Origin of the sequence: Paracoccus sp. R12_2, assembly GCF_017744015.1 — a bacterium.
Classification (GTDB): domain Bacteria; phylum Pseudomonadota; class Alphaproteobacteria; order Rhodobacterales; family Rhodobacteraceae; genus Paracoccus.
On record NZ_JAGHRA010000003.1, the window covers coordinates 287,303 to 340,657 of the forward strand.

Sequence of the window (53,355 nt, forward strand, 5' to 3'; positions counted from 1 at the left end):
ATGAAGAATCCGCGCCAGATCGACCAGGCGCTGGTCGATGCCTATCTGGCGCGGCGCGCCCTAGACTATCTGGTTGGGTTCAACCTGTCGCCCGTGCTGTGGCGCAAGCTGCCGGGCGCGAAATCGGCGGGACGCGTGCAGTCGGTCTGCCTGCGGCTGATCGTCGACCGCGAGATGGAGATCGAGGCGTTCAAGCCCCGCGAATACTGGTCTGTCCATGCAAGGCTGGCGACACCCGGCGGACATGAATACGACGCGCAGTTGGTCTCGCTGGCCGGGTCGAAGCTGGACCGCTTTGATCTGCCTGATGCCGAAAAGGCCGCGATGGCGGTCAGCGCACTGTCGTCTCGGGATCTGAAGGTCTCGGGCGTGGTGGCCAAGCCCGCCAGCCGCAATCCCTGGCCGCCCTTCATGACCTCGACCCTGCAGCAAGAGGCCAGCCGCAAGATGGGCATGGGCGCCAAGGCCTGCATGTCGGCGGCGCAGCGCCTGTATGAGGCAGGGCTGATCACCTATATGCGGACCGACGGCATCGACATGGCGCCCGAGGCGGTGATGGCCGCCCGCGACGCGATCAAGGCCAAGTTCGGCGAGAATTACCTGCCCAAATCGCCGCGCATGTACAAGAACAAGGCCAAGAACGCGCAGGAAGCCCACGAATGCATCCGGCCCACCGACATGATGTTGTCGCCCGACAAGCTGAAGGTCAGCGCCGAGGATCAGCGCAAGCTGTATGACCTGATCTGGAAGCGCACCATCGCCAGCCAGATGGAAGCGGCGCGGATGGAACGCACCACCGTCGATATCGAAAGCCCGGATCGGCAGGTCGGCCTGCGCGCGACGGGTCAGGTGATGCTGTTCGACGGGTTCCTGCGCGTCTACGATCAGGGCCGCGACGATGACGAGGGCGAAGACAGCGCGCGCCTTCCCGCCATCAGCGAAGGCGAGGATGCGAAACTGGTCGCCAAGGCGTTCGAGCCTGAATTCACCAAGTCCCGCGACAAGGGGGGCGACGTGCCGGACGCACCGTCAGGGCAGCGCGCGGCACCGGGATTGCTGATGAACGACGCGGCTTCCACCGCCGCCCGCCAGCATTTCACCCAACCCCCGCCCCGCTATACCGAGGCAACACTGGTCAAGCGCATGGAAGAACTGGGCATCGGTCGCCCCTCGACCTATGCCAGCATCGTGACCACGATCCAGGACCGCGAATACGTCCGCAAGGACAAGAACCGCCTGATCGCCGAGGACAAGGGCCGGTTGGTCACGACCTTCCTTGTGAAATACTTCCCGCGCTATGTCAGCTATGACTTCACCGCCGATCTTGAGAACGAACTGGACGAGATCAGCGCCGGCGACCTGATCTGGCGCGACGTGCTGGGGCGCTTCTGGAAGGATTTCTCGAAAGCGCTTGAAGGCACCTCGGACCTGCGGATCTCCGAGGTTCTGGATGCGATCGACGACGCGCTGGCCCCGCATCTTTACCCGCCGCGCGCCGATGGCGGCGATCCGCGCGAATGTCCGCTGTGCGGCAAGGGCCGCCTGAACCTGAAGACCGCACGATCGGGTGGCGCCTTCATCGGCTGTTCGAACTATCCCGAATGCCGCTTTACCCGGCCATTGTCGGCACCCGACGGGGAAGAACCCGTGGGCGACCGCATTCTGGGCGAGGACGGCGGCGACCAGATCAGCCTGAAGACCGGACGTTTCGGCCCCTATGTTCAGCGCGGCGAGGCCACCGAAGACACGCCGAAGCCGCCCCGCGCGTCGATCCCTAAAGGCTGGGATGCCGCGGCCTTGGATCTGGACAAGGCGTTGCAACTGCTGTCGCTGCCGCGCCCCATCGGCCCGCATCCCGACGACGGCGTGCTGATCGAGGCGGGAATCGGGCGCTATGGCCCATATGTGAAGCATGATCGGAAATACGCGAACCTGCCTGATGTGGACGAAGTGTTCACCATCGGCATGAATCGCGCGGTCGAGGTTCTGGCGGCCAAGCAGACGCGCGGCCGCGCGGCAGCCGCAGCCCCGCTGAAAGAGCTTGGGGATCACCCCGATGGGGGTGCGATTCAGGTGATGAACGGCCGCTATGGCCCTTATGTCAAATGGGAAGAGATCAACGCGACCCTGCCCCGCGACGCCTCGCCCGACGAGATCACGAAGGAACAGGCGCTTGAACTGATCGCAGCCAAGGCTGCGAAGTCCCCCAAGAAGGCGGTCAGGAAACCCGCCGCGAAGAAGGCGACGGCGAAGAAGCCCGCAGCGAAGAAACCCGCCAAGAAGACCGCCGAATAACCCGCAACGGCGTCAGCGCAGATCCTTCGCGATCTGCGCGGCCGCATCCAGAAAGCTGTCGCGCACCGGCGCGGCATGCGGGTTTTCGCGCAGGATCGTGCGCAGCAGTTCGGGCGAATCCGCCCCGACCATCCGGGCGGCCTGGACCAGATGCCGGAAGCTGGCGGTGGTCAGGCGGTCGGGCAGTGGCCCAAGCTGCGAAAGCCCGCGCGCGACCAGATGCGTCAGCCCCTGCACCACCGCCATCTCGCGGTCATGCTGATCGGGCGTCGTTCGCAGAACCCGCAGTCCCAGCCGCCGCAGCAGTGCCGCGGCACGCCTGTGGCCCGCCCCGCGCAGCGGACACCAGGCGATGCGATGCCCGTCCAGCCCGTCGCGCGCGCTTTCCGGGCCGAACAGCGGATGGCTGGCGACGATCTGCACATGACCGGGCAGGATCCGCTGCATCATCTGCGCCGGGCGGATCTTTACCGATGCGACATCGACGACCATCGCGCCAGGCGACAGATGCGCCGCGATCCGGTGCAGCACCTCCTCCATCCGCGGCAGCGGCACCGCCAGAACGACGATCTGGCAGCGCGCGGCGTCCTCCAGATCGACCTGCGGCAGATCGTTGGCACGCATCACCGGGTCGCAGACGCAAACCGGCATATGATGGCGCAGATGGCGCGCGATCAGTTGACCGAACGCACCGAAGCCGATGACGGCAAGGCGCGGAAGTTCCGGGTGGTGAAACACGGCAGGACCTTTCGATAAGGCGCAAGGTCGTGATGTTCTTTTCCGATCAACCGCACGGCCCGCGCGGTTGACATGATTGTTCCCCCGCTATGATTGCGGGCGGCGATACAGGGAAAAGATGGCATTTCTGCGGTTCATGCCGCTCAGATGGGCCAGCGGGCGGCATGATGTCAAGTCCCGCCGCTAACAGCGGGCGGTCCGATTGACACCGGTTGGTCGGCGGGCCATGACTTCTGCCGAACCTGTATCCATGAGGGGAGGACCGATGAAAAAGGTCTATGCCAATGCAACCGAGGCCCTGGACGGTCTCTTGCATGACGGGATGTTCATCTCGGCCGGGGGGTTCGGCCTTTGCGGCATCCCCGAATTGCTGATCGACGCGATCGTGGACAGCGGCGTCAAGGAACTGACCATCGCCAGCAACAATTGCGGGATCGACGGCTTCGGCCTGGGCAAGCTGCTGGATACCAAGCAGATCAGGAAGATGCTCAGCTCGTACGTCGGCGAGAATGCCGAGTTCATGCGCCAGTACCTGTCGGGCGAGCTTGAACTGGAGTTCAATCCCCAGGGCACGCTGGCCGAACGGATGCGCGCCGGCGGCAGTGGCATTCCGGGCTTCTACACCAAGACCGGCGTGGGCACCCGGATCGCCGAGGGCAAGGAAGTGAAGGTCTTCGACGGCGAGGAATTCATCCTGGAACGCGGCATTGTCGCGGATCTGTCGATCGTGAAGGCGTGGAAGGCCGACGACACCGGCAATCTTGTGTTCCGCAAGACCGCCCGCAACTTCAACCCGCCCGCCGCCATGTCAGGCAAGGTCTGTGTCGCCGAGGTCGAGGAAATCGTGCCGCGCGGATCCCTGGACCCCGACCACATCCACCTGCCCGGCATCTATGTGCACCGCCTGATTCAGGGTCAGCACGAGAAGCGGATCGAGAAAGTCACCACCCGCAAGCGTGAGGAGGTCTGACATGGCCAGTGAACTGAAAGGCTGGGATCGCGACCAGATGGCCGCCCGCGCCGCCGAGGAACTGGAAGACGGCATGTATGTGAACCTTGGCATCGGCATTCCGACGCTGGTGGCGAACTATGTCGGCGACAAGGACATCACGCTGCAGTCGGAAAACGGCATGCTGGGGATGGGGCCCTTCCCGTTCGAGGGCGAGGAAGATCCCGACCTGATCAATGCCGGCAAGCAGACCATCACGGAACTCAGCCGCACCTCGTATTTCGACAGTGCGACAAGCTTCGGCATGATCCGCGGCGGCAAGATCGCGGCCGCCGTGCTGGGCGCGATGGAAGTGGCCGAGAACGGCGATCTGGCCAACTGGATGATCCCCGGCAAGCTGGTCAAGGGCATGGGCGGCGCAATGGATCTGGTCGCCGGCGTCAAGCGGGTGATCGTCGTGATGGACCACACCAACAAGGCCGGCGACTCAAAGCTGCTGAAGGAATGCACGCTGCCGCTGACCGGCAAGGGTGTCGTGAACCGGATCATCACCAATCTGGGTGTGCTGGACGTGGTCGAGGGCGGGCTGAAGATCGTCGAAACCGCCGACGGCGTGACGGAAGATGATATCCGCGCCGCGACCGAGGCGACGATCGTCGCCTGAGATCGCATCGCAGTGCGACACCGATGGCGGGGGGCCTTGCCCCCCGTCGCCGATTCCGGCGCCCCCCCCGAATATTTGCGCAAGAAAGAAGCCGCCGAGGCCGATGATGACACCCGACCAGATCAGCCCGCTTTTCACGCGCGACGATGGCACGTTCTTCTGCGCAAGGTGGAACCGGCCGGTCGCGCCGGTGATCTTCGGACTGACCGAAGAGACGCTGGACATCTTTCGCAGTGCGATCCGGGCGGGGTTCGCCCATGCGGGCCACCCGGTGACAGACGCCGATCCGGAAATGGGCAGCAACCTGATGCTGTTCTTCATGCGCGACTGGAACGAGCTTGAAGGTATCCCGGACCTGGATCGCCTGACCGGGATGGCCGGTCTGCCATCACGTCTGATTGGATCCTCAGCGGATCAGTACAGGCTTTTTCGCTTTGACCCGGATGGCGGCATCCGTGCCTGCCTGATCTTCGTCCGGATGTCCGGCGCTTTGGCCGATTCGCACCCGGCCCGCCTGGCCGAGGCGCTTGTGATGCGCAGCGCACTGACCTTCGCGCGCGACGTGACGCCGTCCTCCGAACTGGCGGCGCTGATCCGCGCGGCCTATGATCCCGTGCTGCCCGTCACCGCGACCGACCACAGCCACGCGTTGCGCCTTGCGGCGCGCATGGCCCCACGCTGAGACGAACCATGGCGCCCGCCGCGCGCGAAGCGCGCCTCCGGCCCAGCGGCAGCGACCGGGATGGGCCACGCCCATCCCGTCCCCTTTGCAACGGGTGCGGCCGATGATCCGGGCGTCGGGCAATTGCAGGCGGCATGATGCAGGCCTAGGATGGCCGACATGAGCCATTCCCTGAACCTGCGCGTCTATTACGAAGACACCGACCTGGCGGGAATCGTCTATTACGCCAACTACCTGAAGTTCATCGAACGAGGACGCTCTGAGTGGCTGCGCGACCTGGGGGTCGATCAGGTCGACATGAAAGAAACCGAGGGGCGTGTCTTCGCGGTGCGGCGGATCGAGGCCGACTATCTTCGGCCCGCCCGGTTTGACGACATGCTTCAGGTCGTCACCAGCCTGCATCAGCTGACCGCCGCGCGGGTGGTGGTTGATCAGGCCGTGCACCGCGACGGTGACACGCTGTTCAATGCGCGTGTGACGATCGCCTGCCTGGACCGGACCGGACGCCCCGTCCGGTTGCCGCCAGCGGTTGGGTCACGGCTGCGACAGGTCCGAACATGAACATTCCACGCCGCATCGCCATGTGGTCCGGGCCGCGCAACCTGTCGACGGCGATGATGCGCAGCTTCGGCTCACGCGGCGACTGCGCCTGTGTGGACGAGCCCTTTTACGCCCATTATCTGCTGAAGACCGGCCTGCCCCACCCGATGCGCGACGAGGTGATCGCAAGCCAACCCGCCGATTGGCGGGACGTCCTGCCCGCACTGACGACCGAGCCGGTGAAGGCAGACGTCCAGTACCAGAAACACATGGTTCAGCATATGCTGCCGGGCATGGATCTGGACTGGACCGATCGGGTGACCAACGTCTTCCTGATCCGCGAACCCGAACGGGTCGCGGCCTCTTTCGCGGCCAAGCGCGGACTGCCGGACGCAGCAGAGCTTGGCTTTTCGCGGCAATGGCAGATGTATCGTCACATGGCCAAGCGCAGCCCCGCACCTGTCGTGATCGACAGTGCCGATATCCGCCGCGACCCGGCCCGTGCCCTGCGGGCGCTGTGCGACGCCATCGACATCGCATGGACCGACCGGATGCTGGCTTGGCCCGCCGGGGCCAGGCCCGAGGATGGCGTCTGGGGCAAGGTCTGGTACGATGCCGTCAACGCCTCGACCGGGTTTGCAGGGGCCGAGGGGCCGTTGCCGCGGCTTGAAGGTGAACTTGCCGGCCTGGCCGCGGCGCTGCGTCCCGACTATGAGGCGATCGCCGCCCACCGACTGCGGCTTGACTGATCGCCCGCGGGCGGCGAATTGACGGCATTGTGTTGCGGCAGGGGTTAAAACCGCTGCTAGAGAAGGGCTAGAAGGCCCGGCAAAACGGCGCTCGTGAAGATGAGGCAGTGACGATGGAACCCATTCAGGCCGCGCAGGCCCTCGATTTTTCGCTGGTGGCGCTGTTCGCGCGCGCCTCGCTGACGGTCAAGATCGTGATGATCCTGCTGATCGTCGCCTCTTTCTGGAGCTGGGCGATCATCATCCAGAAATTCCTGGCCTTCGCGGCATCCCGGCGCGAGGCCGCCCGCTTCGACCGCGCCTTCTGGTCGGGCGAGCCGCTGGACGATCTGTATGACCGGCTTGGCGAACGCCCCAAGGGTGCCTCGGAACGTATCTTCGCCGCCGGCATGACCGAATGGCGGCGCAGCCACCGCGATGACGGCGCACTGATCCCCGGTGGCGTTCAGCGGATCGACCGGGCGATGAACGTCTCTATCCAGCGCGAAGAATCCCGTCTTTTCCGGGGACTGTCATTCCTCGCCACGGTCGGATCGACCGCCCCCTTCATCGGCCTGTTCGGCACCGTCTGGGGCATCAAGACCGCGTTCGAAGGCATCGCGATGTCGCAGAACACCAGCCTTGCCGTCGTGGCCCCCGGCATTGCCGAGGCGCTGTTGGCAACCGCGCTTGGCCTTCTGGCGGCGATTCCCGCCGTGATCTTCTACAACAAGCTGTCGGGCGACGCCGAACGCGTGGTCGGCAACTGGGAAGCCTTCGCAGACGAATTTTCGACCCTGCTGTCACGGCAGCTTGACGGCGAGGCCTGATCCGATGGCCGACGTCGTCAAACGGGTCAGCCGGAAGGGCCGCGGGCGGCGGCGCAACTCCCCCATGTCCGAGATCAACGTCACGCCTTTCGTGGATGTGATGCTGGTGCTGCTGGTGATCTTCATGGTGGCAGCCCCGCTGATGACCTCTGGCGTGCCCCTGAACCTGCCCAAGACCGCGGCAACCGCCGTGCCTTCGGAACCCGAGGAGCCGCTGGTCATCTCGATCCCCGCAGAGGGCGCGATCACGCTGATGAACGAGCCGGTCGGCGATGAAGAGGTCGTCGGCAGACTGCGCGCCGTGCTGGAGGAACGTCAGAGCGACAAGATCTTCCTGCGCGCCGACGGCACGATCCCCTATGCCCGCGTGGTCCAGGTCATGGGCGCGCTGAACGCCGCCGGATACACCAATATCGTGCTGGTCACCGATACCGGCGGCCCGCGCATGGATGGCTGATCCATGGAGGAACGCGACGGCCGCATTGGATACTGGGTTTCGGGGATCGCGCATCTTTCGCTGATCCTGTGGGCGCTTCTGGGCGGTGCGTTGTTCAGGCCGCAGCCTTCGATGCCGGTCCGAACCAGCGAGGTCGCCACCATGAGCGGCGCGGAGTTCGAGGAATACGCCGCCGCCTCTCGCGGGGCCGGGCCGGTCTCCAGCGAGGCGACGGCCGTCGCGACGATGCCTGAACCCGAAACCGAGGAGACGGCCGGCGAAGCACCGGCCGACGCCAGCGCACCCGATGCAGAAGATGCGGCGCAGGAACTTGCGCAACCGGACGACGGTTCTGACGCGCAGCCGGATCTGAGCGATTTCCAGGATCGCGACCCGATCGACGTGGCCAGCGACCTGCCCGAGGCACCGCCCGCCCCCGAGCCACAGGAAACCGTGCCCGACACGCCAGCCGCGACGGTTGCGCCCTCGGCGGCCCTGCCGCCTGCCCCGCCGTCGGCACCTGCACAAGACGAAGCCGCCGCTCCGGTTCCGCCCCGTTCGGCGTTGGCGCTGGACGACTCTCCCCGCCCGAATGAGCGGCCCGAAGACCTGGTCGAGGCATATCAGGCACGCATCGCTGCGCAGCAGGAAGCCGCCCGGCAGGCAGCTGCCGAAGCCGAAGCGCAGGCCGAAGCGGAACGACAGGCGGCGCAGGAAGCCGCGCGCCAGGAGGCCGAAAGACAGGCCGCAGCCGAGCGTGAACGCCAGCAAGCCGAAGTCGCCGCACAAGCAGAAGCCGAGGCGCAGGCCGAGGCAGAGCGTCAGGCCCAGGAGGCGGCGCGCGAGGAACGGCAACGTCAGGCCGCCGAGGCGCAGGCGGAAGAGGAACGCAGGGCCGAAGAAGCCCGCCGCGAGGAAGAACGCCAAGCGGCCGAGGCGGCCGCGCGCGAAGCTGAAGAGCGCCGCGCCGAAGAGGAACGCCGGCAAGCCGAACAAGCCGCGCGCGAAGAAGAGGAACGCCGCGCCGCCCAAGAGGCCGCGGAGGCTGAGGAAAGACGGCAGGCCGCCGAGCGCGCAGCCCAAGAGGCAGAGGAACGTCGCGCCGCTGCGGAACGCGAGGCAGAAGAACGCGAGGCTGCCGACCGGCAGGCGCTGGAAGATGCGCTTCGCGAGGCCCAGGATGGCGATGCGGGCGCCGAGGGGCAGGACACGGCCTCGACCGGCGACACGGTCGGCGGCAACCGGCAGCGCATCGAAGGCGGCGACGGTGCGTCGGCGGCACAGGATCCGCTGGCGGCTGCACTGTCGGGCGCGCTGTCGGGCAGCACATCGCAGGACAGCGGTGACACGCCGGACGCCGAGACTCAGCCTCAGCCGGATCCGCTGCAACTGAACCCGGTGCCGATCACGCCGACGCCCCTGCCCGACCCGGATCAGCGGTCCGAGGCCGAGACCGGAACCGGGGGGGCTGCGCCGCTTGGCCAGCCCCTTTCGATTTCCGAACGCGACGGTTTCAGAACCGCGATCCAGCAATGCTGGAACGTCGGCGCGTTGTCGCTGGAGGCCGCGCGGATGGATGTCTCGGTCGAGTTCAGGATGACACCGGATGGACGGCCCGACCCCGCCAGCCTGCGGATGGTCGATCAACGCGGCGGATCACAGACCGCTGCCCAGAACGCTTTCGAGGTCGCGCGCCGCGCGATCATCATGTGCGGGCGCAGCGGCTATGAGCTTCCGCCCGGAAAATACGGCCGCTGGCGCGAAGTGATTGTTGATTTTCGCCCCGACGGCATCGGATTCGAATGATGGCGCATAGGCACGATAACCGGGTTTCGCGCCGCCGCCGATACGACTAGAGAGGACGACATGTTCCGGACCCTGACATTTGCCCTGGCCCTTGGCCTGACCACCGCCCCGTTCACCGCCCTGCCCGCACTGGCGCAGGACGTCCCCTTGCGCATCGAGATCACCGACGGCGTGGTCGAACCGATGCCGATCGCGATCCCCGCGTTCTTCGGCGATGACGAAGTGGCCCGGAAGGTCCGCGATGTGGTCGCCTCGGATCTGACCGGGACCGGACTGTTCCGCGAAATCCCGGCTGACGCGCAGATCGCAAGGCCCGACAGTTTTTCCGATGCGATCGCCTACGAGGATTGGCGTGCGATCAACGCACAGGCGCTGGTGACCGCCGAGGTGACCCAGGCCGGCGAGGATATCAGCGTCAAGTTCCGGCTGTTCGACGTGTTCGCGGGCCAACAGCAGGGCGACGGGATGCAGTTCGACGCCCGCGCCGGTGACTGGCGTCGTGCCGCCCACAAGATCGCCGATCAGATCTATTCGCGCCTGACCGGCGAGGCACCGTATTTCGACAGCCGCGTGGCCTTCGTGCAGGAGACCGGGCCCAAGAACGCCCGGATCAAACGGATCGGCGTGATGGATTACGACGGCGCCAACACGCTGTGGATGACCGACAGCTCCTCGCTGGTCCTGGCTCCTCAATTCTCGCCCGACGGCAAGTCCTTGCTGTATGTCAGCTATGACAGCGGCTTTCCCCAGATCCGGGTGATGGACGTGGCCAGCGTGTCCTCGCGGCCACTGACCCAAAGCGGCGACAGCATGGCCTTTGCGCCGCGTCATTCCCCGGATGGGCGCTGGGTCGTGTATTCGCTGGAAAAGGGCGGAAACACAGACATCTACCTGATGGATGCCGCGACCGGGGCGCAACGCGCCCTGACCGACGCGCCCTCGATCGAGACATCGCCCAGCTTCAGCCCCGACGGCAAGCGGATCGTGTTCGAATCCGACCGTTCCGGCACGCCGCAACTGTATATCGTCGGCCTCGAGGGTGGCGAACCCACGCGGATCAGCTTCGGCGATGGGCGCTATGGCTCGCCCGCGTGGTCGCCCAAGGGCGACATGATCGCCTATACCCACCAGGTCGGCGAGAAATTCCATATCGGCGTCATGCGGACCGATGGCTCGAACGAGAAAAACCTGACGGAATCTTTCCTTGACGAGGGTCCGACCTGGGCGCCCAATGGGCGCGTTGTGATGTTCACGCGCGTGACACCGGGCGGCAACGGTCAGCCCCGGCTGCATTCGGTGGACATCACCGGCCGGAACATGCGGCCGCTTGATCTTGACTTTGCTGCCTCGGACCCGTCTTGGGGTCCGCTGATGCCGTGAACAAGCCGACCGACGCGAGAATCGCCCGAAGGATGACCCGATGCCCCCCTGGATGAAGCCCGCCTCTGCCGCCTGCTTGCTGATCCTTGCAGCCTGCGCACAACCCGCGCCGCCGGCGCAGCAGGTCTATGATCCCTACGCCAATTCCGGTTCCGGCGCCCTGTATCAGGGCGATCTGGCCGGGGGCACGCTTGGTGCCGAGGCATCGGCGCAGTATTTCAGCCAGCAGGTCGGGGATACCGTCCTGTTCCCCTCTGGCCAGACCGCGCTGACGCCGGATGCCCGCGCGGTGCTGGCGCGGCAGGCCGAATGGCTGAACAAGCACGGCAATTTCTCGGCGGTCCTTCAGGGCCACGCCGAAGAGACCGGCACACGCGAATACAACCTCGCGCTGGGTGCGCGCCGCGCCAGTGCAGTGCAGGAATACCTGATCGCCCAAGGGGTCGGCTCCGACCGGATCCGCACCCTCAGCTTCGGCAAGGAACGACCGGCCGAGACCTGTTCGGACGAGGCGTGCTATGCCAAGAATCGCCGGGTCGTGACGGTCGTCAGCGAAACCGGGGCCGGATCGTGATTCGCGGGCTGGCCGCACTGTTGATCCTGGTGCCGCTGGCCCTGCCGGTCGCGGCACAGGAACCGACGCTGGCCGATCTGCGTGGCCAGTTGTCGTCACTGCGCAGCGATCTTCAGTCCCTGCGCGCCGAACTTGTGGCCTCGGGTGCGTCCGGTTTCCAGGCCGCAGGCGGCGAGAGCGCCATCGACCGCATGAACTGGATGGAACAGCAGATCGCACGACTGACCGGCCAGACCGAGCAGTTGCAGAACCGGATCAACCGGATCGTCGAAGACGGCACACGCCGGATCGGAGATATAGAATTCCGGCTGTGCGAGATGGACGAAACCTGCGACCTGGGCGCGCTGACCACGCCAGAACTGGGCGGTCTGGCCTCGGGCGGGGCGACGGCAGTCCAGGTGGCACCGTCACAGCCAGCCGATGTCATGCCGGACGGCACGGAAAAGGCGACGACAGCGGCGGAACAGGCCGATTTCGACATGGCCAACGAGGCGCTGAAAAGCGGGGATTTCCAGCGCGCGGCGCAACTGTTCGGGGCGGTCGCCGACAAGCACGCCGGCGGCCCGCTGACGGCCGAGGCATTGTTCCTGCGGGGCGCGGCCTTGGACAGCGGCGGTAAACCCAAGGCCGCCGCCGCCGCATGGCTGGAAGGATTTGCGGCGGCGCCCGACGGGCCGCGCGCGGCGCAAAGCCTTCTGGGTATCGCGCGGGTAATCGCCGCCGACGGCGATCCGATGGCCGCCTGCCTGTATCTGGCCGAGATCCCGGCGCGTTTTCCCGGCAGCGAACATGCGGCCGAGGCGGAACGCAGGATGACGGTACTGAACTGCGGCAATCTGGATCTTGGCCTGTCAGGCGCAGATCCCACCCTGCCGGACGGCGCCGTCGATTTCGGGGATCTGGACCCCGAGGCTGCCGCCGACCTGGCCGAGTACGAGTGATCCCGGCATCATGACGACGCGCGCCGCCGATCCATCCGCGCGCATCCGCGACACGCTGGACCGGCTGGCCGGCGACATGCCGGCGCTGGGTGTGGCGGTCTCGGGCGGCGGCGATTCGATTGCACTGATGCATATCATCGCGGACTGGGCGTGCGGACGCCGGGTGATGATCGCCACCGTCGATCACGGCCTGCGCGCGGCCAGCGCGGACGAGGCGCATCACGTGCATCGCTCGGCGCTGGCCTTGGGTCTGCAGCACGCCACCCTTCTGTGGCAGCGCGACACGACCGCAGGCAACCTGATGGCCAGCGCCCGCGACGCACGGCTGCGGCTGCTGTCGGGTTGGGCACGGCGCAACGACCTTCCTGCCGTTGTCCTGGGCCACACGCGCGATGATCAGGCCGAAACGCTGATGATGCGGCTGGAACGCGGGTCTGGCATCGACGGGCTGGCGGGAATGGCGGACTGGCGCGACGCCTTCGGGATGCGCTGGCTGCGTCCCATGCTGGATGTGGGCCGGGACGAGTTGCGCGACTGGCTGCGCGGACGCGGGATCGGCTGGATCGACGACCCCAGCAACGACAATGACGACTTCGACCGCATCCGAGTCCGCAAGGCGATCGCGTCGATCGGTCTTGATACGGCGGCGCTGGCGCGGGCGGCCCAACATATCGGTGCGGCGCGTGATGCGTTGGCCCACTACGCCGCCGAAGCCGCATCAGAGGCCGTAATCGAAAACGGTCGCATCATCTTGTCCCGACGACCGCTTCGCGACGCGCCGACGGAAATCCGACGCCGCCTGCTGGTCGCGGCCTGCCGCTGGATCACCGGCGCCGACTATCCCCCGCGCCGTGCCACCCTGCTGCATGCCTTGCAGGCGCTGGCATCCGGCAGCCGGGTCACACTTGACGGCGCGCTGATCGAACCGGCAGGCGACCGGATCCGGATCGGGCGCGAGCCCGCAGCGGCGATCCGCGCCGGGGACGGTTGCGGCCCCGTCTGGGACAATCGCTGGAAGATCGACGGACTGACCCCGGGTCAGACGGTTTCCGCGCTGGGATTCCCGTCCCTGCGCGAGATCGCCTGGCGTGGGCGCGGCCTGTCCCGGGACGACGCCGCCGCAAGCCCCGCGATCCGTCAGGACGGCAGGCTGATCGCCGCGCCGCTGCTGCGGCCCGCTGCGAATATCCGGATTCGGCCGGTCCGCGACGCGGCGGATTTTCGCAGTCTGCTGATGGCGCATTGAACCTGCGGCGATAATCCCTATTTTCATCCTAAACCGATTTCCGCCGGAGGACCCATTTTGGGCAACGCACGCAACCTGGCCTTCTGGGTCGTCCTGTTCCTGATGATTCTGGCGCTGTTCAACCTGTTCAGCGACGGAACCGCGACGATGAACAGCCGCCAGATCAGCTATTCCGACTTCATCGAACGCGTGGACAACGATCAGGTCTCGGCGGTGACCATCGACGGCGAGGACCTTCAGATCACCGGCAGTGACGGTCAGCAATATGTCTCGGTCCGGCCGCAGGGCGAGGAAATCGCCGACAAGCTGATCGCCAAGAATGTCGAGGTGAAGGTCGTCAAGCAGCAGCAGTCGGGCTTCATGTCCCTGCTGGGTGTCTGGCTGCCCTTCATCCTGCTGATCGGCGTCTGGATCTTCTTCATGAACCGCATGCAGGGCGGCGGCAAAGGCGGCGCGATGGGCTTTGGCAAGTCGCGCGCCAAGCTGCTGACCGAAAAGCACGGTCGTGTCACCTTTGACGACGTGGCGGGCATCGACGAGGCCAAGGAGGAACTTGAGGAAATCGTCGAATTCCTGCGCAACCCGCAGAAATTCAGCCGCCTGGGCGGCAAGATCCCGAAAGGCGCGCTGCTGGTCGGTCCTCCGGGCACCGGCAAGACCCTGCTGGCCCGCGCCATCGCCGGCGAGGCGGGCGTGCCGTTCTTCACGATTTCGGGTTCGGACTTCGTCGAAATGTTTGTCGGCGTCGGCGCCTCGCGCGTCCGCGACATGTTTGAACAAGCCAAGAAAAGCGCCCCCTGCATCGTCTTCATCGACGAGATCGACGCCGTGGGCCGGTCACGCGGCGTCGGCATCGGCGGCGGCAATGACGAACGCGAACAGACGCTGAACCAGCTGCTGGTCGAGATGGACGGCTTCGAGGCCAATGAGGGCATCATCATCATCGCGGCAACCAACCGCAAGGATGTGCTGGACCCTGCCCTGCTGCGCCCCGGCCGCTTTGACCGTCAGATCCATGTTCCCAATCCCGATATCAAGGGCCGCGAAAAGATCCTGTCGGTGCATTCCCGCAAGGTGCCGGTCGGCCCCGATGTCGATCTGCGCATCATCGCACGCGGCACGCCGGGCTTTTCGGGTGCCGACCTGATGAACCTGGTGAACGAGGCGGCGCTGATGGCCGCCCGGATCGGCCGGCGTTTCGTCAGCATGGAGGATTTCGAGAACGCCAAGGACAAGGTGATGCTGGGCGTCGAGCGCCGCAGCATGGTCCTGACCCCCGAGCAGAAGGAAAAGACCGCCTATCACGAATCCGGTCACGCCATCGTCGGTCTGTCGATGCCCAAATGCGATCCGGTCTACAAGGCGACGATCATTCCGCGCGGCGGCGCGCTGGGGATGGTCGTATCGCTGCCCGAAATGGATCGGCTGAATTTCCACAAGGACGAGGCCAAGCAGAAGCTGGCGATGACCATGGCCGGCAAGGCCGCCGAGATCATCAAGTATGGTGAGGAAGGCGTCAGCAACGGCCCTGCGGGCGACATTCAGCAGGCCAGCCAGCTGGCGCGGGCGATGGTCATGCGCTGGGGCATGTCGGACAAGGTCGGCAATATCGACTATGCCGAGGCGCATGAGGGCTATTCCGGCAATACTGGCGGCTTCTCGGTCTCGGCGGCGACGAAGGAGCTGATCGAACAGGAAGTCCGCGACCTGATCGAGGAAGGCTATGTCGAGGCCCGGCGCGTCCTATTGGAGAAGAACGAGGAATTCGAACGTCTGGCGCAGGGCCTGTTGGAATTCGAGACGCTGACCGGCGAGGAGATCGGCAAGATCATCCGCGGCGAGGCGCTGGGGGGCGACGACGACACGCCCGGCAGCGGCATTCCCTCGGTGACGGCGATTTCCAAGGCCGGGAAACCGGCCGCGCCGGGTGGCGATCCCGCCCCTGCCTGACGGTTTTCAGTCAGGATCATGGGACTGAAATGGACGCGGAGGCAGATCGACGGATCGCCTCCGCGTTTCGCGTTTCTGTCCCCTTGTCGGGGCATGCACGGGGCATCGCCGCCTTTCAGACGGCAACGACCACCGGGTGGCCCCGGCATTCCTCGACGGCGAGGCTTGTGTCGAACAGATCGCTCAGATCCCGGCTGGTCATCACCTCGGCCCGGGGCCCGCTGCGGACAAGCTGGCCGTCGCGCAGGCTCAGAACCCAATCAGCGTATCTTGCGGCCATCCCCAGATCATGCAGCACGATCACCACGCCTCGCGCATCCGGGCCGGGCCTGGACAGCGACCACAGCCGGTCCATGATGTCGCGCGCATAGCGCGGATCCAGCGCGGAAAGCGGCTCGTCCAACAGCATCCACGGCGTCGCCTGGGCATACGCCATGGCGACATAGGCACGCTGCCGCTGCCCGCCCGACAGGCTGTCGATGCTGCGCCCTGCCAGTTCCTGCAGGTCGAACTCGGTCAGTGCCGCCTGAACCAGATCCCTGTCATGCGGGCCGGGACGGCCCCGATGATGCGGCCAGCGACCAAAGCCGACCAGATCGCTGACAGTCAGCCGCGGCACGATCATCGGGCTTTGCGTCAGCAGCGCGACAAGATGCGCCCGAAGCTGCGGGCGGGCGGCGGCGATATCCGTATCGCCAACCATCACCCGCCCCTGCGCGGCTGGCAGCAGCCCCGCCATGGCGTGAAGCAACGTCGATTTTCCGGCCCCGTTCGGTCCGATCAGGGCGGTCAATCCGGTCCGGGGAATTCGCGCCTGCAGTCCGTGCAGGACGGTTCGGCCATCGCGGTCGATGCACAGGTCTTCCAGATGGATCATGTCGGGCGCCTTTTCAGGACAAGAACAAGAAACAGGATGCCGCCCGCGAACTCGACCGCGACGGACAGCGTGGATTGCAGCCCCAGCAGTCGTTCATAGACGAACTGTCCCGCGACAAGGATCAGTGCGCCGATCAGGGCAGAGGCGGGAATCAGATAACGATGCTCGTGGCGGCGCATCATCGCACCGGCCAATGCTGCGGCCAGAAGGCCCAGAAACGTCACCGGCCCGGCCAGCGCGGTCGCCACGGCCACCAGAACCGAGATCAGTCCAAGCGTCACCAGCACTAGCCTGTCGTGATCGACCCCCAGCCCCAGTGCGCTGATCCGGCCAAGCAAGGCGACATCCAGCGCCGGCGCCAGTCGCATCGACAGCGCCAGCACGCCGACGAACAGCGGCGCGGCGATGGCCAGCTTCATCGGCTCGACCGCGCCGAATGTGGCGAAGCTGGCCTGCTGCAGGATCGCGAATTCGGACGGATCAAGGATGCGCTGCATGAAGCCTGCAAGACCGCGCATCAATACGCCCAGGATGACCCCGGTCAGGATCAGACGCATCATGTCGTCGGAGCCGCGGCGCAGGACCCAACCGAACAATGCCAACGAGGCGGCGACCAGGCAGGACGCCTCGATCAGAAATTTCGGCACCGCTGCCAGACCGGTATAACCCGTTCCCCCCAGCGTCAGAACAAGCGTCGTCTGCAACAGGATGAACAGCGAATCGAACCCGACGATTCCCGGTGTCAGCAGCCGGTTCGCGGCAACGGTCTGGAACATGACGGTCGCCGCGCCGACCGACGCGCCGACCAGCGCAAGGGAAAGCAGTTTGGTCCCGCGCAGCGACAGGATGAAACCGTAGGGCGCACGCAGCCCCCACAGCAGGAACAGCGCCACCGCCGCCAGCAGCAGCAGGACCAGCAGGGCCAGCCGCCAGCGCATCATCGCGATCCGGCGGGTCGCGGCGCCGCGTGGATCAGCCACAGGAACAATCCGGCCCCGGCGACCGCGACGATCGTCGAGGCCGGGATTTCATAGGGCCAGCGGATCACCCGTCCCAGAATGTCCGCGGCCAGCAGCAGCCCGCCCCCTGCAACCGCGATCAGCGGCAGGTTCGCGCGAAGATTGTCACCACGCCAGCGCGAGACGATATTGGGCACCACCAGCCCCACGAACGGCATCGATCCGACCGTCACCACCACCGCCGCGATGGTCGCGGCCACGATGCAAAGCGCCACCAGCATCGTCTGACGGGCGTTCAGGCCAAGGCTGGTCGCGTGATCCTCGCCCATGCCCAACAGGGTGATCCGGTCGGCAAAGAAATACAGCACACCGGCAAGCCCCGCGATCAGCCAGAGAAGCTCGTATCGCCCGCGCAGCACACCCGAGAATTCGCCGGTCTGCCAGACACCCAGATATTGCATCAGATCCGCGTTCCACGCGAACCAGGTCGCAGTCGACCCCAGGATGCCGCCCATGCCGAACACGCCGCCATAGATCAGCCCGACCAGGGGCAACAGCATCGGATCCTGTCGGGGCACGTGCCGGGCCAGCAGCAGGAACACCGCCATTCCCGCCATCGCGGCGACCGAGGCTGCAGCCATCTTGGCCATGATCGGCGCGCCCGGCAGGATCAGCGTGATCGCCAGAAGGCCCAGCATCGCGGCTTCGGGCGTGCCGGTCAGGCCGGGTTCGACCAGACGGTTCTGCACGGCAAGCTGGACCACGGCCCCGCTCAGCGCCAGCCCCGCCCCGGCCAGCAAGGCGGCGGCGGTGCGCGGGATCCGGCTGACCGCGATGACCAGCCCGGTATCCGCATCGCCGCCCAGATCAGCCGCGCCGATGCCAAGGCTGAGCCCGATAAGCAGCAGCAGGCCCATGAAGATGGCCAAACGCATCTCAGCTGTCCGCGGCGGCCGAAAACACCTCGATCATCTGGTCCAGTGTCATCATGGTCGCCTGATAGCCGCCGCCGGACAGATACATCGCGGCACTATCCAGATAGACGATCTGCCCCTTCTGCGCCGCGGTGGTGCCCGCGATCAGCGGATTGTCCAGCGTCGCCGCCGCAGCCTCGCCGCTTTGGCCGATCGCCGCGCCACGGTCGATCACCAGCAGCCAGTCGGGATCGACATCCGCGACGAACTCGAACGAGACAGCCTCGCCGTGATTGGCCGCGGTCATGCCAGGACGAGCCTCGGGCAGACCCAGCCGCTGATGCAGCCAGCCAAATCGGGAATGCGCTCCATAGGCCGAGATCTTGCCGCCATTCGTCATCAGGATCAGGGCATCGCCCTTTCCGGCAACAGCGTTTCTGGCCGCCTCCAACCGCTGCTCAAGCTGCGCTTGCAGCACCTTGGCACGATCCTGCCTGCCAAAGATCGCGCCATATGCGGCCAGCCGGGATTCCGCCTCGGCCACCAGATCCTCGCCCGGAATCGTCATGTCCAGCGTCGGCGCGATGGCTGACAACGCCTTGACCTGACCCTGAGAACGGCCACCGGCCACGATCAGTTGCGGGGCCATCGCCGCGATTGATTCGAAATCTGGTTCGAACAACGTTCCCACCGTCGGGGCCGTCATCGCCTGTGCCAGATAGGCAGGCGGCTTGATGTCGGGGACGCCGTCAACCGTCACGTCCAGCGCGGCCAGCGTGTCGATCGCGGCCAGATCCAGCACGACGACTGGCTTGGGCTGCACCGGGGCGCTGACCTCACCGGCCGCGGTTGGGATCGTGACCTGTTCCGCCACGGCGGAAATCGGCATCGCCAGCGCAAGCATACAGGCTATCGCCTTCATCCTTCGTCTCCTTGCTGAATCGGGTCCGCACGGACGAGGCCGCCAGATTGCCGACTAAAAAACTCGGAAACAAGCAGAATGCAAGGCCTGTCGTCACGATACCGGCCCCACGCAGGGCCAGTATCCCCATCCACATGCCGGTCAGGTGCGCAGGACGCCGCCCGTGGCCTTCTGGACCTTGTCGATGATCTTCTGGCTGACCGCCTCGATCTCGGAATCGGTCAGTGTCTTGTCACGCGGCTGCAGTCGCGCGGTGATCGCGACGGATTTGCGACCGTCCTCAAGCCCGGTGAACTGGTCGAAAACGGTCACGCTGTGGATCAGCGCCTTGTCGGCCCCCTGGGCTGCATTGACCAGCGACAGCGCCTCGACGCCGGGATCGACGACGAAAGCGAAATCGCGTTCGACGGCCTGCAGCTCTGAGATTTCCAACGCCGGGCGCGAGGCGGTCTTGGCCTTCGGGAACGGAATATTCGCGATCCGGATGGTGAAGGCCACGGCAGGACCCTTCACGTCCATCTCGCGCAGCACCTTGGGATGGATCTCGCCGAAACTGGCCAGCAGGTTCGGACCCAGCGCGACATTGCCCGCGCGGCCCGGATGCCACCAGCCATCCAGCTTGCGGTTGATCTGTGCCTTGGCCGGCGCGCCGAGCGTGGACAGCACGGATTCGGCGTCCGCCTTGGCGTCGTACAGATCCACCTTTCGGCGGCTTCCGAACGGATCACGCGGCGCGTTCGATCCGACCAGCAGGCCGGTCAACTGCGTCGCCTGTTCGCCCGGCTCGCCGCCTGCGAAGACCGGACCGATCTCGAACAGTGCCAGATCGGCGAACCCGCGCGCCTGATTACGCGCCGCCGCGGCCAGCAGGCCCGGCAGAAGGTCGGGCCGCAGATGGGTCATCTCGCTGCTGATCGGGTTCTCGACTCGTACGGCATCGCCGCCCCCGCCGAATAGGGCCGCCGCAGCTTCGTCGATGAAGCTGTAGGTCACGCATTCGTTGTACCCCAGCGCGGCGGCCTGCCGGCGCGCCGCCTTCTCGCGGATCTGCAAGGGCGTCAGGATCGGCTTCGGCACACCGGGCTGCGGACGCGGCAGAGGTTTGCCCTCCAGCTTGGTCAGGCTGGCGATACGGGCGATCTCCTCGACCAGATCGGCCTCGCCCAGCACATCGGGGCGCCAGGACGGCACATGCGCCATGTCGTCCGCTAGCCGGAAGCCAAGTGCCTGCAGCGTGGCACGCTGGGTTTCGGGGGAAATCTCAAGGCCGACCAAACTGGTGGTTCTGGCCGGGTCCAGGCGGTAGGCGCGGTCCGTGACCGGAGTCTCTCCGGCGGTCACGATCTCGGACGCCTCTCCACCGCAAAGATCGATCACCATTTGCGTCGCAAGATCAAGTCCATGCAACGTGAAGTTAGGATCGATTCCACGTTCGAAACGATATCGCGCGTCAGAGTTGATCTTCAGCGCGCGGCCCGTCGTGGCGGTGCTGATCGGGTCGAAATAGGCGGCCTCGATGAACACATCCGTGGTGTCGTCGTCGGCACCGGACGCAGCACCGCCCATGATTCCGGCGATGCTTTCGGGGCCGGACTCGTCGCAGATCACGACGGCATGGGCAGGCAGATCATAGGTCTTGTCGTCCAGCGCCACGATGCGTTCGCCCTCGCGGGCGGCGCGCAGGGTCAGGTTGCCCTTGACCTTTGCCGCGTCGAACACATGCAGCGGTCGATTCAGATCGTAAGTGAAGAAGTTGGTGATATCGACCAGCATGTTGATCGGCCGCAGCCCGATGGCCCGAAGCCGTTTTTGCAGCCAGTCCGGGCTTGCGCCGTTGCTGACGCCGCGCACCACACGGCCACTGAAGAACGGCGCCTTGTCAGCGACTTCCGGCTCGATCTTCACGTCGATCGGACATGGGAAGCCCGGCGTGACCTTGGCCTTGGGCACCGGCTTCAGCGTTCCAAGACCGCGCGCGGCCAGATCCCGCGCGATGCCATGCACGCCAAGCGCATCGGGTCGGTTGGGCGTGATCTTCACATAGATCATCGGGTCGATCTTCTCGGGCGCATTGCCGGCCAGCCAATCGACAAATCGCTGCCCGACCTCGCCCGAGGGCAGTTCGATGATGCCGTCATGTTCATCGGACAGTTCAAGTTCGCGTTCGGACGCCATCATGCCATGGCTTTCCACGCCGCGAATCTTGCCTACGCCAAGCGTCACGTCGATGCCGGGCACATAGTCGCCGGGTTTGGCCAGAACGACCGTGATCCCTGCGCGGGCGTTCGGTGCGCCGCACACGATCTGCTTCTCACCCTCGTCGGTCAGCACGCGACAGACCTGCAGCCGGTCGGCATCGGGATGCTGGCTTGCGTCCAGCACCTTGGCCAGCGTGAAGGTCTTCAGCCTGGCGGCCGGATCTGCCACCTCTTCGACCTCGAGGCCCAGATCGGTCAGCGCCTCGGTGATCTCACCCAGGGTCGCGTTGGTGTCGAGATGCTCTTTGAGCCAGGAAAGCGTGAATTTCATGTCGCAACCGTTCGTTCGGGTCCGCGCCCGTCAACCTTTGCCCGGTTCCCTAGCGCATGGCGCGGCGGAATGGTAGGGCGCGCCGCGATTTGGCCCCAAGCGTCCGAGCGGCATTCATCAGAGAACACCATCAGACCGCGCGGCTTGCGGATCGCCCTTGGCGCACTATCTAATGTAAGGGGGCGCAACATCGGCCCCGCAGGATGTGAGGATTGAAGACCGATGAACACGGGCCAGCAACTGTTGATCGAGCAGCGCGTCACGAACGAGGCGAAATCGCCCTTCGTGGCCTACCTGCTGGCGATCCTTCTTTGGGGATTTGGTGCGCACAGATTCTATCTGGGCCGCTATATGAGCGGCTTTCTGATGCTGCTGCTGTGGGGCGTCGGATGGCTGACCGCGCCGATCCTGATCGGCTGGGTGCCCATCGCCTTCGTCAGCATCTGGGCGCTGATTGACCTGTTCCTGATCCCCGGCATGATCCGCGAGGATCAGGCGGTGCTGCGACAGCGCCTGTCCGCAGAAGCCGCCGGCTATCGCTGATCGTGCTCGGGCTGGCTGTCCGCAAGACCTGACTGGTCGATCGGACGCGCCCGCCCGTCGTCATCCAGCGCAACAAAGGTGAAGGTGGCCTGTGTCACCTTCTCGCTGGCTTCTTGTTCCCGCTGCCGACGCCATGCCTGAACACGGATATGCATCGAACTGCGGCCGACCCGGACCAGATCCGCGAACAGGGAAACCTCGTCGCCGACCTTGACCGGGCGCAGGAATTTCATCCCCTCGACGGCGATTGTCGCGCTGCGCCCGCGTGCGGTCAGGGCCGCCACGGTACCTGCGGCAAGGTCCATCTGGCTCATCAGCCACCCGCCGAAGATATCGCCCGCAGGATTGGTGTCGGCGGGCATCGCGATGGTGCGGATCGTCGGGCTGCGGCGCGGCGGCCGGTCCTGCTGCGCGGACTCATCGTCCAGATCGTCCGGTGGCATCACGGCTTCCTTTTGCGTGGCGTCTTTCGATCATCGCGCATTTCGCCATCCGCGCAAGCAATCACGCCTAAAGCCAGTTCTTCCATCGCAGGAAAAGCCAGATCCCGACCGCCGTGCACAACATCATTCCCAGCGCCATGGGATAACCCCATGGCATGTCCAGTTCCGGCATGTTGGTAAAGTTCATTCCATAGATGCTGGCGATCAGCGTCGGCGGCAGGAACAGGGCTGCGACCACCGACAGGATTCGGACCGTGTTGTTCTGTTCCAGATTGATCATGCCCAGCGTCGTGTCCACGGTCAGGCTGACCCGCGATGACAGGAAGTCCGCGTGCACCTCCAGCGCCTGGACATCGCGGAACTGCCCCTTGATGACCGGACGCAGCTTGCCGCTTTCGCTTCGTTCGTCGATGACCGAGATATAGAACGCCAGGATCCGCTCGACCGTCAGCAGCCCCAACCGGACGCGGGCCATCAGTTCGGCCTCGCGGCCCACGATGCTGAGGGCCTGGCGCAACCGATCCGCGCTGCCGCGTCCAGTCCTGCCGGTCCCGCCGGATGTGCGGGCCTCGAAGACACCCGCACTTGTTTCATCCAGCACCCTGCCCGCTCCTTCCAGGATATCCGCAAGCCGGGCGATGATTTCCTCGATCAGGCCCAGAAACAGCCGGTCCGCGGTCCCGCAGCCCAGGGTCGAGCGTTCGGCACGTTCGGGAAATGTCAGGAACGGTCTGGGCGAATGGTGACGAACGGTCACCAATCGCTGCTTTGACAGGATGAAGCTGACCGGCATGGCGGCGCGAACGCCGTCGGCGCGCTCTCCGGGCAGGACGGCGGTCATGTAGTCCATGCCGTTTTCACGATACAGCCGGTTCGAGATCTCGATCTCTTCCATATCGGCCAGGGTGGGAACGTCCACGCCCATGGTCCGCAGCACCGCGATCTCGTTATCGCTTGGCTTGATCAGATCGATCCAGTCGGCTTGGCTCAGATCAGCGTCACGGTCCAGCCGGACGATGCGGCCGTTTCGTGTGGCGTAGGCATAAAGCATTCGTCTCTCCGGTCAGGATGCGCGGGGGCGCGCCTGCCACCCGCCCGTCGGGCCGGGTTGCATCGTTAAACCACATCACGGAAAAGAAAAGACCCGCGTTCGAGACCAATGCGATGGCGCGCATGAAAAAGGGCGCCACCGGGGCGCCCTTGATCGGAAATAATGCAGTGTCTTACGACTTGTCGCTGAAATAGCTGTCGATTTCGCGATCGGCTTCGTCTTTGGAATAGCCGTATTTCTCTTGCAGCTTGCCGGCTAGCTGGTCCTTGTTGCCGTTGATCTGGTCCAGATCGTCGTTGGTCAGCTCGCCCCACTTTTCTTGGATCGTGCCGGTCATCTGCTTCCACTTACCCTGGATAATATCCCAGTTCATGTCGTCCTCCATCGGATACATGTTTCATATGTGAGGAAAACGAACCGCGCGCGGCCGAGGTTCCACCGGGCAGCAAATGTTAGTTCACAAGATCGCCAAGTGGCTGGTCCTCGTCGAAGGCGATCAGGTTTGCCAGCGCGCGCATCGCCATGTCGGTGCGAACCTCGTCAGCCGCGGTCCCCAGATGGGGCAGCAGCGTCGTGTTGGGGGCATCGATCAGCGCCTGCGGGACATGCGGTTCCTTCTCATAGACATCCAGACCCGCGCCGGCGATCGCGCCAGATTGCAGCGCGGCGATCAGCGCCGCCTCATCGACGACATCGCCGCGGGCGATGTTGATCAGATAGCCGTCCGGTCCCAGCGCCTGCAACTCGTCCGACCCGATCATGTGGCGCGTGCCGGCGCCGCCGGGAACCGCGACGACCGCGATGTCGCAGGATTGCAGCGTTTCGTGAAGCCCCGGCATCTGACGCGCGGGAATATCCAGCGATGACACGGTCGAACGATTGTGAAACACAACCCGCATCCCGAAGCCAAGATGGCAGCGTCGCGCGATGGCCTTGCCGATCCGGCCCATGCCGATGATCCCGACCGTCGCCCCGGTAACATGGCCGCCGAGGAACTGCGTCGGCTTCCAGCCCGTCCAGTCTCCAGCGCGCAGGATGCGCTCGCCCTCGCTGGCCCGTCGCATCGTCATCAGGATCAGTGTCAGCGCAAGATCGGCAGTCGCATCCGTCACCACGTCGGGCGTGTTGGTCACGGCCATCCCGGCGGCCCTGGCCGCTGCCACGTCGATATGGTTAAAGCCCGCCCCGAAATTCGCCAGAATCTTGCAGCGCAGATCGTCCCCCTCGAAGGCGCGGGCGGAAAAATCGTCGCCCAGCGTCGGCATGACTGCATCAAAGTCGCGCAAAGCCTGTGCTGCGTCCTCGACGCTCAGCGGCGCGTCGTCGCGGAACTCGGCATCGAAACGCGCGGCGATCGATTTGGTCGCCCGTTCGGTCATCTTGCGTGTCACCAGCAGTTTCATCAGTAAAGCCTCCCCCCATTCGGCACGTCCAGATCCGGCCGGATCAGGACCACCTCACCTTGCTCGTCCGGCACGCCCAGCACCAGAACCTCGGACATGAACCTGCCGATCTGACGCGGCGGAAAATTGACCACGCACAGCACCTGCTTGCCCACCAGAACATCCGTATCGTAGTGCCGGGTGATCTGGGCCGAGGATTTGCGTTCACCCAGTTCGCCCAGATCCAGCCACAGCTTGATCGCGGGTTTTCGCGCCTCGGGAAACGGCTCGGCCCGGGTGATCGTGGCGACCCTGACATCCACCTTCAGGAAATCATCAAAACTGATCGTCACTTTGGATCTTTCCCAAGTTCGCGCCCCCGATCGGTCGCAGCGGCAACGGTGCGCGCCATCAGCGACGGCAGACCCGTGTCAGGATCCATCAGCACATTCAGCCCCGCGGCGGTGGTGCCGCCGGGCGAGGTGACATTCTCGCGCAGGATGCCCGGATCCTCGTCGGCGTCGATGGCCAGCGCGCCTGCCCCGGCGACAGTCATCCGCGCCAGTTCCAGCGCCAGATCAGGCGACAATCCCTGTACCTCACCGGCTTTCGCCATCGCCTCGATCATGTGGAACACATAGGCCGGTCCGCTGCCGGACAGGCCGGTAACGGCGTTCATCTGATCTTCGCTTTCCAGCCTGACTACGCGGCCGACCGCACGCATCAGCGTTTCGGCCAGATCCAGATGGGCGTCGGTCGCGCGCGCGTTGCCGATCATCGCCGAGATGCCCTTGCCGATGGCGGCCGGCGTGTTCGGCATCACCCGGATCACCGGCGTATCAGGAAATGCGGATTCGTAAGTCGCGATCGTGGTGCCCGCCGCGACAGAGACGACAAGTGTATCGTCTAGTCGCGGCACTTCGCCCAGGGCATCCTTCATCATCTGCGGCTTGACGGCCAGCACCAGCACGGCGGGGCTTTCGGGCAGATCCGCGTTGACCCGCAATCCCTTGTCCTGCCATTCCGGTGCCAGTTTCGGATCGATGACGGTGACCGCGCCGGGTTCCAGCCCGCGCGCCAGCCAACCCTTTAGCATCGCGCCGCCCATCCTGCCGCAGCCGACCAGCACCAGACCGCGCGCATTGATATCGTCGAAATCACTCATCCGCTTCCCCCTGTCGGTCATGCGGGGACGCGGGTGGCCCCCATCACGCCCGTCCGTAGGCCTCACCCAGCGCGATGTCCAGCGCGGCGGCCGGATCGGTGTCGCCCCAGCCGACCAGCTGGAACGAGGGGTAGAACCGCTCGCAGCCGATCAGCGCGTTGCCGATCATCTGGTCGATCTGCTCGGCCGAGGCGACGGCTTCTCCGGCCAGCACCAGACCATAGCGCCAGACCATCAGCCGCTGCTGCGCCCAGAAGGTAAAGCCGCCGTCCCAGACCTGATCGTTGGCAAGATTCAGCGTCTCGTAGATCAACGGCAGCCGATCGGCGGGCGGATCCATGTCGAAGCTGCAGATCAGCCGCAACACCTCTTCGCGCGGTGACCAGGCCAGCGTCAGCGAATAGCTGCGCCACTGGCCTTCGACCACCATGGCGATCTGATCGTCGGCCAGACGGTCGAAATCCCATTCGTGATGGGCAGCCACCGCCTCGACGATGTCGATGGGGTGGATCTCGTCGCTGGGGATGAAGTGATCCGTCTGTGCCATAGCCTGCTTCCTGCCTATCTGCGAGAGCGATTCTGACGCCGCTAACCCTTGGTGGCCTCACAACACAGGGCGTGGGTGCCCAAATGTTCCTACCACATATCGTGGGCGTGAATCCGATGGCTGTAAAGTGAAATTTCGTTAACGCGTTGCGTGAAACCCGCGGCTGTCCTACCAGATGCGGCATAGGCACGGATCAGGGGACACAAGATGCACCGCGACCATGGCGGCGATATCGACACGGCCGCAGCCCGATACGGCGAAGGCGCGTGGATCGACCTGTCGACCGGCATCAACCGCAGGCCGTGGCCGGTCGGGGCACTGCCGGATCTTGCCTTTCAGGCATTGCCGACCGGCGCAGCGACCAAAAGGCTGACCCGGGTGGCGGCCGACTGGTTCGGCTGCGATCCGTGCCGCGTCCTGCCTGTGGCGGGCGCCTCGGCGGCGATCCAGATGATCCCGCGCCTGCTGCCGCGCGGGCGCGCCGCCGTCCTGTCGCCCAGCTACAACGAACACACCGCCAGCCTGCGCGCGGCAGAATGGCAGGTCGAGGATGCCCCCGGCATCAGCGACATGGCGGGCGCCGAACTGGCCGTGGTGGTCAACCCGAACAATCCCGACGGCCGCGAATGGCATCCCGCGACGCTGGTCGATCTGGCCAGCCACGTCGGCCATCTGATCGTCGACGAAAGCTTTGCCGATCCCCGCCCCGACCTGTCGATCGCCACCGCCGTACCCGCCAACACGCTGGTCTTGCGCAGCTTCGGCAAATTCTGGGGGCTGGCCGGGCTGCGGCTGGGATTCGTGATCGCCGCCCCGGACCTGCTGTCGCGAATCGCCGACGCCGCCGGGCCATGGTCGGTGAACGGTCCGGCGCTTGAGATCGCGGCGGCGGCGATGTCCGACCGCGCCTGGGCCGACGATGCCGTGGTCTATCACGCCGAGGCCGGGCTGCGGCTGGACCGCATGGCGCTGCGCGCAGGCTGGCGGCCGGCGGGCGGCACCCACCTGTTCCGTCTTTACGAGACGCCAGACGCCAGGGCAGCACAGGACCAGCTGGCACGCGCCCATATCTGGACGCGCCGCTTTCCCTATTCCGACACCTGGCTGCGACTTGGCATTCCCGGCGCGCGCCAGGAATGGGACCGGCTGGCCGACGCGCTGCGCCTGCCCTGACCGGTCTCGCCTCGCGCCGGGGCGCCACCCGACTCAAGGATGTGCCCAATAATCAGGCATATATCCGGAATGCGTGCGGCTTTCCCACAGGACGGCTTTCCTTCCCGCGCGCCGCTGCCCAAGCTGCGAACAAACAACAGCCAGGGCGGACATCATGTCGATCAAGGCCAGCATCTACCATCTGACGCATTACAGATATGATCGGCCGGTCAGCCTTGGTCCACAGATCATCCGGTTGCGCCCCGCGCCACATTCCCGCACCCGCGTTATTTCGCATTCTCTGAAAGTGTCGCCATCCGGCCATTTCGTGAACCATCAGCAGGATCCGTTCGGCAACTGGCTGGCGCGCTTCGTGTTTCCCGATCCGGTGCGAGAGCTGAAGATCGAGGTCGATCTGGTCGCCGACATGACCGTCTATAACCCGTTCGATTTCTTCGTCGAGGACAGCGCCGAGACCTGGCCCTTCACCTATGCACCGGAACTGGCAGAGGAACTGGTGCCCTATCGGCAGGCCGAAGCGCCCGGCCCGCTGCTGTCGCGATTCCTTGCCAGCTTACCACGCGACAAAACCCGCACCGTCGATTTCATCGTGAACCTGAACGCGCGGATCGCGAACATGACCGGTTACACGATCCGCATGGAACCTGGCGTGCAGACCCCCGAAGAAACGCTGTCTCTGGCCAGCGGATCGTGCCGCGATTCAAGCTGGCTGCTGGTCAATGCGTTGCGCCACCTGGGCTTTGCCGCGCGCTTCGTGTCGGGCTATCTGATCCAGCTGAAACCTGATCTGAAGGCGCTGGACGGCCCGTCGGGAACCGAGGTCGACTTCACCGACCTGCATGCATGGGTCGAGGTCTATCTGCCCGGCGCCGGCTGGATCGGGCTGGACCCGACCTCGGGGCTGCTGACCGGCGAAAGCCATATCCCGCTGGCCGCCGCGCCGCATTACCGGTCCTGCGCTCCGATCAGCGGTGCCGCCAGCTTCGCCGAGGTCGATTTCGCCTTCGACATGCAGGTGCGACGGGTGGCCGAACATCCGCGCATCACCAAACCGTTCAGCGATCAGGCCTGGGCCGATCTGAACAGGCTGGGACAACAGGTCGACAGCGCCCTGCAGGCGGGCGATGTGCGCCTGACCATGGGGGGCGAGCCGACCTTCGTGTCGATCGACGATTTCGAAAGCGCGGAATGGAATACCGCCGCGGTTGGTCCTGCCAAGCGGGTGCTGGCCGACCGGCTGATCCGCCGGTTGCGCACCCGCTTCGCGCCCAACGGTTTCCTGCACTACGGTCAGGGCAAGTGGTATCCGGGCGAGACGCTGCCCCGCTGGACCTTCTCGCTCTATTGGCGGCGGGACGGGCAGCCTGTCTGGCAGAACCCCGACCTGATCGCCCGCGAGACCGACGATGGGCAGGTGACCCCCCTGCAGGCTCAGGAACTGCTGCGCGAGATGGCGCATGAACTGGGCGTCAGTGACGAACACGTGATGCCCGCCTATGAAGACCCTGCCGAGTGGCTGGTGCGCGAGGCGAACCTGCCCCCGAATGTGACGCCCGAGAATTCCAGGCTGGACGACCCCGAGGCACGGCATCGCATTGCGACGGTTTTCGACCGCGGCCTGACCACGCCTTCGGGCTTTGTGCTGCCGGTCCAAAGCTGGCAGTCGCAGGCCCAATTGCGCTGGTATTCGGAAAAATGGCGACTGCGGCGCGGGCATGTCTTTCTGGTGCCCGGCGACAGCCCGGTCGGGTATCGCCTGCCATTGACGGCGCTGCCGCATTTGCCAGAATCGGACTATCCCTACATCAACCCCACCGACCCGACCGTCGACCGCCCGGCTTTGTCCGGCCCCGCGCCAATCGATCCGGTGCGCAGGTCGCAACCGATGGCCAGCTTCGTGCAATCCGGTCCGGTGCAGGACATGGTCGAACAGGGCCAGCCGCTTGCACCCGGCGGGGCCGAATTGCAGGGCCTTGTCCGCACCGCCCTGTCGGTCGAGCCCAAGAACGGGCGCCTTTGCGTGTTCATGCCGCCCGTGGCGACGCTTGAGGAATATCTGGACCTGCTGCGCGCAGTCGAAGCCGCCGCCCTGCGCCTTGATCTCAAGGTCCATGTCGAGGGCTATGCCCCGCCACAGGATCCGCGCCTGCACGTGATCCGCGTGGCCCCCGACCCCGGCGTGATCGAAGTGAACATCCACCCCGCGGAAAGCTGGGAAGACTGCGTCCAGATCACGCAAGGTGTCTATGAGGAGGCCCGCCAGTCACGCCTTGGGGCGGAAAAATTCATGATCGACGGCAAGCATACCGGTACTGGCGGCGGCAATCATGTCGTGATCGGCGGCGCGACCACCAATGACAGTCCGTTTCTGCGGCGTCCCGACCTTCTGGCAAGCCTGATCCTGCATTGGAACCGTCACCCGTCGCTGTCCTACCTGTTCTCGGGGCTGTTCATCGGCCCGACCAGCCAAGCTCCGCGGATCGACGAGGCGCGTCACGATTCGCTGTATGAACTGGAAATCGCGCTGGCCCAGATCCCGGCGCCGGATCGCGGCGCGGCGCCGATGCCATGGCTGACTGATAGGTTGCTGCGCAACATCCTGACCGATGTGACCGGCAACACCCACCGGGCCGAGATCTGCATCGACAAGCTTTATTCGCCCGACGGTCCTACCGGGCGGCTGGGACTGGTCGAGTTCCGCGGCTTCGAGATGCCACCCGATGCGCGGATGAGTCTTGCCCAGCAACTACTGTTGCGCGCGCTGGTCGCGCGGTTCTGGGCCGCACCCGCGACCGGCAGGCTGACCCGTTGGGGAACGGCGCTGCACGATCGTTTCATGCTGCCGCATTTCGTCTGGCAGGATTTCTGCGACGTACTGGACGATCTGACGGCCCACGGCTTTGCGATGCAGCAGGACTGGTTCAAGGCACAGGCCGAATTCCGCTTTCCGTTCTGCGGCGAAACCGAGATCGAGGGCGTGCATCTGGAACTGCGTCAGGCGCTGGAACCGTGGCACGTTCTGGGCGAAACCGGCGCGCTTGGCGGCACGGTACGCTATACCGACAGTTCGACCGAACGGCTGCAGGTCAAGCTGTCGGCCGCCGATCCGGGTCGCTATCAGGTGCTGTGCAATGGCCGCGCCCTGCCCCTGACCGATGCTGGCGCGGGTCAGACGGTGGCAGGCGTGCGCTTCAAGGCGTGGCAACCGGCCTCGGCGCTGCATCCGGTGCTGCCGGTCGATGCGCCGCTGACCTTTGACATTTTCGACACATGGTCGGGTCGCGCGCTTGGCGGCTGCGTCTACCACGTCGCCCATCCCGGCGGGCGCAATTACGAGACTTTCCCGGTGAATGGCAACGAAGCCGAAGCGCGGCGGCTGGCGCGCTTCCAGCCCTACGGTCACCGCCCGGGCCATGATCGCGCGATCCCGACCGAACGTCCTTCGCGCGAATTCCCGCTGACGCTTGACCTGAGGCGTCCCGTCGGGCTCTAAAACCCCATGACGGGGGAACGCGCAGGACAGATCACGGCCGGCGGAGCGGGGCTTGGCGCCTATCGCCCCCTGCCTGGCGTGGCAGATGAGATGCTGGGCGCGGACGGTCAGATCCGCCCGATCTGGTCACGAATGGCCGCGCATCTGGGCGGGCTGGCACCGGCCGATCTGGCGATCCAGATGGCGCGCGCGGACCGTTATCTGCGCGACAGCGGCGTATTCTATCGTCAATACGGCTCGGCCCAGGCCGCGACCGCGGACCGCGCCTGGCCGTTCAGCCATATTCCGGTGTTGCTGGACGAGGACGATTGGTCGCAGATCGCCAGCGCCCTGATCCAGCGCGCCGACCTTCTGGAATCGGTGATGGCCGATCTTTACGGCCCGAACCACCTTGTCTCGTCGGGTCGCCTTCCCGCCGGGCTGGTCGCGGGCAACCCCGCATGGCTGCGCCCGATGGTCGGCATTCGCCCAAGATCCGGGCATTATCTGCATTTTCTGGCGTTCGAACTGGGCCGCGGCCCGGACGGCAAATGGTGGGTTCTTGCAGACCGCGTGCAGGCCCCCTCTGGCGCGGGCTACGCGTTGGAAAACCGTGTCGCGACGGCCCGTGCATTCTCGGATCTTTATGCGCAGGAAAATGTTCAGCGCCTTGCCGGGTTTTTCCGGGATTTCCGCGACGCACTGCTGAACCGTCGCCAGGACCGCGACAGCCGGGTGGCGATCCTGACACCCGGACCGCTGAACGAGACCTATTACGAACACGCCTATATCGCGCGGTATCTGGGCTTCACCTTGGTGCAGGGCGAGGATCTGGACGTTCGCGACGGCCAGTTGATGGTCCGCACCGTCGCCGGCCTGCGCCCGATCGAGGTGCTGTGGCGGCGGCTGGACGCCGAATATGCAGACCCCCTGGAACTGGATCCGGCATCCCGCATCGGCACGCCCGGCATGGTCGCCGCGCTGCGGGCGGGCGGGTTGACGATGGTCAACTCGCTGGGATCGGGCATTCTGGAAACACGCGCGCTGATGGCGTTCCTGCCCAAGCTGGCGCCGCATCTTTTGGGCGAGAAACTGGCGATGCCCAATGTCGCGACATGGTGGTGCGGCGACGCCGCCGCCCGCAGTGCGGTGCTGTCCGCGCCCGACCGGATGATCCTGGGCGATGCCCTGGCGACCGGCATGCCCGCCGATCAGCGCGGCGATGCGACCCGGGCAGGCGATCTGGAAACTGCCGATCTGGCGCGTCGCCTGCAATCCGATGGCACGGGCCTTGTCGCGCAAGAGGCGGTGACATTGTCCACCACCCCGACACTGCTGCAAGGCCGACTGGCGCCGCGCCCGATGACCATTCGCGTCTTTCTGTCCCGCAACGGCAGCGGCTGGACGGTGATGCCGGGCGGCTTTGCCAGGATCGGCGCCACACCCGACCCGGCGGCCATCGCCATGCAGCATGGCGGCAGCGCCGCCGATGTCTGGGTGGTCAGCCCCCGTCCCGTCGCGCCTGTCAGCATGGTCACCGGCACCCCGACGCCCTTGCGTCGCCGATCGGCCAGCGGGCTGCCTGCGCGTGCCGCCGACAACCTGTTCTGGCTGGGCCGGTATGTCGAACGCAGCGAGGGTATCGTCCGGCTGTTGCGTGCCTATCACACGCGGCTGGCCGAAGCTGGTCCAGCCAGCGCGCCATTGCTGGCCGCGATGAAGCCCCTGTTCGACCAGGTGGGGGTAGATCCGAAAACCGGCGTACCCAAGGCTTTACTGGAGAACCTGTCCGCCGCCATTGGCAGTGCGGGCCGGGTCCGTGACCGGTTTTCACCCGATGCGTGGTCGGCGCTGGACGATATCGACCGCAGCGCGCGCCGGATGTCCAGCCGGGTGACGCCCGGCGATGACGCTGCCCGCGCGCTCAGCGCGCTGCTGCGCAAGCTTGCCGGCATCTCGGGGCTGGTCCACGAGAACATGTATCGATTTGTCGGCTGGCGCTTCCTGACCATCGGCCGGTTGCACGAACGCGCGATGGGGATTTCGGCCGCGCTGGCCGTTCTGGCTGATCCCGAGGCGCCCGAAGGCGCACTGGATCTGGCCATCGAGATCGGCGACAGCGTGCTGACCCATCGCAGGCGGTTCTCGGTCACCGCGTCACGCGATACGGTCATCGACCTGCTGGCGCTGGACCCGCTGAACCCGCGTGCGCTGCGCCATCAGGTCGACGGGCTGCGGGACCAGATCGACATGCTGCCCGCCGCCAATGATCATGGCGCGCTGTCGCCACTTGCCCGCGAGGTGCTGCTGCTGCACGCAGATCTTGCGACCGCGGACCCGACCACGCTGACCAGCGCAGAATTGTGGTCACACCGCAGCCGGATCGGTGCATTATCCGAACTGCTGACAAGGGCGTATTTTCCCTGATGCGCTATCGCCTGCGCCTGTCCATTCGCTATGATTTCGGGCGTCCGATCGGCGCCGGACGGCAGTTGCTGCGCGTCTGCCCGCGCGAACTGCCAGACATTCAGCACGCCTCGGATTGCGATGTCACGATCACCCCACCCCCGCTGGAGCGTGACGGTTTTCGCGATTTCTTCGGCACCCAGGTGATACAGCTTGTGCTGCCGTCAGGCGTGTCGAAACTGCGCATCGACATGACGGCGCGGGTCCACCGATTTGCCGCAGAAGGCGCATTCGACCTGTCCGCGCCATTGTCGCGACTGGCATCCGAATTGACCGAGATCACCGATCTTGGACCGGATTCGCCGCACCATTTTCTGAAGGCCTCGCCGCGCATTCCCGACGTGCCGCAGATCGCCGAGTTCGCCGCCCGTGCCTGCGCCGGCGCGCCCACGACGCACGCGGCGGTGGAAAGCCTGGGCCGTGCCCTGAACGCGCATCTGCGCTTTGACCCCAAGGCGACCGAGGTGGACACGCCGATCGCGGACGCCTTTGCGGGCCGTCACGGCGTCTGCCAGGACTTTTCGCAGATCATGATCGCCGGGCTGCGCAGTGTCGGCATACCTGCGGCCTATGCCTCGGGGTTCCTGCGCACCCTCCCCCCACCCGGACGGCCAAGGCTGGAGGGCGCGGACGCGATGCATGCATGGGTCAGGGCATGGACCGGGATCGAAGCCGGCTGGACCGAATACGATCCCACGAATGCCTGCTTCGTCGGCACCGACCATGTGACGATCGGCTATGGGCGCGACTATTCCGACGCCGCGCCGGTCACCGGCGCGATGCGTCTGCACGGCGCGCAAACGGGCGCGCACAGTGTCGATCTGGTCGAAGAACCGGGCTGATCAGCCGGGATTGTCCCGGCCCTTGCCGCACCCCGTGATGCGTGTCAGTGATGGAACCGATCAGCAGCGACCGGAGCCCAGATGCACGCCCTTTCCCGCACAGCGATTGGCACGCTGATCTGTGCCTTCTGGGCAGCCTGCGCCGCAGCGGACGCGCCGCTGATCGTGTTGGATCGCAGCCGGTTGCCGTTTGACCTTGGACCCGGCCATCCGGCCAACAACCCGGCCAGGGCCTCGAATTCACCCAACGCGCCGTGGAATTCGGCTGGAAACACCGCCAATTCCACCTCGACCTGGCAGAACCGCCCGACCAACCCGGCAAATGAAAAGCGGCTGATCATCACATCCGATGGCAGTGTGCTGGGCTATTACGCGACGAATGCGGGCGGCGTCTTGAACTTGTTCGACGTGAACGGCAGACGGGTTGCCTATCGACCTGCCAAGGGTACGCGCAGCCTGTTCACCACCGACGGCCAATGGTGCGGGACCGTCGATGCCGGCGGCGGACAGGGTTTCGTACTGGCGGTCACGCCCACCTGCGCCCGCCGCTTCGGGTCATAGGCTTTGGCGGGACGGCCTTAATTCCGTTACATTTCCGGCCTAGACCGGACCCGAAGAACCGGAGAGAACCATGACCGAATTTTCCAAGGACTGGCTTGACGCCGAGTTGCAGGACACGCTGGACGAGGATTACGAAATCGAGTTGGAGGACGCGGTCCTGTCCGCCGAGATCCGGCGGATCTATCGCAGCCACCACCCCGACCAGATGGATCGGAAGCTGTATTTCCAGGAATTGCTGCGCCTGCAGTCCGAGCTTATCAAGCTGCAGGACTGGGCAAGCTATCACAAGGAAAAGATCGTCGTTCTGTTCGAGGGTCGTGACTCGGCGGGCAAGGGCGGCGCGATCAAGCGCATCACGCAGCGCCTCAACCCCCGCGTCGCCCGCGTCGTGGCCCTGCCCGCGCCCTCGGACCGCGAAAAGACCCAGTGGTATTTCCAGCGCTATGTTCCCCACCTGCCCGCCGGCGGAGAGATGGTCCTGTTCGACCGCAGCTGGTATAACCGCGCCGGGGTCGAACGCGTCATGGGCTTCGCCGATGAAGACCAGGTTGAACAGTTCTTCCAGGACGTTCCCGAGTTCGAGCGGATGCTGGTCCGGTCGGGGATCCGACTGGTCAAATACTGGTTCTCGGTCACCGACGAGGAACAGCAGATGCGATTCCTGATGCGCATCCACGATCCGCTGAAACAGTGGAAACTTTCGCCGATGGACCTGCAATCCCGGGTCCGGTGGGAGGCCTATACGAAGGCCAAGGAAGACATGTTCGAGCGCACGAACATCCCCGAGGCACCTTGGTACATCGTCCCCGGCAACGACAAGAAACGCGCGCGGCTGAATTGCATCAGCCATCTGCTGAGCATGATCCCGTATACTGAAGTGCCTCATGAGCAGATCACGCTGCCCGAGCGGGTTTTCAATCCTGACTACGAACGAGAGGTCTTGCCGCGCGACCTGTATGTGCCGCAGAAATACTGAGGCTGCCTTACCAACGGATCGCGCATGCTTGAATTTCACATCTGGGACGTCTTCACCGACCGGGCTTTCAGCGGCAATCCGCTGGCAATCGTGATGGGTGCCGACAGTCTGACCACCGCGCAGATGCAGATCATCGCGCGGCAGTTCAACCTGTCCGAGACGATCTTCGTGATGGCACCGCGCGATGCGGCCAATACCGCACGGGTCCGGATCTTCTTTCCGACCGCCGAAATCCCGTTCGCGGGTCATCCGACCATCGGCTGCGCGCTGCATCTGTCGGCGGGCGCCGATGTCAGGATCGTGCTTGAGGAAGAGGCCGGGCTTGTCCCGGTCGAAATCCGGAACGGACGGGCGGAATTCACCGCGCCGAAGCTGCCTGTGGCGCAACCCGGGCAGGCAGATCCGGACCTGATCGCACGCGCGACGGACCTGCCCGCCGACGCGATCGGTCTGCCGGGTCACCAACCGGCGATCTGGCAGGGTGGTCCGGCGTTTCTCTATGTTCCGGTCCGCGATCTTGACGCGCTGGCCGCCGCGCGCCCGATCCAGCCTTTCTGGTCGCAGGCGATGCAGGCAGCGGGGGTGGACAGTGCCTATCTTTATACCCCGGTGAAATCCGGCTACCGGGCGCGGATGTTCTCACCCACGGCGGGCATACCCGAAGATCCCGCGACAGGATCGGCGTCGGCCATTCTTGCTGCGCAACTGCTGGCCAGCCATGCGCTGGCCGAGGGGGAAAACCGGATCCCTCTGGAACAGGGAATCGAGATGGGGCGCGCGTCGCGGATCGACATGACGGCGGTGGTCGAAGCGGGCGAACTGCGGCAGATACGCGTTGCGGGCTGTGCCGTGCCGGTTGCGCAGGGGCAAATTCGCATCCCCGATGCCGAGGTGACAAAATCCTGATCTCGGACGACCTTACGGCAAGCAAAGGTTATGTTCTGGCCGCTTGTCGCGGCTGAAATATCCAGTATGCTCAACGGCATGTTTCGCAATCTGCTGTCCCGCCTCTTTACCGAAGATCCCGCGCCACAGCCCTTGGCCGCGCAGGATGCCGAGGTCGCAATCGCCGCGCTGCTGGTACGCGTGGCGCGCGCAGATGATCATTATGAACTGTCCGAACGCCAGCGCATCGACCGCGTGCTGGCGCGCAGGCGCGGCCTGACCCCGGACCAAGCGGCCGAACGCCGCGCGGCCGCGGAAATGATCGAGGCCGAGGCCCCGGACACCGTACGCTTTACCCGGTTGATCAAGGACCGGATCGCGCTGGAAGACCGGACCGGCGTGCTGGCCGCCATGTGGGAAATCGCCTATGCGGACCAACGGCGGGACATGGACGAGGAATCGATGATCCGGCTTGTGGCCGGTCTGCTGGGGGTTACGGACCGGGATTCCGCCCTGATCAGGCAAAAGGTTCTGTCGGACATGGGTCCGGCCAGCGACTGATCCAGTCAGAATCCAAGTCTGTCGCGCAGCGCAAACCACGACATTCCCGCGACCAGCAAGGGTCCGCGCAGCGCCCGTCCCCCCGGAAAGGGGCGCGTCGGCACGGCCGCCATCGCGTCAAACCCTGCCGCCTGCCCGGCCACAGCGTCAGCCATCAACCGCCCCGCAAGGGTCGCCATCGCGACACCATGACCAGAAAATCCGCTGGCCGACAGGCAATTCGGCGCGGGCCGTGCGAAACACGGCATCCGGTTCATGGTGATCGCCAGCGTGCCGCCCCAGGCATGCGTCAGGCGCATTCCCTGCAGTTGCGGATAGACGGCCAGCAGATGCGGCTGAACGACGCTGGCGATATCCTGGGGAAAGCGATAGGTGACCGTTTCGCCGCCGCCGAAAATCAGCCTGCGCTCATCATCCATCCGCCAGTAATTGACCACGAATTTCGTGTCGGCGACGGCGGTGTTGCGCGGCAGGATCTCGGCAAAGCGATCATCCAGCGGCTCGGTCGCGACGATATAGTTGTTGATCGGCATCACCCGCGCAGCGACCTTGGGCGCGATATCGCCCAGATAGCCGTTGCCAGCCAGAATGACCTGATCGCAGATCACCCGGCCCGTATCGCAATGCACGACGGTCTTCTCACCGGGCTTGCGCGCATGGGTGATCCTGTGGACATGGCTGTTCTCGCGGATGCGCGCCCCGGCCGCGTCGGCCAGCCGCGCGATGCCAAGGGCCAGGTTCAGCGGGTGCAGATGGGCCGCCCCCCAATCGACATCGCCGCCCACATAGGCATCGCTGCCCAGCAACCCGGCCAGCGCATCGCGATCCTGCACCTGAACCTTGTCGTAGCCATAGCGAGAGGCCAGATGATCCGCCATCCGGCGCGCATGATCCACCTCGGATTCGCTGCGACACGCATGGGCGATACCGTCACGGACCGGCACACCGGATTCATGCGCCAGATCCCGCACCAGCGCCTTTGCATCCTCGGCCAGATCCCACAGACGGCGCGCGGTCTCTCGGCCCAGATGCTTTTCAAGCCAGTCGACTTCTTGCCGCTGCCCGGACCCGACCTGCCCGCCGTTGCGCCCCGACGCCCCGAAACCGACGCGATGCGCCTCCAGCAGGGTCACGTCATGGCCACCCCGCGCCAGATGCAGCGCCGCCGACAGCCCCGCATAGCCGCCACCCACAACCGCAACGTCACAGCGCGTCTCGCCCTTCTGTTGGGGAAACGGGTCCAGCGGCATTTTCGTCTGGGCATACAGGCTGGGCGGATATTCGCCCTGCCGGTCGTTCGCATAGAGCAGGTTCATACGTTCAACAGCAGATGTTCCCGTTCCCACGGGCTGATGACCTGTAGAAACTCTTTGTATTCGTTGCGTTTCACTGCCTCGTAGACATCCACGAACTCGTCGCCCAGCACCTCGCGCATGGGCAGGCTCTCGGACATGATGTCCAGTGCGTCGCCAAGGTTATAGGGCAGTTCGTCGCGGGACATATAGGCGTCGCCCAGACATTCGGCACGCGGCCCCTCTTGTTCGAGCAGGCCCAGATAGCCGCAGGCAAGGCTGGCCGCGATCCCCAGATACGGGTTGCAATCCATCCCGGCCAGCCGGTTCTCGATCCGCCGCGCCTCGGGCCCCGAAATCGGCACGCGCAATCCGGTCGTGCGGTTGTCGCGTCCCCATTCAAGATTGATCGGCGCCGCGAAATCAGGGACATAGCGGCGATAGCTGTTGACGTAGGGCGCCAGCAGCGCAACCGCCGCCGGCAGGTGCCGCTGCATGCCGCCGATGAAATGCAGGAATGCGTCGGTTTCGCGCCCGCGATCATCCGAAAAGATGTTCTTGCCGGTCTTCAGATCGACGATCGAGTGATGAATATGCATCGCGCTGCCCGGCTCGCCCTCGATCGGCTTTGCCATGAACGTCGCGAAACAGTCGTGGCGCAGTGCCGCCTCGCGGATCAGACGCTTGAAGAAGAAGATCTCGTCGGCCAGTGCCACTGGATCGCCGTGGTTGAGGTTGATCTCGATCTGACCGGCGCCGCCTTCCTGAAGAATGCCGTCGATCTCGAACCCCTGCGCCTCGGCGAAATCATAGATATCGTCGATCACCTTGCCGTATTCGTCCACCGCCGACATCGAATAGGCCTGCTTGGCGGCGGCGCGCCTGCCGGTGCGGCCCATCGGCGGGATGATCGGCTGGTTCGGGTCCACGTTGCGCGCGACCAGAAAGAACTCCATCTCGGGCGCCACGACGGGCTTCCAGCCCTTTTCCTCGTATAGCCGGACCAGCCTTTTCAGGACATTGCGCGGTGCGATCGGCACGGGGTTGCCCTGCTGGTCATGGGCGTCGTGGATGACCTGCATGGTCCAGTCCGCCGTCCATGGCGCCGCCGAGGCGGTGCTGTAGTCCGGGGTCAGGATCATGTCGGGTTCGGTGAAGGCACCGGACGGATTTTCGGCCCATTCCCCCGTGATGGTCTGCAGGAAGATCGAGTTCGGCAGATAGAACTTGTCCTGATGCGCGAACTTAGACGCGGGCATGGCCTTTCCACGCGCCACGCCTGCAATATCGGCGACGATGCATTCGACTTCGTCCAGCCTGCGGCCGGACAGGTATTCGCGCGCCGCGGCGGGCACACGTTCGATCCATGTGCCGCTCATGCAGCCCCCTTTGCCAGTTTGCGCGGTTGCTTGAAGAATGCTTCGATCTTTTCGGCCAGCAGCGCCGCACCCTTGCTGTCCCCCATCCGCCGCGATGCGGCATCCAGCAGATCCTGCGGCACGACACCCTTGGCGCGGGTGTCCATCAGACCCTGCACGAAAGCGTCGTCGAATTCGGGATGGGCCTGAACCGTATAGGCGCGGTCGCCATAGATCAGCGCCGCGTTCTGGCAGAACGCGTTGCGGCCCGCGACATCGGCATCCTCGGGAAGCGACACGACCTGATCCTGATGCCAGGCATTCAGTGTCACCGGCTGCCCGTCGAAATCATAATCCTGCGCACCCACTGCCCATCCATCGGGATGCTTGATGACCTTGCCGCCAAGCGCCTGCGCGATGATCTGGTGGCCAAAACAGATCCCCACCAGTGGAACCCCTTGGGCATAGGCGCGACGGATGAAATCCTCCAGCGGCGGAATGAAGTCGTGATCTTCATACGCGCCGTGACGCGAACCGGTCAGAAGCCAGCCATCGGCATCGTCGATGCTGCCGGGAAACTCCATTGCCTCGACGTGCCAGACGCGGAAGTCGAACCCCCGCCCGTCCAGAAGCCGGACGAACATGTCCGGATAGTCGCCCAGATCTTCCTTCAACTGCGCGGGCGACTGGCCGCATTGAAGTATGCCGATACGCATGAAAAACCTGCGATGTTGCCGATGTGCCCAACGTAGTCCTCTGCGCGGGGGGGCCGCAAGGGGTTGCACCGTTTGGCGGTCTGGTGCCCGGCGCCGACCCGGTCTAGCCTGCGCCCAGCAACACATCAGGAGGCTGCCATGTCCCGTGTCGATCCGGACGGCTTGCAAGAATTCTCGGTCGTTTTCACCGATCGTTCGTTGAACCACATGTCGCAGTCATTCCAGTCCGTAATGCGCGATCTGTCGGCATCCCTGCGCGAGGTATATGGCGCGGATCAAGTGGCGATCGTGCCGGGGGGCGGCACATATGCGATGGAATCGGTCGCCCGTCAGTTCGGACGCGATGCGCATGCCCTGATCGTGCGGAACGGCTGGTTCAGCTATCGCTGGAGCCAGATCTTCGAAGCGGGCGGCTTTGCACGGGAAACGACCATCGCCATGGCGCGCCCTGCGGGCAACGACGCGCAATCGGCCTATGCGCCTCCCCCCATCGACGAGGTTACGGCCAAGATCCGCGACGTCCGCCCCGACGCGGTGTTCGCCCCGCATGTCGAGACATCCGCCGGGCTGATCCTGCCCGATGACTATATCACCGCGCTGGCCGCAGCCGCGCACGAGGTCGGCGCGCTGATGGTGCTGGATTGCATCGCTTCGGGCGCGGTCTGGGTGGATATGCGCGCGACGGGTGTCGATGTGCTGATCTCGGCCCCGCAAAAGGGGTGGTCGGCCTCGCCATCGGCGGGGCTGGTCATGCTGTCCGACCGCGCGGCTGCCCGGATGGCCGAGACGGAAAGCGACAGCTTTGCACTGGATCTTAAGAAATGGCGCGCGATCATGGCCGCCTACGAGGATGGCGGACACGCCTATCACGCCACGATGCCGACCGACGCGCTGACCGGACTGCGCGACGCCATGCAAGAAACGCGCGAGATGGGCTTTGATGCCGCCTGCAAGGCGCAATGGCGTCTGGGCGACGCCGTACGCGAGATGCTGGCCGCCCGCGGACTGCGTTCGGTCGCGGCACCGGGCTTCGGCGCGCCGGGCGTTGTGGTGTCCTATACCGATGATCCGGATGTGAAATCAGGGCGCAAATTCGCAGCCGAGGGCTTGCAGATCGCGGCCGGTGTGCCTCTTGCCGTTGGCGAAGGTGATGGGTTCTCGACCTTCAGGCTTGGGCTGTTCGGGCTGGACAAGCTGAAGGATGTCGAAGGCACCGTCGAACGTCTGCGGGTCGTTCTGGACCGCATCCTGCCCGGCAAAGACTGATCTTTCGCCGCCGCCGACCCGGATGCCGAACGGCACAGGGTCGGCTGCGGGGCTTGCACAAGCTAGAATTCCAGCCAGGTTCCGATCTTGACGGCGGGCTGCCCCGGCCCCCGCACCGGCAAGACCCCGCCCAGTTCCAACTTCATGGGGCCGATCACCTCGCGGACAAGCGACCCGGCATATTTGACCGAAAGCTCGTCATCGCTGCGATCCTCGATGCGCAGCTGGTTGATCACCATCCAGTTCCGATCCGGGCGAAGTCCGAAAGTCAGTTCCGCCTTGGCCAGATACTCGGGCGTCAGATAAGTGTCTTGCGCGGTTGCCTCGCGTGACATCATGGCTTGCAGATCCATTCCGCCGGACATTTCCAGCTTGGCTTCGATGGTCAGCCAGCCATCGCCCAGGCTGGTTTCGAGGCCGCGCCCCCAACCGCCGGCAATCTGGCCCGTCGGATAGAACAGCCCGCCGCGCCGGATCACGCCCAGCCCCACCGCCGCGCTGAACCGGTTGGCGCCAGTCCCGTCGTCCAGCGCACGCTGCAGCCAGATCAAGGCCCTTGTTTCGCCCGCGTTGCTGTGACCGGCTTCAAGGCCAAGCGTGTTTCCCGGCGCAAGCCCGTATTCGGCGTAGATCGAAGAATAGCTGTTACCGTCCCGATCAATCTCGGTCGACAGCGATGTGAAGGTACTGCCCGTCTGGCGCGGCCACGGGCTGGCCCATGCCGGCGTGACTGCAATCGCGGCGACGAAACAGATGAAAAGAAGGCGCGCCGCTGTCATTGTCGCCGCATGCAACCACTGGTTGCTCAAGCGATATCCCAACGATCTTGCCTTTGCCAGATATATTACCTGGCGGAAGATCCTGGGCGTGCGGCCGGACGGAACTGATGCGCTGTTGCATCCCCGTCAGCGCGGGTCGTGACACCCGGAACCCATATTGGGGTCCAGAATGGAAAAGGCCGGGTCTCCCCGGCCTTTCAAGTCAGTTCTTTTCTTCGATGATCGTCACCAGATGCGGGATCTTGGCGACCATGCCGCGCACCGACGGAGTATCTTCCAGTTCACGCGTGCGGTTCATCTTGTTCAGGCCCAGGCCTTTCAGCGTCTCGCGCTGGATGGCGGGGCGGCGGATCGGGCTGCCGATCTGCTTGACGACGATGGTTTTGGCCATGTCCTACTCCTTACGCCTGCGCTGCCGAGGTCACGGTGGCATCGGTGCCAACCGTCGCTTCCGGTGCCTTCTCCTGCGACGGCAGGATGTCGGCGACCTTCTTGCCACGACGCTGCGCGACCGAACGCGGGCTCGATTCCTTGCGCAGACCGTCCAGCGTGGCGCGGATCATGTTGTAGGGGTTCTGCGACCCCTGCGACTTGGCGACGACGTCCTGAACGCCCAGCATCTCGAACACGGCGCGCATCGGACCACCGGCGATGATGCCGGTCCCCGGAACGGCGGTCCGCATGATCACCTTGCCGGCGCCATGACGACCTTCGATGTCATGGTGCAGGGTGCGACCGTCGCGCAGCGGCACACGCATCATGCCGCGCTTGGCCTGTTCGGTAGCCTTGCGGATCGCTTCGGGCACCTCTTTGGCCTTGCCCTTGCCGAAGCCGACGCGACCACGCTGATCGCCCACGACCACCAGGGCCGCGAAGCCAAAGCGCTTGCCGCCCTTGACGGTTTTCGACACGCGGTTGATCGCAACCAGACGATCCTGAAATTCCGGGTTCTCGTCACGGTCGTCGCGACGACCCCGGCGGTTATCACGTTCTGCCATAAGGCAATCCTTTCATCGTGGCGCAACCAGCGCGCGCCGTTATGGTCAATCCAGGTGGGCGTGAGAACAGACCCCCACGCCCCCGGATCATCGGGGCGGCGCCGACCTTGCGGTGGGCGCCGCCCGCAGCATCAGAATTTCAGCCCGCCTTCGCGCGCCGCATCGGCCAGTGCCTTGATCTTGCCGTGGAAGATGAACCCGCCGCGGTCGAAGACAACTTCTTCCACGCCGGCTTTCTTCGCACGTTCCGCGATCGCGGAACCGATCTTGGCCGCAGCCTCGACGTTGTTCTTGCCGATCACGCCGAAATCCTTCTCCAGCGTGCTGGCCGAGGCCAGGGTCACGCCCTTCAGATCGTCGATGATCTGAACCGAGAGGTTCTTCGACGAACGGTGGACCGACAGACGCGGACGGCCGTTCGACATCGCCCGCAATTTGTTCCGAACGCGCAGGCGGCGCTTCTGGAACAGCTCTTGCTTTTTCAGTGCCATTTCATGCGCCCCTTACTTCTTCTTGCCTTCCTTGCGGAAGATATACTCGCCCTTGTAGCGAATGCCTTTGCCCTTGTAGGGCTCGGGCTGACGCCACTCGCGAATGTTGGCTGCGACCTGGCCGACCAGCTGCTGATCGACGCCTTCGACGACGATCTCGGTCTGCTTCGGCGCGGTGATCGTGACACCTTCCGGGGTCTCGAAGTTCACCTCGTGGCTGTAGCCCAGGGACAGTTTCAGGGTCTTGCCCTGCATCTGCGCGCGGTAACCCACGCCCTGGATCTCCAGCTCTTTCTTGAAGCCGTCAGACACGCCGACCGTCAGGTTCTCGACCATCGAGCGGGTCATGCCCCACTGCTGCCGAGCACGCTTTGACAGACCGCGCGGTTTGACGAGGATCGTGCCTTCTTCGATCATCAGATCGACGTCATCCGTTGCGGTGAAGCTGCGGGTGCCCTTGGGACCCTTCACCTCGATCGTCTGGCCCTTCACTTCGGCCGTCACGCCCTTGGGCAGTTCGACCGGTTTCTTACCAATCCGAGACATCTGCTGCCCTCCTTAGAATACGGTGCAGAGGACTTCGCCGCCGACATTGGCAGTCCGAGCCGCTGCATCAGACATGACACCCTTGGGGGTCGACACGATCGAAACGCCAAGGCCCTGACGGACCTGCGGCAGAGCCTGCGCGCCTGCATAGACGCGGCGACCCGGCTTCGATACGCGCGACAATTCCCGGATAACCGGGGTGCCATCGTGATATTTCAGGCCGATTTCCAGCTCTTTGTGGCCGGCATCGGTGGTGACTTCTTCATACCCGCGGATGTATCCCTCGGATTGAAGGACATCCAGAACCCAGGCGCGCAGCTTGCTGGCCGGGGTGCGAACGGTGGATTTGCCACGCATCTGCGCATTGCGGATGCGGGTCAGCATATCACCGAGAGGATCGTTCATCATGCTCAGTTCCCCTTACCAGCTGGACTTGACCAGGCCGGGGATCTGCCCCTGCGAGCCAAGCTCGCGCAGCATGATCCGCGACAGTTTCAGTTTGCGGTAATACGCGTGCGGACGACCGGTCAGTTGGCACCGGTTGTGCAGACGCGTCGCCGACGAATTGCGCGGCAGTTCGGCAAGCTTCAGCGAAGCCTTGAACCGCTCTTCCATCGGACGGGACTGGTCGTTGATGACCTCTTTCAGGGCCGCACGCTTTTCGGCGTACTGAGCCACCAGGCGCTCGCGCTTCTTCTCGCGCTCTACCATCGATTTCTTTGCCATATCTCTTTCCCTCCGCGACTCAGCTGTTGAACGGCATGTTGAAATGCTTCAACAGCGACTTCGCTTCCGCGTCGGTCCTCGCGGTGGTGCAGATGATGATGTCCATCCCCAGAACTTCGTCGACCTGGTCGAAGTTGATTTCCGGGAACACGATGTGCTCTTTCAGGCCCATGGCATAGTTGCCGCGGCCGTCGAAAGAGGTGCCCTTCACGCCGCGGAAGTCGCGGACGCGGGGCAGCGCGATATTGATCAGACGATCCAGGAATTCATACATCCGGTCGCCACGCAGCGTGACCTTGGCACCCAGCGGCATTTCCTCACGGACGCGGAACCCGGCGATCGAGTTCTTGGCCTTGGTGATGACAGCCTTCTGACCGGCGATCAGCGACAGCTCTTCAGCGCCCTGCTTCACCTTCTTGGTGTCCTTGACGGCCTCGCCGATGCCCATGTTCAGGACGATCTTGTCCAGACGCGGGATCTGCATGTCGTTCTTGTAGCCGAACTCTTCCTTCAGCGCCGCCTTGATGGTCTCACGGAACTGCGCTTTCAGGCGGGGCGTGTAATTGGTCTTGTCCAACATCAGATCACGTCTCCCGTGGTCTTGGCGAAACGGACCTTCTTGCCGTCTTCCTCGCGGAAGCCGACGCGGGTCGCTTTGCCGTTCTTGTCCATGAGGGCCAGGTTCGACAGGTCGATCGGCATCGCCTTCGGCACACGTCCACCCTGGCTGTTCTGCGACTGGCGGGTATGGCGGATGGCGACGTTCACACCGTCAACCACGGCCTTGTTGTCCTTGGGCATGACGGCGGTGACTTCGCCCTGCTTGCCCTTGTCCTTGCCGGCCAGCACGACGACCTTGTCGCCCTTTTTCAGCTTGGCAGCCATCACAGCACCTCCGGCGCAAGCGAGATGATCTTCATGAAGTTCTTGGCGCGCAGTTCGCGCACGACCGGCCCGAAAATACGGGTGCCGACCGGTTCCCCCTGGTTGTTCAGGATGACGGCGGCGTTACGGTCGAAGCGGATCGAGGTTCCGTCCTCGCGCTTTACTTCCTTGGCGGTCCGAACGACCACGGCCTTGCGGACGTCGCCCTTCTTGACCCGGCCCCGTGGGATGGCTTCCTTGACGGACACCACGATGATGTCGCCCACCGACGCATAGCGACGGTGCGAACCACCCAGGACCTTGATGCACTGAACCCGGCGAGCGCCGGAGTTGTCAGCGACATCCAGATTGGTCTGCATCTGGATCATTTGGTTTCTCCCGACCTTTGGGGACCGATCCGGAATGTCTCGCGTCCGGCCCCAGGGTTTCGATCATTTCTGATCTGTGATGAAGGACTTACGCCGAAGCGGCTTCGTCCGTCAGGACAGTCCAGCGTTTCGTCTTCGAGATCGGCGCACATTCGGCGATGCGAACGGTGTCCCCGACCTTGAACTGGTTCTCCGCGTCATGGGCGCGGAACTTCTTCGACAGACGCACGGTCTTGTGCAGCAGCGGATGCTTGAAGCGGCGCTCGACCAGAACGGTCACGGTCTGCTCGTTCTTGTCCGAGACGACCTTGCCTTGCAGGATGCGTTTGGGCATGGGTCAGCCTCCTCAGTTCGCTGCAGCGGCATCGGCCGCTTTCTGGTTCAGAATGGTCTTCACACGCGCCACGTCGCGGCGCACGGTGCGCATGCGGGCGGTGTTCTCAAGCTGACCGGTGGCCTGCTGGAAACGCAGGTTAAAGGCCTCTTTCTTCAGCGCGACAAGCTGTTCCTTCAGCTGGTCGGGCGTCTTCGATTTCAGTTCTTGCGCGTCCATTACGCGTCGTCCTTTCCCACATCACCGGAGAGCCCCGGATTGTCCGGGCCACCCTGATTCCGGTGGAGTTTCGTGATGAAGGCCTGCCCATACAGGCGGACCCGGAATTTTGCAACCCCTTTCCCCGGCGCGGCCGGGAAAAGGCAAACCCCGCCGTGTCCGGCGGGGCCTTTGTCATGGCTTGCGCATCAGCGCAGCGTTCTTACCAGTCTTCGCGCGCGACGATGCGAGTCTGGACCGGCAGCTTCATCGCGCCCAAGCGCAGGGCCTCGCGGGCGATCACGTCGTTGACACCGTCGATCTCGAACATGATCCGGCCCGGGTGGACACGGGCTGCCCAGAAATCGATCGAGCCCTTGCCCTTACCCATCCGAACTTCGGTCGGCTTCGAGGAAACCGGAACGTCCGGGAAGATCCGGATCCAGACCCGGCCCTGACGTTTCATGTGACGGGTGATCGCGCGGCGGGCCGCTTCGATCTGACGGGCGGTGACACGCTCGGGTTCGGTGGCCTTCAGCGCGAACGAGCCAAAGTTCAGGTCGAACCCGCCCTTCGCGTTGCCGTGGATCCGGCCCTTGTGCTGTTTGCGGAACTTGGTCCGTTTTGGTTGCAGCATTTGTCGTTCTCCTTACCGGGCGTCGCGGCGCGGACCACGCGGAGCCGGACCTTCCTGCGCCTCGGCGGCCTTGCGGTCGCGAGCCTGCGGGTCATGCTCCATGATCTCGCCCTTGAAGATCCAGACCTTCACACCGATGATCCCGTACGGGGTCATGGCTTCGGCCAGCGCATAGTCGATGTCGGCACGAAGCGTGTGCAGCGGCACACGGCCTTCGCGATACCATTCGGTCCGTGCGATCTCGGCGCCGCCCAGACGACCAGCGACGTTCACGCGGATGCCCAAGGCACCCATGCGCATGGCGTTCTGAACCGAACGCTTCATGGCGCGGCGGAACGAAACACGACGCTCAAGCTGCTGCGCGATCGATTCGGCGACCAAGGCTGCATCGACTTCGGGCTTGCGGACTTCGACGATGTTCAGGTTCACATCGCTTTTGGTGAAGTTCGACAACTTCTTGCGAAGCACCTCGATGTCGGCACCCTTCTTGCCGATGATCACACCAGGCCGAGCGGCATGGATCGTGACGCGGCATTTCTTGTGCGGACGCTCGATGATGACGCGGCTGATGCCGGCCTGCTTGGCTTCCTTCTTGATGAAGTCCCGAATTTTCAGGTCTTCAAGCAGAAGATCGCCATATTCCTTGTCATCTGCGTACCAGCGGCTGTCCCAGGTGCGGTTCACCTGGAGGCGCATCCCGATGGGGTTGACCTTCTGACCCATTACGCTTGCTCCTCGACTTGGCGCACCTTGATGGTGATTTCCGAAAACGGCTTCATGATCTTGCCATAGCGGCCACGCGCCCGCGGACGGCCACGCTTCATCACCAGGTTCTTGCCGACCCAGGCTTCTGCGACGATCAGGTTATCGACGTCGAGTCCGTGGTTGTTCTCGGCGTTCGCGATGGCGGACTGAAGGCATTTCTTCACGTCGCCGGCGATGCGCTTGTGCGAAAAGGTCAGATCGGCCAGCGCGCGATCGACTTTCTTGCCCCGGATCAGCTGAGCCACGAGGTTCAGCTTCTGCGGCGAGGTGCGAAGCATTTTCGTCTTTGCGAAAGCCTCGTTCTCCGCCACGCGGCGCGGATTGTTTTCCTTACCCATGACGATTACTTCCTCTTGGCTTTCTTGTCCGCCGCGTGACCGTAATAGGTCCGCGTGGGCGAGTATTCACCGAATTTCTGACCGATCATGTCCTCGGACACGTTCACCGGGATGTGCTTCTGGCCGTTATAGACGCCAAAGGTCAGACCGACGAATTGCGGCAGGATGGTCGAACGACGCGACCAGATCTTGATGACGTCGGATTTCCCCGACTCGCGGGCCTTCTCCGCTTTCTTGAGCACATAGGCGTCAACAAAGGGGCCCTTCCAAACAGAACGTGCCATGGATTAACGCCCCTTCTTCTGGTGACGCGACCGCAGGATATACTTGTCGGTCGCCTTGTTGGTCCGGGTTTTCTTGCCCTTGGTGTCCTTGCCCCAGGGTGTCACCGGCGTACGGCCACCCGAGGTGCGACCCTCACCACCACCATGCGGGTGATCGATCGGGTTCATCGCGACACCGCGCACGGACGGACGGATGCCCTTGTGGCGGTTCCGGCCGGCCTTGCCCAGGTTCTGGTTCGAATGGTCGGCGTTCGACACGGCACCGATGGTGGCCATGCATTCCTGACGGACCATCCGCAGCTCGCCCGAGCTGAGGCGGATCTGGGCGTAACCGCCGTCACGACCCACGAACTGGGCATAGGTGCCAGCGGAACGTGCGATCTGGCCGCCCTTGCCGGGCTTCAGTTCGACGTTGTGCACGATCGTGCCGATCGGCATGCCGCTGAAGGGCATTGCGTTGCCCGGCTTCACGTCGACCTTGGTGCCAGCGAGGATCTTGTCGCCCACGGCCAGACGCTGCGGTGCAAGGATATAGGCGCGCTCGCCATCTTCATAGCTGATCAACGCGATAAAGGCGGTGCGGTTGGGATCGTATTCGATCCGTTCGACCACCGCAGCCACATCGAACTTGTTGCGCTTGAAATCGACGATGCGATACAGGCGCTTCGCCCCGCCGCCCTTGCGGCGCATGGTGATCCGTCCGGTGTTGTTCCGGCCGCCTTTCTTGGTCAGACCCTCAGTAAGGGTTTTGACCGGGCGACCTTTCCAAAGCTCCGAACGGTCGATCAGAACCAGCCCGCGCTGGCCAGGCGTCGTCGGTTTATACGACTTCAATGCCATCTTTCTGTCTTCCGTTGCTTTGGACCGAGGTGGTCCGTTTCGTCCAAAAGATCAGCGGCCCCGGACGATCGCCGGGGCCGCAGATTCGCAGCCGTCTATCAGAGTCCCGTCGAGACGTCGATAGTGTTACCCTCTTCCAGGGTCACATAGGCCTTCTTCACATCGCTGCGGCGGCCAAGCTGACCACGGAAGCGTTTCTGCTTGCCCTTGGTGATGGTGGTGTTGACCGCCTTCACCTTCACACCGAACAGCGCCTCGACCGCTTCCTTGATCTGCGGTTTCGTCGCGTCGTTGGCGACCTGGAAGACAACGCCGTTGTTCTCCGAGGTCAGCGTGGCCTTTTCGGTGATGACCGGCTTGACGATCACGTCGTAATGTTCAGCTTTCGCGCTCATTTCAGACGAGCCTCCAGGGCTTCGACACCCGCCCGCGTGATCACCAGCGTGTCGCGCTTCAGGATGTCATAGACGTTTGCGCCCATCGACGGCAGGATATCCACGCCTTCGATGTTGCGGGCGGCGCGGGCGAAGCCTTCGTTGACTTCGGCACCGTCGATCACCAGCACGCGCTTCCAGCCGTTTTCCTTGACGGCCTTGGCGACGGCAGCGGTCTTGGCGTCGGCGAGGTTCAGATCCTCGACCACGACCAGTTCACCGGCATTCGCCTTCGCGGACAGGGCATGCTTCAGACCCAGTGCGCGCACCTTCTTCGGCAGATCGAAGGCGTGTGAACGCGGGGTCGGGCCCTTGTAGACGCCGCCGTGACGGAAGATCGGTGCCTTCTTGGAACCGTGGCGCGCGCCGCCGGTGCCCTTTTGGCGATAGATCTTCTTGGTCGAATAGCTGACATCCGACTTGCCCAGGACCGAGTGGGTGCCCGCCTGTGCCTTGGCACGCTGCCAGCGCACGACACGCTGCAACAGATCGCCGCGCGGGGACAGGCCGAACACCTCGTCGGCCAGCTCGATGGACCCGGCCTTGCCGGCGTCCAGCTTGATCACGTCGAGTTTCATTCCTTGTCTCCTTCAGGCGCAGCATCGCCGTCGTCAGCCTTGTCGGACTGGATCGAGGCTTCGGCTTCCTTCAGCGCGGCTTCTTCGGCAGCAGCAGCCTCGGCCTCGGCGGCCTTGCGGGCGGCTTCTTCCTCGGCAGCGGCCTGTGCCGCGGCTTCCTCGGCGGCACGCTTTGCCTCTTCGGCAGCCGATTTCAGCGCAGCCGGATAGATCACGTTCTCGGGCGTCGCCTTCTTGACGGCGTCCTTGATGGTGACCCAACCGCCCTTCGAGCCGGGAACCGAGCCCTTGACCATGATCAGACCACGTTCGGCGTCGGTGCGGACGACCTGCAGGTTCTGGGTCGTGATACGCACGGCACCCAGGTGACCGGCCATCTTCTTGCCCTTGAAGACCTTGCCGGGGTCCTGACACTGACCGGTCGAACCATGCGAACGGTGGCTGATCGACACGCCGTGCGAGGCGCGAAGACCACCGAAATTGTGACGCTTCATCGCGCCCGCAAAACCTTTACCGATCGAGGTGCCGGCGATGTCGACGAACTGACCAGCGAAGTAGTGGTCAGCCGTGATCTCTTCCCCGACATTGATCAGGTTCTCTGCGGCAACGCGGAACTCGGCAATCTTGCGCTTGGGCGCGACCGAGGCCTTGGCGAAGTGACCGCGCAGCGCGGCAGTCGTCCGCTTGGCCTTGGCGACACCGGCACCAAGCTGAACGGCGGTATAGCCGTCACGCTCGACCGTGCGCTGATCCACGACTTGCAGATTGTCCAGTTGCAGGACGGTGACCGGAACCTGACGGCCGTCCTCGAGGAACAGCCGGGTCATGCCCAGTTTCTTGGCGATAACACCAGTACGCAGCATACTCGCCTCCCTCAGACCTTGATCTCGACATCCACGCCGGCGGCGAGGTCGAGCTTCATCAGGGCGTCAACGGTCTGCGGGGTCGGATCGACGATGTCCAGCAGGCGCTTGTGGGTGCGGATCTCCCACTGGTCACGCGACTTCTTGTCGATGTGCGGGCCACGCAGGACGGTGAATTTCTCGATCTTGTTCGGCAGCGGGATCGGGCCCCGAACGGTCGCGCCGGTGCGCTTGGCGGTGTTGACGATTTCCTGGGTGCTGGCGTCCAGCACGCGGTAATCGAACGCCTTCAGCCGGATGCGGATATTCTGGCTTTGCATTCTTGTATCCCTCGGATGGGATTTCAGTTGAGAGGCAGACCCCGCACCACGCGAAGCCTGCGTCGAACCGTAGTAATAAGCAGAGCGGCCAAATAGCGGCCGCTTTGCCCGATAGCAACCCCCTTTCGGGGGAAAATGTCGTGGATCGCGAAAGCCGCGCGGAACGCGGCTTCCGGATCACATCGTCACTCGATGATCTTGGAGACGACGCCAGCGCCGACGGTGCGGCCGCCTTCGCGGATGGCGAAGCGGAGGCCGTCTTCCATGGCGATCGGGGCGATCAGTTCGACGGTGAACTTCAGGTTGTCGCCC

General features: G+C 64.6%; 61 protein-coding genes and 1 pseudogene (1 of these 62 running past the window's edge). 24 read left to right on the forward strand and 38 right to left on the reverse strand.

Annotation, left to right across the window (positions count from 1 at the left end):
• Window positions 1-2,295 carry the 3' portion of a type I DNA topoisomerase gene (topA, locus tag J7359_RS05730; RefSeq protein ID WP_209055574.1) on the forward strand. 366 nt of this gene lie to the left of the window's left edge, so only the last 2,295 of its 2,661 coding nucleotides appear in the window; its start codon lies beyond the left edge, outside the window; its stop codon occupies window positions 2,293-2,295.
• Between the two features lie 12 nt (window positions 2,296-2,307).
• On the opposite strand, the gene J7359_RS05735 is transcribed toward topA, so the two are convergent.
• Window positions 2,308-3,033 carry a prephenate dehydrogenase gene (locus J7359_RS05735; RefSeq protein WP_209055575.1) on the reverse strand — a complete coding sequence of 242 codons (726 nt, stop codon included), beginning with the start codon at window positions 3,031-3,033 and terminating at the stop codon, window positions 2,308-2,310.
• Window positions 3,034-3,298: 265 nt separating this feature from the next.
• Between J7359_RS05735 and J7359_RS05740 the strand changes: the two genes are divergently transcribed.
• The 13 genes from J7359_RS05740 to ftsH all read left to right on the forward strand — a co-directional run bounded on the left by J7359_RS05740 (window position 3,299) and on the right by ftsH (window position 15,759).
• Complete coding sequence (locus J7359_RS05740) at window positions 3,299-4,003, forward strand: CoA transferase subunit A (protein ID WP_209055576.1); 705 nt, start codon at window positions 3,299-3,301, stop codon at window positions 4,001-4,003.
• Between the two features lies 1 nt (window position 4,004).
• The gene (locus J7359_RS05745; RefSeq protein WP_209055577.1) at window positions 4,005-4,646 is read left to right on the forward strand and encodes a CoA transferase subunit B; all 642 of its coding nucleotides are present in this window, start codon (window positions 4,005-4,007) and stop codon (window positions 4,644-4,646) included.
• Window positions 4,647-4,752: 106 nt separating this feature from the next.
• Window positions 4,753-5,328, forward strand: a complete 576-nt coding sequence (locus tag J7359_RS05750) for a hypothetical protein (RefSeq protein ID WP_348524339.1) — start codon at window positions 4,753-4,755, stop codon at window positions 5,326-5,328.
• Window positions 5,329-5,487: 159 nt separating this feature from the next.
• The gene (gene ybgC, locus J7359_RS05755; RefSeq protein WP_209055579.1) at window positions 5,488-5,889 is read left to right on the forward strand and encodes a tol-pal system-associated acyl-CoA thioesterase; all 402 of its coding nucleotides are present in this window, start codon (window positions 5,488-5,490) and stop codon (window positions 5,887-5,889) included.
• Complete coding sequence (locus J7359_RS05760; RefSeq protein ID WP_209055580.1) at window positions 5,886-6,617, forward strand: HAD family hydrolase; 732 nt, start codon at window positions 5,886-5,888, stop codon at window positions 6,615-6,617. Before ybgC ends, J7359_RS05760 begins: the two co-directional genes overlap by 4 nt.
• Window positions 6,618-6,730: 113 nt before the next feature.
• Window positions 6,731-7,426, forward strand: coding sequence for a protein TolQ (gene tolQ, locus J7359_RS05765; RefSeq protein ID WP_209055581.1), 696 nt, complete (start codon window positions 6,731-6,733; stop codon window positions 7,424-7,426).
• A gap of 4 nt (window positions 7,427-7,430) precedes the next feature.
• Window positions 7,431-7,883 (forward strand): ExbD/TolR family protein, encoded by a 453-nt coding sequence (locus J7359_RS05770; RefSeq protein ID WP_209055582.1) that lies wholly within the window; start codon window positions 7,431-7,433, stop codon window positions 7,881-7,883.
• 3 nt (window positions 7,884-7,886) lie between these two features.
• Complete coding sequence (locus J7359_RS05775; RefSeq protein ID WP_209055583.1) at window positions 7,887-9,668, forward strand: protein TolA; 1,782 nt, start codon at window positions 7,887-7,889, stop codon at window positions 9,666-9,668.
• Between the two features lie 60 nt (window positions 9,669-9,728).
• Window positions 9,729-11,048, forward strand: coding sequence for a Tol-Pal system beta propeller repeat protein TolB (gene tolB / locus J7359_RS05780; protein WP_209055584.1), 1,320 nt, complete (start codon window positions 9,729-9,731; stop codon window positions 11,046-11,048).
• Between the two features lie 40 nt (window positions 11,049-11,088).
• Window positions 11,089-11,622, forward strand: coding sequence for a peptidoglycan-associated lipoprotein Pal (gene pal / locus J7359_RS05785; protein WP_209055585.1), 534 nt, complete (start codon window positions 11,089-11,091; stop codon window positions 11,620-11,622).
• Window positions 11,619-12,563, forward strand: a complete 945-nt coding sequence (locus tag J7359_RS05790) for a tetratricopeptide repeat protein (RefSeq protein WP_348524340.1) — start codon at window positions 11,619-11,621, stop codon at window positions 12,561-12,563. Before pal ends, J7359_RS05790 begins: the two co-directional genes overlap by 4 nt.
• Before the next feature lie 10 nt (window positions 12,564-12,573).
• A complete protein-coding gene (tilS, locus tag J7359_RS05795; protein ID WP_209055586.1) occupies window positions 12,574-13,809 on the forward strand; it encodes a tRNA lysidine(34) synthetase TilS in 1,236 nt (411 codons plus the stop codon).
• Between the two features lie 57 nt (window positions 13,810-13,866).
• Window positions 13,867-15,759 carry an ATP-dependent zinc metalloprotease FtsH gene (ftsH, locus tag J7359_RS05800; protein WP_209055587.1) on the forward strand — a complete coding sequence of 631 codons (1,893 nt, stop codon included), beginning with the start codon at window positions 13,867-13,869 and terminating at the stop codon, window positions 15,757-15,759.
• A 115-nt stretch (window positions 15,760-15,874) separates the two neighbouring features.
• Here the strand turns inward: ftsH and J7359_RS05805 are convergent, their stop codons facing one another.
• The 5 genes from J7359_RS05805 to pheT all read right to left on the reverse strand — a co-directional run bounded on the left by J7359_RS05805 (window position 15,875) and on the right by pheT (window position 21,960).
• Window positions 15,875-16,636: an ATP-binding cassette domain-containing protein gene (locus tag J7359_RS05805; RefSeq protein WP_209055588.1), complete on the reverse strand. Its 762-nt coding sequence runs from the start codon at window positions 16,634-16,636 to the stop codon at window positions 15,875-15,877.
• Window positions 16,633-17,577, reverse strand: coding sequence for an iron chelate uptake ABC transporter family permease subunit (locus J7359_RS05810; protein WP_209055659.1), 945 nt, complete (start codon window positions 17,575-17,577; stop codon window positions 16,633-16,635). The genes J7359_RS05805 and J7359_RS05810 overlap by 4 nt, the downstream gene beginning before the upstream one ends.
• Entirely contained in the window at window positions 17,574-18,530 is a 957-nt protein-coding gene (locus J7359_RS05815; RefSeq protein ID WP_209055589.1) for an iron chelate uptake ABC transporter family permease subunit, read from the reverse strand. Before J7359_RS05815 ends, J7359_RS05810 begins: the two co-directional genes overlap by 4 nt.
• A 1-nt stretch (window position 18,531) precedes the next feature.
• Window positions 18,532-19,431, reverse strand: a complete 900-nt coding sequence (locus J7359_RS05820; protein WP_209055590.1) for a siderophore ABC transporter substrate-binding protein — start codon at window positions 19,429-19,431, stop codon at window positions 18,532-18,534.
• A 141-nt stretch (window positions 19,432-19,572) separates the two neighbouring features.
• Complete coding sequence (gene pheT / locus J7359_RS05825; protein ID WP_209055591.1) at window positions 19,573-21,960, reverse strand: phenylalanine--tRNA ligase subunit beta; 2,388 nt, start codon at window positions 21,958-21,960, stop codon at window positions 19,573-19,575.
• Between the two features lie 222 nt (window positions 21,961-22,182).
• Here pheT and J7359_RS05830 point away from each other — a divergent pair, with 222 nt between their 5' ends.
• Window positions 22,183-22,503, forward strand: a complete 321-nt coding sequence (locus J7359_RS05830; protein WP_209055592.1) for a TM2 domain-containing protein — start codon at window positions 22,183-22,185, stop codon at window positions 22,501-22,503.
• Here J7359_RS05830 and J7359_RS05835 read toward each other — a convergent pair.
• The 7 genes from J7359_RS05835 to J7359_RS05865 all read right to left on the reverse strand — a co-directional run bounded on the left by J7359_RS05835 (window position 22,494) and on the right by J7359_RS05865 (window position 27,091).
• Window positions 22,494-22,946 (reverse strand): acyl-CoA thioesterase, encoded by a 453-nt coding sequence (locus J7359_RS05835; protein ID WP_209055593.1) that lies wholly within the window; start codon window positions 22,944-22,946, stop codon window positions 22,494-22,496. The two genes, J7359_RS05830 and J7359_RS05835, sit on opposite strands and share 10 nt — an antisense overlap.
• Before the next feature lie 67 nt (window positions 22,947-23,013).
• The gene (locus J7359_RS05840; RefSeq protein WP_209055594.1) at window positions 23,014-23,997 is read right to left on the reverse strand and encodes a magnesium transporter CorA family protein; all 984 of its coding nucleotides are present in this window, start codon (window positions 23,995-23,997) and stop codon (window positions 23,014-23,016) included.
• A gap of 172 nt (window positions 23,998-24,169) precedes the next feature.
• Entirely contained in the window at window positions 24,170-24,370 is a 201-nt protein-coding gene (locus tag J7359_RS05845) for a CsbD family protein (protein WP_209055595.1), read from the reverse strand.
• A gap of 79 nt (window positions 24,371-24,449) precedes the next feature.
• Window positions 24,450-25,400: a D-glycerate dehydrogenase gene (locus J7359_RS05850; RefSeq protein WP_209055596.1), complete on the reverse strand. Its 951-nt coding sequence runs from the start codon at window positions 25,398-25,400 to the stop codon at window positions 24,450-24,452.
• Window positions 25,400-25,732 carry a tRNA-binding protein gene (locus J7359_RS05855; protein ID WP_209055597.1) on the reverse strand — a complete coding sequence of 111 codons (333 nt, stop codon included), beginning with the start codon at window positions 25,730-25,732 and terminating at the stop codon, window positions 25,400-25,402. Before J7359_RS05855 ends, J7359_RS05850 begins: the two co-directional genes overlap by 1 nt.
• Window positions 25,729-26,544, reverse strand: a complete 816-nt coding sequence (gene proC, locus J7359_RS05860; protein ID WP_209055598.1) for a pyrroline-5-carboxylate reductase — start codon at window positions 26,542-26,544, stop codon at window positions 25,729-25,731. The genes J7359_RS05855 and proC overlap by 4 nt, the downstream gene beginning before the upstream one ends.
• Before the next feature lie 43 nt (window positions 26,545-26,587).
• The gene (locus J7359_RS05865; RefSeq protein ID WP_209055599.1) at window positions 26,588-27,091 is read right to left on the reverse strand and encodes a YbjN domain-containing protein; all 504 of its coding nucleotides are present in this window, start codon (window positions 27,089-27,091) and stop codon (window positions 26,588-26,590) included.
• A gap of 207 nt (window positions 27,092-27,298) precedes the next feature.
• Here J7359_RS05865 and cobD point away from each other — a divergent pair, with 207 nt between their 5' ends.
• The 8 genes from cobD (at window position 27,299) to J7359_RS05905 (ending at window position 38,027) form a co-directional block, all read left to right on the forward strand.
• Window positions 27,299-28,264: a threonine-phosphate decarboxylase CobD gene (cobD, locus tag J7359_RS05870; protein WP_209055600.1), complete on the forward strand. Its 966-nt coding sequence runs from the start codon at window positions 27,299-27,301 to the stop codon at window positions 28,262-28,264.
• Between the two features lie 154 nt (window positions 28,265-28,418).
• Window positions 28,419-31,757: a transglutaminase family protein gene (locus J7359_RS05875; protein WP_209055601.1), complete on the forward strand. Its 3,339-nt coding sequence runs from the start codon at window positions 28,419-28,421 to the stop codon at window positions 31,755-31,757.
• 6 nt (window positions 31,758-31,763) lie between these two features.
• On the forward strand, window positions 31,764-34,163 hold the full coding sequence (locus J7359_RS05880; protein WP_209055602.1) for a circularly permuted type 2 ATP-grasp protein: 2,400 nt from the start codon (window positions 31,764-31,766) through the stop codon (window positions 34,161-34,163).
• The gene (locus tag J7359_RS05885; protein ID WP_209055603.1) at window positions 34,163-35,044 is read left to right on the forward strand and encodes a transglutaminase family protein; all 882 of its coding nucleotides are present in this window, start codon (window positions 34,163-34,165) and stop codon (window positions 35,042-35,044) included. The genes J7359_RS05880 and J7359_RS05885 overlap by 1 nt, the downstream gene beginning before the upstream one ends.
• Before the next feature lie 81 nt (window positions 35,045-35,125).
• Window positions 35,126-35,605, forward strand: coding sequence for a hypothetical protein (locus J7359_RS05890; RefSeq protein ID WP_209055604.1), 480 nt, complete (start codon window positions 35,126-35,128; stop codon window positions 35,603-35,605).
• A gap of 70 nt (window positions 35,606-35,675) precedes the next feature.
• Complete coding sequence (gene ppk2, locus J7359_RS05895; RefSeq protein ID WP_209055605.1) at window positions 35,676-36,581, forward strand: polyphosphate kinase 2; 906 nt, start codon at window positions 35,676-35,678, stop codon at window positions 36,579-36,581.
• 24 nt (window positions 36,582-36,605) lie between these two features.
• Window positions 36,606-37,487, forward strand: coding sequence for a PhzF family phenazine biosynthesis protein (locus J7359_RS05900; protein WP_209055606.1), 882 nt, complete (start codon window positions 36,606-36,608; stop codon window positions 37,485-37,487).
• 78 nt (window positions 37,488-37,565) lie between these two features.
• Window positions 37,566-38,027 carry a TerB family tellurite resistance protein gene (locus J7359_RS05905; RefSeq protein ID WP_209055607.1) on the forward strand — a complete coding sequence of 154 codons (462 nt, stop codon included), beginning with the start codon at window positions 37,566-37,568 and terminating at the stop codon, window positions 38,025-38,027.
• Window positions 38,028-38,032: 5 nt separating this feature from the next.
• Here J7359_RS05905 and J7359_RS05910 read toward each other — a convergent pair whose 3' ends face one another.
• From J7359_RS05910 to J7359_RS05920, 3 genes are read right to left on the reverse strand one after another with little or no spacing between them, the layout of a single operon-like run.
• Window positions 38,033-39,343, reverse strand: coding sequence for an FAD-binding oxidoreductase (locus J7359_RS05910; RefSeq protein WP_209055608.1), 1,311 nt, complete (start codon window positions 39,341-39,343; stop codon window positions 38,033-38,035).
• Complete coding sequence (locus J7359_RS05915; RefSeq protein WP_209055609.1) at window positions 39,340-40,698, reverse strand: glutamine synthetase family protein; 1,359 nt, start codon at window positions 40,696-40,698, stop codon at window positions 39,340-39,342. Before J7359_RS05915 ends, J7359_RS05910 begins: the two co-directional genes overlap by 4 nt.
• Entirely contained in the window at window positions 40,695-41,393 is a 699-nt protein-coding gene (locus tag J7359_RS05920) for a type 1 glutamine amidotransferase (RefSeq protein ID WP_209055610.1), read from the reverse strand. Before J7359_RS05920 ends, J7359_RS05915 begins: the two co-directional genes overlap by 4 nt.
• A gap of 138 nt (window positions 41,394-41,531) precedes the next feature.
• Between J7359_RS05920 and J7359_RS05925 the strand changes: the two genes are divergently transcribed.
• Window positions 41,532-42,659, forward strand: a complete 1,128-nt coding sequence (locus J7359_RS05925; RefSeq protein ID WP_209055611.1) for an aminotransferase class V-fold PLP-dependent enzyme — start codon at window positions 41,532-41,534, stop codon at window positions 42,657-42,659.
• 62 nt (window positions 42,660-42,721) lie between these two features.
• On the opposite strand, the gene J7359_RS05930 is transcribed toward J7359_RS05925, so the two are convergent.
• From J7359_RS05930 to tuf, 22 genes and pseudogenes are all read right to left on the reverse strand, one after another.
• Entirely contained in the window at window positions 42,722-43,438 is a 717-nt protein-coding gene (locus J7359_RS05930; RefSeq protein ID WP_209055612.1) for a hypothetical protein, read from the reverse strand.
• A gap of 202 nt (window positions 43,439-43,640) precedes the next feature.
• Window positions 43,641-43,829, reverse strand: coding sequence for a 50S ribosomal protein L30 (gene rpmD / locus J7359_RS05935; protein ID WP_209055613.1), 189 nt, complete (start codon window positions 43,827-43,829; stop codon window positions 43,641-43,643).
• 10 nt (window positions 43,830-43,839) lie between these two features.
• The gene (rpsE, locus tag J7359_RS05940) at window positions 43,840-44,436 is read right to left on the reverse strand and encodes a 30S ribosomal protein S5 (protein WP_209055614.1); all 597 of its coding nucleotides are present in this window, start codon (window positions 44,434-44,436) and stop codon (window positions 43,840-43,842) included.
• A 131-nt stretch (window positions 44,437-44,567) separates the two neighbouring features.
• The gene (rplR, locus tag J7359_RS05945) at window positions 44,568-44,927 is read right to left on the reverse strand and encodes a 50S ribosomal protein L18 (protein WP_209055615.1); all 360 of its coding nucleotides are present in this window, start codon (window positions 44,925-44,927) and stop codon (window positions 44,568-44,570) included.
• Between the two features lie 12 nt (window positions 44,928-44,939).
• On the reverse strand, window positions 44,940-45,473 hold the full coding sequence (gene rplF, locus J7359_RS05950; protein ID WP_209055616.1) for a 50S ribosomal protein L6: 534 nt from the start codon (window positions 45,471-45,473) through the stop codon (window positions 44,940-44,942).
• A gap of 12 nt (window positions 45,474-45,485) precedes the next feature.
• Complete coding sequence (rpsH, locus tag J7359_RS05955) at window positions 45,486-45,878, reverse strand: 30S ribosomal protein S8 (RefSeq protein ID WP_209055660.1); 393 nt, start codon at window positions 45,876-45,878, stop codon at window positions 45,486-45,488.
• 15 nt (window positions 45,879-45,893) lie between these two features.
• Window positions 45,894-46,199, reverse strand: a complete 306-nt coding sequence (gene rpsN / locus J7359_RS05960) for a 30S ribosomal protein S14 (RefSeq protein WP_209055617.1) — start codon at window positions 46,197-46,199, stop codon at window positions 45,894-45,896.
• A 19-nt stretch (window positions 46,200-46,218) separates the two neighbouring features.
• Window positions 46,219-46,779 (reverse strand): 50S ribosomal protein L5, encoded by a 561-nt coding sequence (rplE, locus tag J7359_RS05965; protein WP_209055618.1) that lies wholly within the window; start codon window positions 46,777-46,779, stop codon window positions 46,219-46,221.
• Window positions 46,779-47,084, reverse strand: a complete 306-nt coding sequence (gene rplX / locus J7359_RS05970) for a 50S ribosomal protein L24 (RefSeq protein ID WP_209055619.1) — start codon at window positions 47,082-47,084, stop codon at window positions 46,779-46,781. Before rplX ends, rplE begins: the two co-directional genes overlap by 1 nt.
• Window positions 47,084-47,452: a 50S ribosomal protein L14 gene (gene rplN / locus J7359_RS05975; protein WP_010400243.1), complete on the reverse strand. Its 369-nt coding sequence runs from the start codon at window positions 47,450-47,452 to the stop codon at window positions 47,084-47,086. The genes rplX and rplN overlap by 1 nt, the downstream gene beginning before the upstream one ends.
• Window positions 47,453-47,540: 88 nt before the next feature.
• A complete protein-coding gene (rpsQ, locus tag J7359_RS05980; RefSeq protein WP_209055620.1) occupies window positions 47,541-47,786 on the reverse strand; it encodes a 30S ribosomal protein S17 in 246 nt (81 codons plus the stop codon).
• A gap of 12 nt (window positions 47,787-47,798) precedes the next feature.
• Window positions 47,799-48,005 (reverse strand): 50S ribosomal protein L29, encoded by a 207-nt coding sequence (rpmC, locus tag J7359_RS05985; RefSeq protein ID WP_209055621.1) that lies wholly within the window; start codon window positions 48,003-48,005, stop codon window positions 47,799-47,801.
• Between the two features lie 202 nt (window positions 48,006-48,207).
• Window positions 48,208-48,621 (reverse strand): 50S ribosomal protein L16, encoded by a 414-nt coding sequence (rplP, locus tag J7359_RS05990; protein ID WP_209055622.1) that lies wholly within the window; start codon window positions 48,619-48,621, stop codon window positions 48,208-48,210.
• A 12-nt stretch (window positions 48,622-48,633) separates the two neighbouring features.
• On the reverse strand, window positions 48,634-49,344 hold the full coding sequence (gene rpsC, locus J7359_RS05995) for a 30S ribosomal protein S3 (protein ID WP_209055623.1): 711 nt from the start codon (window positions 49,342-49,344) through the stop codon (window positions 48,634-48,636).
• Window positions 49,344-49,724 (reverse strand): 50S ribosomal protein L22, encoded by a 381-nt coding sequence (rplV, locus tag J7359_RS06000; RefSeq protein WP_209055624.1) that lies wholly within the window; start codon window positions 49,722-49,724, stop codon window positions 49,344-49,346. Before rplV ends, rpsC begins: the two co-directional genes overlap by 1 nt.
• 5 nt (window positions 49,725-49,729) lie before the next feature.
• Window positions 49,730-50,008 (reverse strand): 30S ribosomal protein S19, encoded by a 279-nt coding sequence (gene rpsS, locus J7359_RS06005; RefSeq protein WP_147095517.1) that lies wholly within the window; start codon window positions 50,006-50,008, stop codon window positions 49,730-49,732.
• 3 nt (window positions 50,009-50,011) lie between these two features.
• Window positions 50,012-50,848 (reverse strand): 50S ribosomal protein L2, encoded by an 837-nt coding sequence (rplB, locus tag J7359_RS06010; protein ID WP_209055625.1) that lies wholly within the window; start codon window positions 50,846-50,848, stop codon window positions 50,012-50,014.
• Between the two features lie 98 nt (window positions 50,849-50,946).
• The gene (locus J7359_RS06015; protein WP_209055626.1) at window positions 50,947-51,243 is read right to left on the reverse strand and encodes a 50S ribosomal protein L23; all 297 of its coding nucleotides are present in this window, start codon (window positions 51,241-51,243) and stop codon (window positions 50,947-50,949) included.
• Entirely contained in the window at window positions 51,240-51,860 is a 621-nt protein-coding gene (gene rplD / locus J7359_RS06020; protein ID WP_209055627.1) for a 50S ribosomal protein L4, read from the reverse strand. The genes J7359_RS06015 and rplD overlap by 4 nt, the downstream gene beginning before the upstream one ends.
• The gene (rplC, locus tag J7359_RS06025; protein WP_209055628.1) at window positions 51,857-52,723 is read right to left on the reverse strand and encodes a 50S ribosomal protein L3; all 867 of its coding nucleotides are present in this window, start codon (window positions 52,721-52,723) and stop codon (window positions 51,857-51,859) included. The genes rplD and rplC overlap by 4 nt, the downstream gene beginning before the upstream one ends.
• 11 nt (window positions 52,724-52,734) lie before the next feature.
• Window positions 52,735-53,043: a 30S ribosomal protein S10 gene (rpsJ, locus tag J7359_RS06030; protein WP_042247848.1), complete on the reverse strand. Its 309-nt coding sequence runs from the start codon at window positions 53,041-53,043 to the stop codon at window positions 52,735-52,737.
• 185 nt (window positions 53,044-53,228) lie between these two features.
• Window positions 53,229-53,355: pseudogene (gene tuf / locus J7359_RS06035) on the reverse strand (elongation factor Tu); the annotation flags it as partial.

Coding starts and splice junctions, on each gene's coding strand:
- J7359_RS05740 (WP_209055576.1), top strand. CDS start 3,299: ATGAAAAAGGTCTATGCCAATGCAACCGAGGCCCTGGACGGTCTCTTG.
- J7359_RS05745 (WP_209055577.1), top strand. CDS start 4,005: ATGGCCAGTGAACTGAAAGGCTGGGATCGCGACCAGATGGCCGCCCGC.
- J7359_RS05750 (WP_348524339.1), top strand. CDS start 4,753: ATGACACCCGACCAGATCAGCCCGCTTTTCACGCGCGACGATGGCACG.
- ybgC (WP_209055579.1), top strand. CDS start 5,488: ATGAGCCATTCCCTGAACCTGCGCGTCTATTACGAAGACACCGACCTG.
- J7359_RS05760 (WP_209055580.1), top strand. CDS start 5,886: ATGAACATTCCACGCCGCATCGCCATGTGGTCCGGGCCGCGCAACCTG.
- tolQ (WP_209055581.1), top strand. CDS start 6,731: ATGGAACCCATTCAGGCCGCGCAGGCCCTCGATTTTTCGCTGGTGGCG.
- J7359_RS05770 (WP_209055582.1), top strand. CDS start 7,431: ATGGCCGACGTCGTCAAACGGGTCAGCCGGAAGGGCCGCGGGCGGCGG.
- J7359_RS05775 (WP_209055583.1), top strand. CDS start 7,887: ATGGAGGAACGCGACGGCCGCATTGGATACTGGGTTTCGGGGATCGCG.
- tolB (WP_209055584.1), top strand. CDS start 9,729: ATGTTCCGGACCCTGACATTTGCCCTGGCCCTTGGCCTGACCACCGCC.
- pal (WP_209055585.1), top strand. CDS start 11,089: ATGCCCCCCTGGATGAAGCCCGCCTCTGCCGCCTGCTTGCTGATCCTT.
- tilS (WP_209055586.1), top strand. CDS start 12,574: ATGACGACGCGCGCCGCCGATCCATCCGCGCGCATCCGCGACACGCTG.
- J7359_RS05805 (WP_209055588.1), bottom strand. CDS start 16,636: ATGATCCATCTGGAAGACCTGTGCATCGACCGCGATGGCCGAACCGTC.
- J7359_RS05810 (WP_209055659.1), bottom strand. CDS start 17,577: ATGATGCGCTGGCGGCTGGCCCTGCTGGTCCTGCTGCTGCTGGCGGCG.
- J7359_RS05815 (WP_209055589.1), bottom strand. CDS start 18,530: ATGCGTTTGGCCATCTTCATGGGCCTGCTGCTGCTTATCGGGCTCAGC.
- J7359_RS05820 (WP_209055590.1), bottom strand. CDS start 19,431: ATGAAGGCGATAGCCTGTATGCTTGCGCTGGCGATGCCGATTTCCGCC.
- pheT (WP_209055591.1), bottom strand. CDS start 21,960: ATGAAATTCACGCTTTCCTGGCTCAAAGAGCATCTCGACACCAACGCG.
- J7359_RS05830 (WP_209055592.1), top strand. CDS start 22,183: ATGAACACGGGCCAGCAACTGTTGATCGAGCAGCGCGTCACGAACGAG.
- J7359_RS05835 (WP_209055593.1), bottom strand. CDS start 22,946: ATGCCACCGGACGATCTGGACGATGAGTCCGCGCAGCAGGACCGGCCG.
- J7359_RS05840 (WP_209055594.1), bottom strand. CDS start 23,997: ATGCTTTATGCCTACGCCACACGAAACGGCCGCATCGTCCGGCTGGAC.
- J7359_RS05845 (WP_209055595.1), bottom strand. CDS start 24,370: ATGAACTGGGATATTATCCAGGGTAAGTGGAAGCAGATGACCGGCACG.
- J7359_RS05850 (WP_209055596.1), bottom strand. CDS start 25,400: ATGAAACTGCTGGTGACACGCAAGATGACCGAACGGGCGACCAAATCG.
- proC (WP_209055598.1), bottom strand. CDS start 26,544: ATGAGTGATTTCGACGATATCAATGCGCGCGGTCTGGTGCTGGTCGGC.
- J7359_RS05865 (WP_209055599.1), bottom strand. CDS start 27,091: ATGGCACAGACGGATCACTTCATCCCCAGCGACGAGATCCACCCCATC.
- cobD (WP_209055600.1), top strand. CDS start 27,299: ATGCACCGCGACCATGGCGGCGATATCGACACGGCCGCAGCCCGATAC.
- J7359_RS05875 (WP_209055601.1), top strand. CDS start 28,419: ATGTCGATCAAGGCCAGCATCTACCATCTGACGCATTACAGATATGAT.
- J7359_RS05880 (WP_209055602.1), top strand. CDS start 31,764: ATGACGGGGGAACGCGCAGGACAGATCACGGCCGGCGGAGCGGGGCTT.
- J7359_RS05885 (WP_209055603.1), top strand. CDS start 34,163: ATGCGCTATCGCCTGCGCCTGTCCATTCGCTATGATTTCGGGCGTCCG.
- J7359_RS05890 (WP_209055604.1), top strand. CDS start 35,126: ATGCACGCCCTTTCCCGCACAGCGATTGGCACGCTGATCTGTGCCTTC.
- ppk2 (WP_209055605.1), top strand. CDS start 35,676: ATGACCGAATTTTCCAAGGACTGGCTTGACGCCGAGTTGCAGGACACG.
- J7359_RS05900 (WP_209055606.1), top strand. CDS start 36,606: ATGCTTGAATTTCACATCTGGGACGTCTTCACCGACCGGGCTTTCAGC.
- J7359_RS05905 (WP_209055607.1), top strand. CDS start 37,566: ATGTTTCGCAATCTGCTGTCCCGCCTCTTTACCGAAGATCCCGCGCCA.
- J7359_RS05910 (WP_209055608.1), bottom strand. CDS start 39,343: ATGAACCTGCTCTATGCGAACGACCGGCAGGGCGAATATCCGCCCAGC.
- J7359_RS05915 (WP_209055609.1), bottom strand. CDS start 40,698: ATGAGCGGCACATGGATCGAACGTGTGCCCGCCGCGGCGCGCGAATAC.
- J7359_RS05920 (WP_209055610.1), bottom strand. CDS start 41,393: ATGCGTATCGGCATACTTCAATGCGGCCAGTCGCCCGCGCAGTTGAAG.
- J7359_RS05925 (WP_209055611.1), top strand. CDS start 41,532: ATGTCCCGTGTCGATCCGGACGGCTTGCAAGAATTCTCGGTCGTTTTC.
- J7359_RS05930 (WP_209055612.1), bottom strand. CDS start 43,438: ATGACAGCGGCGCGCCTTCTTTTCATCTGTTTCGTCGCCGCGATTGCA.
- rpmD (WP_209055613.1), bottom strand. CDS start 43,829: ATGGCCAAAACCATCGTCGTCAAGCAGATCGGCAGCCCGATCCGCCGC.
- rpsE (WP_209055614.1), bottom strand. CDS start 44,436: ATGGCAGAACGTGATAACCGCCGGGGTCGTCGCGACGACCGTGACGAG.
- rplR (WP_209055615.1), bottom strand. CDS start 44,927: ATGGCACTGAAAAAGCAAGAGCTGTTCCAGAAGCGCCGCCTGCGCGTT.
- rplF (WP_209055616.1), bottom strand. CDS start 45,473: ATGTCTCGGATTGGTAAGAAACCGGTCGAACTGCCCAAGGGCGTGACG.
- rpsH (WP_209055660.1), bottom strand. CDS start 45,878: ATGAACGATCCTCTCGGTGATATGCTGACCCGCATCCGCAATGCGCAG.
- rpsN (WP_209055617.1), bottom strand. CDS start 46,199: ATGGCAAAGAAATCGATGGTAGAGCGCGAGAAGAAGCGCGAGCGCCTG.
- rplE (WP_209055618.1), bottom strand. CDS start 46,779: ATGTTGGACAAGACCAATTACACGCCCCGCCTGAAAGCGCAGTTCCGT.
- rplX (WP_209055619.1), bottom strand. CDS start 47,084: ATGGCTGCCAAGCTGAAAAAGGGCGACAAGGTCGTCGTGCTGGCCGGC.
- rplN (WP_010400243.1), bottom strand. CDS start 47,452: ATGATCCAGATGCAGACCAATCTGGATGTCGCTGACAACTCCGGCGCT.
- rpsQ (WP_209055620.1), bottom strand. CDS start 47,786: ATGCCCAAACGCATCCTGCAAGGCAAGGTCGTCTCGGACAAGAACGAG.
- rpmC (WP_209055621.1), bottom strand. CDS start 48,005: ATGGACGCGCAAGAACTGAAATCGAAGACGCCCGACCAGCTGAAGGAA.
- rplP (WP_209055622.1), bottom strand. CDS start 48,621: ATGCTGCAACCAAAACGGACCAAGTTCCGCAAACAGCACAAGGGCCGG.
- rpsC (WP_209055623.1), bottom strand. CDS start 49,344: ATGGGTCAGAAGGTCAACCCCATCGGGATGCGCCTCCAGGTGAACCGC.
- rplV (WP_209055624.1), bottom strand. CDS start 49,724: ATGGGTAAGGAAAACAATCCGCGCCGCGTGGCGGAGAACGAGGCTTTC.
- rpsS (WP_147095517.1), bottom strand. CDS start 50,008: ATGGCACGTTCTGTTTGGAAGGGCCCCTTTGTTGACGCCTATGTGCTC.
- rplB (WP_209055625.1), bottom strand. CDS start 50,848: ATGGCATTGAAGTCGTATAAACCGACGACGCCTGGCCAGCGCGGGCTG.
- J7359_RS06015 (WP_209055626.1), bottom strand. CDS start 51,243: ATGAGCGCGAAAGCTGAACATTACGACGTGATCGTCAAGCCGGTCATC.
- rplD (WP_209055627.1), bottom strand. CDS start 51,860: ATGAAACTCGACGTGATCAAGCTGGACGCCGGCAAGGCCGGGTCCATC.
- rplC (WP_209055628.1), bottom strand. CDS start 52,723: ATGCTGCGTACTGGTGTTATCGCCAAGAAACTGGGCATGACCCGGCTG.
- rpsJ (WP_042247848.1), bottom strand. CDS start 53,043: ATGCAAAGCCAGAATATCCGCATCCGGCTGAAGGCGTTCGATTACCGC.